General features: G+C 68.1%; 38 protein-coding genes (1 of these 38 only partly in view). 22 read left to right on the plus strand and 16 right to left on the minus strand.

Annotated features, from left to right (window positions below; genetic code table 11):
- Positions 1 to 94 precede the first annotated feature (94 nt).
- The 17 genes from BO221_RS54015 to BO221_RS26205 all read left to right on the plus strand — a co-directional run bounded on the left by BO221_RS54015 (position 95) and on the right by BO221_RS26205 (position 26246).
- Positions 95 to 8188 carry a choice-of-anchor D domain-containing protein gene (locus BO221_RS54015; RefSeq protein ID WP_143195681.1) on the plus strand — a complete coding sequence of 2698 codons (8094 nt, stop codon included), beginning with the start codon at positions 95 to 97 and terminating at the stop codon, positions 8186 to 8188.
- 4 nt (positions 8189 to 8192) lie between these two features.
- Positions 8193 to 9872, plus strand: coding sequence for an AMP-binding protein (locus BO221_RS26130; RefSeq protein ID WP_073563200.1), 1680 nt, complete (start codon positions 8193 to 8195; stop codon positions 9870 to 9872).
- Positions 9873 to 9911: 39 nt separating this feature from the next.
- The gene (locus tag BO221_RS26135) at positions 9912 to 10298 is read left to right on the plus strand and encodes a DUF4280 domain-containing protein (RefSeq protein ID WP_073563201.1); all 387 of its coding nucleotides are present in this window, start codon (positions 9912 to 9914) and stop codon (positions 10296 to 10298) included.
- Complete coding sequence (locus BO221_RS26140) at positions 10291 to 11307, plus strand: type VI secretion system protein IglI family protein (RefSeq protein WP_073563202.1); 1017 nt, start codon at positions 10291 to 10293, stop codon at positions 11305 to 11307. Before BO221_RS26135 ends, BO221_RS26140 begins: the two co-directional genes overlap by 8 nt.
- Before the next feature lie 4 nt (positions 11308 to 11311).
- Positions 11312 to 12181 (plus strand): hypothetical protein, encoded by an 870-nt coding sequence (locus BO221_RS26145; protein ID WP_073563203.1) that lies wholly within the window; start codon positions 11312 to 11314, stop codon positions 12179 to 12181.
- Positions 12182 to 12321: 140 nt separating this feature from the next.
- Positions 12322 to 12897, plus strand: coding sequence for a type VI secretion system contractile sheath small subunit (gene tssB / locus BO221_RS26150; protein WP_073563204.1), 576 nt, complete (start codon positions 12322 to 12324; stop codon positions 12895 to 12897).
- Positions 12898 to 12939: 42 nt separating this feature from the next.
- Entirely contained in the window at positions 12940 to 14433 is a 1494-nt protein-coding gene (gene tssC / locus BO221_RS26155) for a type VI secretion system contractile sheath large subunit (protein WP_073563205.1), read from the plus strand.
- A 41-nt stretch (positions 14434 to 14474) separates the two neighbouring features.
- Positions 14475 to 15056, plus strand: a complete 582-nt coding sequence (locus BO221_RS26160; protein WP_073563206.1) for a hypothetical protein — start codon at positions 14475 to 14477, stop codon at positions 15054 to 15056.
- Positions 15057 to 15310: 254 nt separating this feature from the next.
- On the plus strand, positions 15311 to 16564 hold the full coding sequence (tssK, locus tag BO221_RS26165; RefSeq protein WP_073563207.1) for a type VI secretion system baseplate subunit TssK: 1254 nt from the start codon (positions 15311 to 15313) through the stop codon (positions 16562 to 16564).
- A gap of 1 nt (position 16565) precedes the next feature.
- Positions 16566 to 16961, plus strand: coding sequence for a GPW/gp25 family protein (locus BO221_RS26170; protein ID WP_073563208.1), 396 nt, complete (start codon positions 16566 to 16568; stop codon positions 16959 to 16961).
- Entirely contained in the window at positions 16958 to 18613 is a 1656-nt protein-coding gene (locus BO221_RS26175; protein ID WP_233166262.1) for a hypothetical protein, read from the plus strand. The genes BO221_RS26170 and BO221_RS26175 overlap by 4 nt, the downstream gene beginning before the upstream one ends.
- A 42-nt stretch (positions 18614 to 18655) precedes the next feature.
- Complete coding sequence (locus tag BO221_RS26180; protein ID WP_073563209.1) at positions 18656 to 19258, plus strand: hypothetical protein; 603 nt, start codon at positions 18656 to 18658, stop codon at positions 19256 to 19258.
- Between the two features lie 10 nt (positions 19259 to 19268).
- Positions 19269 to 20918, plus strand: coding sequence for a type VI secretion system baseplate subunit TssF (locus BO221_RS26185; RefSeq protein WP_073563210.1), 1650 nt, complete (start codon positions 19269 to 19271; stop codon positions 20916 to 20918).
- The gene (locus BO221_RS26190) at positions 20915 to 21553 is read left to right on the plus strand and encodes a DotU family type IV/VI secretion system protein (RefSeq protein WP_073563211.1); all 639 of its coding nucleotides are present in this window, start codon (positions 20915 to 20917) and stop codon (positions 21551 to 21553) included. The genes BO221_RS26185 and BO221_RS26190 overlap by 4 nt, the downstream gene beginning before the upstream one ends.
- Entirely contained in the window at positions 21550 to 21861 is a 312-nt protein-coding gene (locus BO221_RS26195; RefSeq protein WP_073563212.1) for a hypothetical protein, read from the plus strand. The genes BO221_RS26190 and BO221_RS26195 overlap by 4 nt, the downstream gene beginning before the upstream one ends.
- A 3-nt stretch (positions 21862 to 21864) precedes the next feature.
- Positions 21865 to 25722 (plus strand): type VI secretion protein IcmF/TssM N-terminal domain-containing protein, encoded by a 3858-nt coding sequence (locus BO221_RS26200; protein ID WP_073563213.1) that lies wholly within the window; start codon positions 21865 to 21867, stop codon positions 25720 to 25722.
- Positions 25719 to 26246 carry a hypothetical protein gene (locus BO221_RS26205; protein WP_233166263.1) on the plus strand — a complete coding sequence of 176 codons (528 nt, stop codon included), beginning with the start codon at positions 25719 to 25721 and terminating at the stop codon, positions 26244 to 26246. Before BO221_RS26200 ends, BO221_RS26205 begins: the two co-directional genes overlap by 4 nt.
- A gap of 1 nt (position 26247) precedes the next feature.
- Here the strand turns inward: BO221_RS26205 and BO221_RS26210 are convergent, their stop codons facing one another.
- Genes BO221_RS26210 through BO221_RS26220 form a run of 3 tightly spaced genes read right to left on the minus strand, consistent with a single transcriptional unit; the run spans position 26248 to position 30865 of the window.
- A complete protein-coding gene (locus BO221_RS26210; protein WP_073563214.1) occupies positions 26248 to 28683 on the minus strand; it encodes a hypothetical protein in 2436 nt (811 codons plus the stop codon).
- A complete protein-coding gene (locus BO221_RS26215; RefSeq protein WP_073563215.1) occupies positions 28684 to 28908 on the minus strand; it encodes a hypothetical protein in 225 nt (74 codons plus the stop codon).
- A gap of 28 nt (positions 28909 to 28936) precedes the next feature.
- Positions 28937 to 30865: a hypothetical protein gene (locus tag BO221_RS26220; RefSeq protein WP_073563216.1), complete on the minus strand. Its 1929-nt coding sequence runs from the start codon at positions 30863 to 30865 to the stop codon at positions 28937 to 28939.
- A gap of 142 nt (positions 30866 to 31007) precedes the next feature.
- Here BO221_RS26220 and BO221_RS26225 point away from each other — a divergent pair, with 142 nt between their 5' ends.
- Positions 31008 to 31718, plus strand: a complete 711-nt coding sequence (locus BO221_RS26225; RefSeq protein ID WP_073563217.1) for a hypothetical protein — start codon at positions 31008 to 31010, stop codon at positions 31716 to 31718.
- Between the two features lie 16 nt (positions 31719 to 31734).
- On the opposite strand, the gene BO221_RS26230 is transcribed toward BO221_RS26225, so the two are convergent.
- Genes BO221_RS26230 through BO221_RS26240 form a run of 3 tightly spaced genes read right to left on the minus strand, consistent with a single transcriptional unit; the run spans position 31735 to position 38235 of the window.
- Positions 31735 to 33138, minus strand: coding sequence for a type VI secretion system contractile sheath domain-containing protein (locus BO221_RS26230; protein WP_073563218.1), 1404 nt, complete (start codon positions 33136 to 33138; stop codon positions 31735 to 31737).
- Positions 33139 to 33148: 10 nt separating this feature from the next.
- Complete coding sequence (locus BO221_RS26235) at positions 33149 to 35419, minus strand: PAS domain-containing sensor histidine kinase (RefSeq protein ID WP_083681375.1); 2271 nt, start codon at positions 35417 to 35419, stop codon at positions 33149 to 33151.
- Between the two features lie 17 nt (positions 35420 to 35436).
- Positions 35437 to 38235, minus strand: coding sequence for a hypothetical protein (locus BO221_RS26240; RefSeq protein WP_073563220.1), 2799 nt, complete (start codon positions 38233 to 38235; stop codon positions 35437 to 35439).
- Between the two features lie 190 nt (positions 38236 to 38425).
- On the opposite strand from BO221_RS26240, the gene BO221_RS26245 reads away from it, so the two are divergent.
- Entirely contained in the window at positions 38426 to 38800 is a 375-nt protein-coding gene (locus BO221_RS26245; protein ID WP_233166264.1) for a glyoxalase/bleomycin resistance/extradiol dioxygenase family protein, read from the plus strand.
- A gap of 1 nt (position 38801) precedes the next feature.
- On the opposite strand, the gene BO221_RS26250 is transcribed toward BO221_RS26245, so the two are convergent.
- Together BO221_RS26250 and BO221_RS54020 are read right to left on the minus strand one after the other, a co-directional pair.
- The gene (locus BO221_RS26250) at positions 38802 to 41255 is read right to left on the minus strand and encodes an RND family transporter (RefSeq protein WP_233166265.1); all 2454 of its coding nucleotides are present in this window, start codon (positions 41253 to 41255) and stop codon (positions 38802 to 38804) included.
- Positions 41256 to 41375: 120 nt separating this feature from the next.
- Entirely contained in the window at positions 41376 to 42521 is a 1146-nt protein-coding gene (locus BO221_RS54020; protein ID WP_143195682.1) for a TonB family protein, read from the minus strand.
- A 295-nt stretch (positions 42522 to 42816) separates the two neighbouring features.
- Here BO221_RS54020 and dusA point away from each other — a divergent pair, with 295 nt between their 5' ends.
- On the plus strand, positions 42817 to 43860 hold the full coding sequence (gene dusA, locus BO221_RS26260; RefSeq protein ID WP_073563223.1) for a tRNA dihydrouridine(20/20a) synthase DusA: 1044 nt from the start codon (positions 42817 to 42819) through the stop codon (positions 43858 to 43860).
- Positions 43861 to 43867: 7 nt separating this feature from the next.
- Here the strand turns inward: dusA and mltG are convergent, their stop codons facing one another.
- Positions 43868 to 44884 (minus strand): endolytic transglycosylase MltG, encoded by a 1017-nt coding sequence (gene mltG, locus BO221_RS26265; RefSeq protein ID WP_073563224.1) that lies wholly within the window; start codon positions 44882 to 44884, stop codon positions 43868 to 43870.
- A gap of 142 nt (positions 44885 to 45026) precedes the next feature.
- Between mltG and BO221_RS26270 the strand changes: the two genes are divergently transcribed.
- Positions 45027 to 46361, plus strand: a complete 1335-nt coding sequence (locus BO221_RS26270; RefSeq protein WP_073563225.1) for a Xaa-Pro peptidase family protein — start codon at positions 45027 to 45029, stop codon at positions 46359 to 46361.
- 7 nt (positions 46362 to 46368) lie between these two features.
- On the opposite strand, the gene BO221_RS26275 is transcribed toward BO221_RS26270, so the two are convergent.
- The 3 genes from BO221_RS26275 to BO221_RS26285 are packed head-to-tail and all read right to left on the minus strand — an operon-like array spanning position 46369 to position 49469.
- Complete coding sequence (locus BO221_RS26275) at positions 46369 to 47460, minus strand: DUF2891 domain-containing protein (protein ID WP_073563226.1); 1092 nt, start codon at positions 47458 to 47460, stop codon at positions 46369 to 46371.
- 6 nt (positions 47461 to 47466) lie between these two features.
- Positions 47467 to 49113 (minus strand): PAS domain-containing sensor histidine kinase, encoded by a 1647-nt coding sequence (locus BO221_RS26280; protein ID WP_073563227.1) that lies wholly within the window; start codon positions 49111 to 49113, stop codon positions 47467 to 47469.
- A gap of 41 nt (positions 49114 to 49154) precedes the next feature.
- On the minus strand, positions 49155 to 49469 hold the full coding sequence (locus tag BO221_RS26285; protein WP_073563228.1) for a PadR family transcriptional regulator: 315 nt from the start codon (positions 49467 to 49469) through the stop codon (positions 49155 to 49157).
- A gap of 226 nt (positions 49470 to 49695) precedes the next feature.
- On the opposite strand from BO221_RS26285, the gene BO221_RS26290 reads away from it, so the two are divergent.
- The gene (locus tag BO221_RS26290; protein ID WP_073563229.1) at positions 49696 to 51483 is read left to right on the plus strand and encodes a thiamine pyrophosphate-requiring protein; all 1788 of its coding nucleotides are present in this window, start codon (positions 49696 to 49698) and stop codon (positions 51481 to 51483) included.
- A gap of 57 nt (positions 51484 to 51540) precedes the next feature.
- Here BO221_RS26290 and BO221_RS26295 read toward each other — a convergent pair whose 3' ends face one another.
- The 4 genes from BO221_RS26295 to BO221_RS26310 all read right to left on the minus strand — a co-directional run.
- Positions 51541 to 51990, minus strand: coding sequence for a hypothetical protein (locus tag BO221_RS26295; RefSeq protein WP_073563230.1), 450 nt, complete (start codon positions 51988 to 51990; stop codon positions 51541 to 51543).
- A gap of 220 nt (positions 51991 to 52210) precedes the next feature.
- The gene (locus BO221_RS26300) at positions 52211 to 54244 is read right to left on the minus strand and encodes a hypothetical protein (RefSeq protein ID WP_073563231.1); all 2034 of its coding nucleotides are present in this window, start codon (positions 54242 to 54244) and stop codon (positions 52211 to 52213) included.
- Positions 54241 to 55365 carry a VWA domain-containing protein gene (locus BO221_RS26305; RefSeq protein WP_073563232.1) on the minus strand — a complete coding sequence of 375 codons (1125 nt, stop codon included), beginning with the start codon at positions 55363 to 55365 and terminating at the stop codon, positions 54241 to 54243. Before BO221_RS26305 ends, BO221_RS26300 begins: the two co-directional genes overlap by 4 nt.
- Positions 55362 to 57671 carry the 3' portion of a DUF5682 family protein gene (locus BO221_RS26310; RefSeq protein ID WP_073563290.1) on the minus strand. 3 nt of this gene lie beyond the right edge of the window, so 2310 of the gene's 2313 nt are visible here — the last part of the coding sequence; its start codon lies beyond the right edge, outside the window; it ends in the stop codon at positions 55362 to 55364. Before BO221_RS26310 ends, BO221_RS26305 begins: the two co-directional genes overlap by 4 nt.

Raw genomic sequence — 57671 nt, forward strand, 5'->3', positions numbered from 1 at the left:
GCGCGAGAAGTGACCTGTGGGAACGCAGGAAGGGCTCTCCCTGGCGGCATTGACTGGGCTACAGTCCAGGGGTTGTCCAAGTGGGGAGGGACAAGTGCTTCGAATCAATTTCCTGGCCGTCATGATGGTGTGTCTTGGCCTGCTGACTGCCTGTGGGTCCAACGAGCCGGGGGCGGGGGGGCTGGGATCCGAGGATTCGGTGGGGCAGGTTCGCGCGAGCCTCATATCGGCCACGACCACTTCGCTGGACTTCGAACCTCAGAGACGGGGAACCACCAGCACCGGCAGCCAGCGCCGGGTGTTGTCGTTGACCAACAGCACTAATAGCGATGACTCCGTCGCTGTTAGTCTCACTGGTGGCACCAATAGCCCCTTCCGCATGCTCAGAGGTTCCCCTGAGACTACTGAGGACGATAGTTTTACTGCCTCTGTACCCAGGAATTCGACCAGGAACATCCCGGTGGTGTTCAAACCCACCGTTGTCGGAGCAGTCAGTGACACCCTCACCGTGAAGAGTGGGACGACGACGCTCGCTACATTCACGGTGACCGGCACCGGGTTGTCGCTCTTTGACTCGAGCCCTGCCTCGCTGACCTTTGAGGCCCAGAAGACGGGCACCACCAGTCAGCCCAAGCCGGTGACGATGACAAACACCGGCACTGTAGAGCGCGACATCACCGCCATCACCGTGGAGGGGCCCTTCGATATCCGCACCAAGCCACCGCTTCCGCACACGGTGGCTGGGGGCAACGGAACCAGCGATCCCATCTCCGTGGTGTTCAAGCCCACCGCCGGGGTACCGCCCACGGGCACCCTTATCATCGCGACCACCGAACCCTCCATCTCGGGCTCGTCAGCCACCGTCCGCGTCCCGCTCTCCGGCGCCCAGGTGGAGTTCGCCACCGAGGTCAGCCCGACTTCGCTCACTTCCTTCGGCGACCAGCGCATGGGGACTACCAGCAGCACAGCCAAGACGGTGACGGTGTTCAATAGAGGTGAATCCTCCCTCTCGGTCCGTGCCTCGACCTCTGATGAGACGCAGTTCGTGCTCGACAACCCCCCGACGATGCCGTTCACAGTGGCGGCGGGTGCCAGTCAAGTCCTCTCGGTGAAGTTCCACCCCACCGGAGAGGGAAATGTGACGGGCAATCTCGTGCTCACTTCCAATGAGGTGGTGAACCCGGCGAGCGATCCGCCCCAGACCTTCTCTACTTCCATCAGCCTCTCCGGAAGGGGAGTGAAGCCTCACGTCGTGCTGAGTTCCTCCTTGCTCGATTTCCAGGATCAGCGTGTGGGCACCACCGTCACGCAGACGGTGCAGGTGAGCAACACCGGCGATGAACCCATCATCATCACGAACATCGCCGAGAGTGTCGATTCGAGTGCGGCCTTCACGATCGTCGACCCCCCGAGTGTTCCGGTCACGTTGTCGAAGGGCGGCCTTCCTGTGGAACTGGAGGTGGAGTTCACCCCCGACACCGAGACCTCGACAGCGGTCACGGGCTCCATCGTCCTCACCACCGAAGACTCGGACCCGGCGTTGCAATCCTTTTCCGTTGGCCTCTCCGGCAGAGGGGTACGGCCCCACGTCGTGCTGAACCCCACCGCGCTCGACTTCAAAGACCAGCGTGTGCGCACCACCGCCACCAAGACGGTGCTGGTGAGCAACACCGGCGATGAACCCATCACCATCACGAACATCGCCACGAGTGTCGATTCGAGTGCGTCCTTCACGCTCGTCGACCACCCGGGTGTTCCGGTCACGTTGTCGAAGGGCGGACTTCCTGTGGAACTGGAGGTGGAGTTCACCCCCGACGCCGAGACCTCGACAGCGGTCACGGGCTCCATCGTCCTCACCACCGAAGACTCGGACCCGGCGTTGCAATCCTTCTCCGTCGGTCTCTCCGGCAGGGGGGTACGGCCCCACGTCGTGCTGAACCCCACCGCGCTCGACTTCAAAGACCAGCGTGTGCGCACCACCATCGAGAAGACGGTGCTGGTGAGCAACACCGGCGAAGAACCCATCACCATCACGGGTATCGCCAAGGGTGCCGGTTCGAGTCTGGACTTCACGCTCGTCTCCCCTACGAGCGGTTCATTCAGGCTGGTGAAGGGCGAGCCTGCGCTGGAACTGAAGGTGGCGTTCACCCCCGACATCGAGACGACGACAGCGGTCACCGGCTCCATCGTCCTCACCACCGGGGACTCGGACCCGGCGTTGCGAACCTTCTCCGTCGGCCTCTCCGGCAAGGGGGTGAAGCCCAATCTCGTGCTGAGCCCCGCCTCGTGGGACTTCGAGGAGCAGCGTGTGGGCACCACCGTCACCAAGAAGGTGCAGGTGAGCAACACCGGCTCAGGCCCGATTGTCATCGCGAGCATCGCCAGGAGCCTCGGTTCAAGTCCGTACTTCAAGCTCGTCTCCCCCCCGAGCGGTGAGATCACGCTGGCGAAGGGGGACCCTGCTCTGGAACTGACGGTGGAGTTCACCCCTCTCATGGAGACGACGACAGCGGTCACTGGCTCCATCGTGCTCACCACCAAGGACTGGGAGTTTGGAACCTTCTCCGTCAACCTCTCCGGCAAGGGGGTGGAGCCCCACATCGTGGTGGAGCCTACACCGCTCGATTTTCAGGACCAGCGTGTGCGCACCACCGTCACCAAGACGCTAACGGTGCGCAACACCGGCTCTGGCCCCATCACCATCACCGGTCTTGGCAGGAGCGGTAGCTCGGCCTTCGCGCTCGTTTCCCCCCCGAGTGTTCCGATAAAGCTGGCTGGGGGTGGCACTGCTGCTCTGGAACTGAAGGTGAGTTTCAGCCCCACCACCGAGCCATCGACACCGGAGACGGGCGCCATCACCTTCACCACCGAGGACCCGGACCCGGCGTTGAAGAACTTCTCCGTCAACCTCTCGGGTAAGGGCGTGAAGCCCACCATCGTGGTGGAGCCCAAACCGCTCGACTTCCAGGATCAGCGTGTGGGCACGGAGCGCACGTTGCCGGTGACGGTGCGCAACACTGGTTCCGGCTCCATCGTCATCTCCGGTATCTCTATGAGTGGCAGCTCGGCCTTCACGCTTGTCACCCCTCCGAGCACGCCGTTCACGCTGCCGGCTGGTGGGAGCCAGGGCCTCTCGGTGAAGTTCAGCCCCAGCAGCCTGACATCTGAGACGGGCGTCATCACCTTCACCGCCGAGGACCTGGAGTTGAAGACGTTCTCTGTCAGCGTCTTTGGCAGGGGCGTGAAGCCCTCCATCGTGCTGGGACCCAACCCACTCGCGTTTGGTAAACAGCGTGTGGGCACGGATCGCACGCTGCCGGTGACGGTGCGCAACACCGGTTCCGGCCCCATTCGCATCTCCAGCATCTCCACCGGGACAGGCGCCATCTTCACGCTTGTCTCCCCTCCGAGCACACCGCTCACGCTGGAGCCGGGTCCCACTGCCGCCGCTCTGGAATTGTCGGTGAAGTTCAGCCCCGCGGCCGAGGCAACGTACTCGGGCGCCATCGCCTTCACCACCGAGGACCCGGATCCGGCGTTGAAGAACTTCTCCGTCGACCTCTCCGGCCAAGGGGTGATGCCCTCCATCGCGCTGGACCCCCTCGCGATTGCGTTTGGCGCTCAACGTGTGGGCTCTGAGAACACGAAAATGGTGACGGTGAGCAACACTGGTTCTGGTCCCATTGTCATCTCCGACATTTCCAAAAGTGGCAGTTCTGATTTCACGATCGTCTCCGCTCCGAGCACGCCGTTCACGCTGGCGGCGGAAGGGGCCCCCATCGTGCTGTCAGTGAAGTTCAGCCCCACTGCCGATGCATCGGTCACCGGAGCCCTCACCTTCACTACCGCAGACCCGGAGTTGAAAAGCTTCTCCGTCGACCTCTCCGGCAGAGGGCAGAAGCCCAGCATCGTACTGGACCCCATCGCGCTCGACTTCGGTGAACAGCGAGTGGGCACAGAGAGCACGAAGTCGGTGGCCGTGCGCAACACTGGTTCCCTCCCCCTGGTGGTCAGCTCCCTGTCCATCGGTAGCGGCCAGCCCTTCGTGGTTTCCCCCAGCACGGGGTTCACAATCCAGTCAGGTGAGAGCCAGGTGCTCTCGGTGACGTTCAAACCCACTTCCGAGGCGGCGGTAACGGGCGCGGCCCTCACTCTTTCCACCGATGACCCGAACAGGCTCAGTGCCACCGTTCCGCTGTTGGGCAGCGGAGTGAAACCCACCCTCACGTTGTCCCCCATCTCACTGGACTTCGAGCAGCAGCGCGTGAACACCACCAGCGCGCCTCAGACGGTGAGGGTGAGCAACACAGGCACTGGCACCCTTCGAGTTACCAGCCTGTCCGTTACCGGGCCCTTCTTGCTCTCCAGCCCGGCATTCGACGTGCCGTCAGGGCGCTACGTGGAACTGTCGGTGAGGTTCTCCCCCTCTGAGCTGGGGGCTGCCACGGGCACCCTGACTCTCACCACCAACGATCCAGGCGCCAATTCCTCCGTCACTCTCTCGGGTACCGGGGTGCGCCCCAAGCTCGAACTTCGCCCCGATTCGCTGGCCTTTGGTCCGCAGCGTGTGGGCTTCCCCAGTACGTCTCAGCGAGTGCTGGTGCACAACAGCGGCACCGGACCTGTGCACGTCGGTGGCATCTCCATCACCGCGGGCAAACCCTTCACGGTCTCTCCAAGTGGATCATTCAACCTGTTGGCGGGCGAGAGCAAGCCGCTCGATGTGACGTTCAGCCCCACTACGAAGACGCCTGAGACGGCTACCTTGTCTCTGACCACCGACGAGGCGACCCCCTCCGCCAATTCTGTCGCCCTCTCTGGCACTGGAGTGACCAATTGGGAGATGGACCCAGCAGATGTTTCCTTTGGCCCGGTGGCGAGGAATACGTTCGTCACGCGCACCATCAAGCTCACCAACACCAGTGGGGCGCCCATCAGGATTACGGAAGTGTCGTCGCTGGCTGCTCCGTTCTCCATCGAAGGACTCAGCAGCCCGCTGCCCGAGATCGGTGCCTACTCTGCCATCGATTTCAAGGTGAAATTCAGTCCCACCAGTGCGGGGACGTTCAATCAGTTCCTCCGTCTGACGAGTGATGCCCACAACAGCAGCCTCTCGTTGCCACTCTCGGGAACGGGCACTGTACCGGAGGTGCAGCTCTCACTTCCGGGCGGTGCTGTCGCCGCTTCGCTCGACTTCAGGGGGGTGCAGTTGAACACCGAGAAGACTCTGCTGGTGACAATCACCAACACGGGCGGGGCTGAGTACATCTCCGAGAAGCCCACGCTGACATCCAGCTCTTCCGCCTTCACCTACAAGGGGCCGGACTCCATCAGGCTGCTTCCCGGTGCGTACATGGAGCTCCCGATCTCCTTCAGGCCAACGAGCGACATCCCCTACAACGATACCCTCACCATTAACTCGAATATCGTGGGCGGGCAGACGACACTGGGCCTGACGGGGTTTGGAGCCAACCCGAAGGTGGAGCACTCTCCCTCTAGCATCTTCTTTGGAGATGTGCGGGTGGGCTCAGCGAGCGACAAGAATGCCATCACCGTCAAGAATACGGGTAATGCCAGCGTGATGCTGGGGCCTCTGCCCGTGGTGGGACCCTTCGAGGTCGTCCTTCCCTCGAGCGTCACGAGTTTGCCCGTGGAAGTTCCCGCCAAAACCAACTTCACCTTCGAGGTTCGGTTCAAACCGACGGCGGAGGGTGGTGCGACGGGCTCCGTTACCATCCGCAGCGACATCAGCGGTGATTCGACGAGGGTCGTGGAGCTCAGCGGCACGGGCATCGTTTCGACGCTGAAGACGTTCGTGCCCGAGATCGACTTTGGCAACCGGCGCGTGGGTTCGACCAGTGATATCCGGTCATTGTCGGTCAAGAATGAGGGGACTGCCGAGTTGGAGATCACGAAGTTCACCAACCCCTCCGTGTTCTCGGTCTCGCCCCCCTCGGGGAGCCTGCCGCTGAGGATCCGCGCTGGTGAGACGGTACCCCTGTATGTGACCTTCACTCCGGACGCACTGGGACCGGTGGAAGGACTCCTCGAAATCACCAGCAATGCCGCCACCCAGTCGCCTCCGGTGAATCTCAAGGGCAGGGGGATTGATGGACGGCTCACCGTGACACCTGCAGGCCCCGTTAATCTCGGGGCAACTGACGTAGGGGGGCCTGGGACGCACCAGACTGTGACCCTCACCAATGCAGGCGAGGCCAGGCTGACGATCGTGAGCGTGACTCCGCCTGCGGATAGTCCATTCGTTGTCTCTGGGCTGCTCCCTGGGACTCCGGTGGACCCCGGCGAGGGAGTGTCGTTCACGGTCTCCTTCAAGCCTGGGGTGCGCGGCAATTTCTCCGCGAGTGCGTCCATCGAGACTGATTCTGTCTTGAACCACGTCTTCACCCTCCTGATGCAGGGAACGGGGAAGGCTGCGGCCGTTCAGTTGGAGCCAGGGGAGGAAGTCAATTTCGGCAAGGCCAATGTTCGAGAGAGCATCGCCCAGACCCTCTCCATCAAGAACGTGGGAGAGAATCCATTGCATGTCTCGAATATCTCCTTCGCGGAGGATGCGTCGGGCAGTCCTGGCTCGGCGCTGGACTTCAGCGTCGACAGCAGCGTGAAATTCCCTCTGGAGGTAGCTGCCGGTGGTAGCGTGCCTGTCCGACTCCAATTCACCCCAAGCGCTGTGGACCTGCGTCAGGCCCGGGCCATTGTCTACACGAATGACAGGGCCGCGGAGGTGAAGGTCCTGGGGTTTGGCACCTCGCCGAACCTGGATCTATCGCCTGGTATCCTGAACTTCGGAAACGTAGTGGTTGGTAATTCTTCCGAACCCAGCACGATTACTTTCAAGAACAAAGGAAATGGTCCGCTCACCCTGAGTGAGCTGACATTGGGCGGAACAGACAAGGCTGCCTTCACCCTGACGACGCCCACGCTACCCATCACACTGATGCCAAGTGCCTCCACTGAAGTGTCGGTGACATTCACGCCTGATGGTGAGCGACCGTCGTTCTCTGCCCAACTGCTGGTGAAGTCGAGCGATCCGGTGGCGCCGAGCAGGACGGTATCCATGTCTGGCTCTGGTGTCCTCCAGCAGATTCAACTCTCAGAGTCGTTGTTGGAGTTCGGGAATCAACTCATCAAGCACACCTCACTCCCGCGAGAGTTGCGCGTCACCAACGACAGCAACACCAACGTTACGCTCACCGCGCTGACCATAGAAGGAGAAGGGGCCTCGCAGTTCACTCGGACGACGTTGTCGCTCCCCTTCATCCTGGGTCCCGGTCGGGATCAGCAACTGAAGTTGGGGGTGAGCTTTGCTCCGCTGAGCGAAACCGATGTGAACTGCACGTTGAAACTTACCTTCAGCGAACTGCCGCAGCCGCTCGAAGTGAAGTTGCATGGCAAGGGCATACCTGCGGTGTTCTCCATCAGTCCGTCGCCGTTGGATTTCGGCGGGGTCCGTGCGGGGAGCAGCAAGCGCGAGCAACGGATCACCCTTTCCAACCTGAGTAGTGACCGGATCGTCCTCACCGCGCCAGAGGTCGAGTACACCACTGGCGAGCCTTTCATGTTTGACGGGGCCAGCCTGCACGAGCGCCCACTTGATCCTGGTATGTCCGTCATCGTGACAGTGGGCTACCAGCCCATGGTGGAGACACTGTCTGAGACCACCCTCTCCTTTGGCACCACCACTCCGTCGCAACCTCTGGCGGTGGGCCTTCTGCTCAAGGGAAAGGCGGTGAATCGTCTCCTCAGCGTCGATCAGGAGAGCCTGGATTTCGGTTGGGCGAAGGTGAACTCGTCGGTGGAGCCCAAGGTGGTCACCATCACCAATAGGTCCGCACAGCAGCAGCGGGTGGTAGTGATGTTGAGAGACCTTGAGGATTCGCCCTTCGCGCTAGAGGCGAAGGCCCTGGCCAACCCCATTCCGGCGGGCGGGACCGCCACCTTCACTGTGGCGTTTGATCCAGACAAGGCGGGTGAGGCCTCCAACGAGGTGCAGGTCTGGCTCCAGGGCGACACTTCACCCGAGGTGTTGATCTCCACGAAGGGAATTGGCCGCGCGCTCACCGGGTCGGGCGGTGGCTGCTCTTGCGGCACCACCGAGGCGGGCAGCGCGGGCATGCTGATGCTGCTGGCGCTGGTGGGCCTGGGTTCCCGGCGGCGGAAGCGCGAGTAGCCGGATGAACTTCGACGTCCGGAAGATCCTCGAGCAGCTCGAGATGGGTACCCCCGCGGACGCGGGGGTGCCCCTCTGGCAGCAGGAGAGCTGGCAGGATCCAGAGGGGTTCGCCACCGCGCTGGCCGTGGCCCATGTGGGCCGCGGCGCCCCACTCAAGAGCCGTGCGGGCCAGCACTACGACTTCTTCCACGACCTCGTCGTCCGTCACGGCAACACGGATCGTGTGGCCCTGCGCAGCTATGATCGGAGGAGTGGCTGGCAGGTGCTGAGCTACCGCCAGTTGCATGAGCAGGCCTCGCGGCGTGCCACCGAGTGGGTGCGGCAGGGCGTCAAGGCTGGCGCCAAGGTGTGCCTGTTCTATTCCGTCGGCAGCGAGTTGCTCATCTCACTCGCGGCAGCCCTGGGCCTGGGCGCCTGTATCAGCTACCTGCCACCCCAGGGCCGGCGCTTCATCGCGCGCCGCCTGGCCACGCTCGCGCCGGACCACGTCGCCACCGAGCCACATCAGGTCCTCTTGCTGGAGGGCTTCGAGAAGAAGCTGCTCAACAACCAGGGGCAGGCCGCTCCCGCCTTCACCTCGCACACCTATAAGCCGGCCGAGCCGGTGGGCCTGCTCTTCTCTCCCCTGGTGGAGCCGCCCGGCACGCCGGCCCCACTTCTCGCGGAGGATGCCTGGCGTGGAGCACTGGTGGACGGGCTGCTCACCTTTGGTGTCGGTCCCGGGGAGCATCTGGCCGCGCCCGGCTACCACCCGCTGCAGCACCTTCCGGCCTTTCTCTTCACCACGTTGCTGCGCGGGGCCACGTACCTCCACCTCGAACTGCCGGACATCGAAGCCAACCCCGCGCTGCTCACCGAGCATCCCGTGCGCGCGCTCGGCGTCACTCCCGCGTTGCGGGACGTGCTGTTGCGGACCCGTACGCAGCTCAAGAACGTGGCGCACTGGTTCCGCAACCCCGAGGAGCCCATCGACTGGCACTCCTGGCGCGCCTGGGTCAAGCAGGGCGGGGTGTCCACCGTCCCATCCTCCAACGTGCTCGTGGATTCCTCCGCGGGTGGCGCGGTGCTCGTCTCCCCGCGGCGGGTGAGGGATGTGCACACGGAGACGCCTCCCGCTCCGGGACGCCGCTGGGCACTGCACGACGTCAACATGAGTGGCCAGGAAGCCCCAGGAGACCTGGGCGTCTTCACCCTGCTGCCAGACAAGGAGCGGCCGCCCGCCTACCTGGTCCTCACGCGCTCCTATGGTCTGTACCATTACGGGGGACCGCGTACGGCCAGGAGGGAAGGGCGCGTCTATCCCACCGCCGAGGTGGCCGAGGCCGTGCAGGAACTGGCCTTCGTGAGGGGTGCCGCCGTGGTGCCTGCTCCCACGGGCGGCGTGGCCGGCCACTACCGTTACGTGCTGCTCGTCTTCACGGGAGCCCAGGCCCAGCAGACGAACGTCTGGCTGCAGGAAGTCCGCCGTTGCCTCGAGCTCCAGCTCGGAGCGGAGTACCTGCCTGACCGGACCGAGTTCGTCCCCCTCTATCCTCGCAAGGTGGACGGGCAGGTGGACGAGGCCTGGTGCAATACGCAGTACCTGACGGGTGCGCTGCACCGGAAGAGCACGGATCCGCTCTTCCAGTCCCTCACCGTGTTGCGCGGCCACCTGCTGGAAAAAGGAGGGCAGGGTGTGTGACGATGGTGCGCCGCGCGAACCTTCGCCACGGAGTGCGCCATGGGAGTCCAGGTTGTCATGGGGGCGATGTTGCAGTGCAGTTTCGGAGCGGCCCCTTCGTCGATGGTGGTGCTGCCCACCAACAAGATCCTGGCCACGACACCCGCGGCCAACATCATGGACAACAAGCCCATGCTGAACATCCTGCCCTTCGGCATGTGCATGTCCATGGCCAACCCCACCGTGGCCGCGGCGACCGCGGCGGCCATGGGAGTGCTCACGCCCATGCCGTGCGTGCCCGCAACGGCGGCTCCCTGGGTTCCCGGTTGCCCCAAGCTGCTGATCGGCAACATGCCGGCCTTGGACAGCAACTGCAAACTCATGTGCAACTGGGGCGGCGTCATCCAGGTCGTCTCCCCTGGTCAATTCACGGTGCAAGATGGCTGAGTCCGCGAAGGCCCTTCCTCCTCCTCCCCTCCAACCCGACCTGCTGGACAAACTCCTGGATGCCGAGGCACCAGACCTCGAGAGCTCGGATGACCGGCTGGAGAAGGTCAACGGGCTGATGTCCAAGGGTGCCTACCTCGATGCGGCGCGGGCCGCCGAGGCGTGCTTGCGCCAGGATCTCTACGACGTGCGGCTGGTGGGTCCCTATCTCCTCGGCCTGTTCATCGAGGGCGGGCTGGAGGCGATGCCCGCGGTCTTCCAGGGGCTCTCCCGCACGTTGATGATCAACTGGCAGTTCTTCGGACCTCGCGAGCGCAAGGACGTCTTCGCCGACGGGGGCCTGCGCTCGATGCTCAAGGTGCTCAACAAGCATCTCGAGCACCACGAGCGCCTCAAGGACGAGACGTGGCAGCGCTGGATCGCTCCCACCAACCGGGAGCCCCTGGAGCAGGCGCTCACGCTCAGCGAGGAGATCTTCTCCGCGATCGGCAGGGCGATGCCGCGCAACGGCTGTGAGGCCCCGTTCCGCCGCCTCGCCCAGTGGCTGGAGAACCACCTGCGGTCCCTGCCCGCTCCGGCCTCGTTGGAAGAGTCCGAGCCGGAGCCCGAAGCCGAGCCCGAGGAGGAGTCCGAGGCGCCGTCGCGGTCCACCGCGTCCGTGCGCTCCGCTCCCGCGTCCGACGGTCCCACCGTGCCGGTGTCGCCCGCCCTGGCCCAGCTGATGAACAAGCTCGCCGCGTTCGATACCCTCGTCGCGCGCCAGGACTTCCTGCGTGCCAGCGTGGTGGCGGCCGACGTGCTGAACGTGTTGGAGCATTTCGATCCGCGCGTGTACCTGCCCGCGCTCTTCTCCCGCTTCTTCGCCGGGCTGAGCGTGAACGCGGAGCAGGTGGAGCCCCTGCTGCAGAGCACCGAGACGCTGTCCTTCCGCGCGCTGGAGCAGCTCTACAGGGTGGACCTGGAGACCTTCCTCTCGCAGGGCGCGGAAACGGACGGGGAAGGGGAGTAGGGCCATGGACGTCGCGCTCGAGCGGCGCATCCGCGAGCGCATCCGCGGCTTCGATGTCCCGGCGCTGCTGGACGTGTTGAACGCGTCCGGCTATGGCGACGCGGACATCGAATACCGCAGCCATCGCACCACCGTGTACCAGTCACACCTGGTGCACGACATCCAGTTCATCCACCAGCCGCGCAAGCGCATCATCATCACGGTGAACGTGGGACTGCTCAGCGCGCAATCCCCGCTGCCGTCCTTCATGATGCAGACGATGGATCAGCTCGATCATGATCGGCTCGAGCGCTTCATCGGCTTCTTCGATCATCAACTGCTGCGCGAGTGCTTCGCCGGCCTGTACCCGGAGCGCGAAGGGGCCCTGCTGCCCGGGTGGCCGGAGGCGGCGAAGGACCGGCTGCGCCTGCTGCGCCCCACCTGCCAGAGCACCCTGCAATGGCTCTTCCGCAAGGTCTTTCCCGAGACGGAACTGTCGGTGCGCCGCGACGTCCGCAAGCAGAAGGTCGCCGCGCCCGAGATGCGGCTGGGTGCCAGCGCGCTCGGTGAGGGAGGGGCCATGGGCGGCTTCGCTACCATCCCCACGGGGGGCATGGAGGTGAAGATCTTCTGCGACGAGCCCATTTGCAGCAGCGGCGTTCCCTGGGCCATCGAGGCCCGCCGCCGCCTCGACAGGGATTTGCTGCCGCTGCTCTCCGAGACGGTGTTGATGCTCACCGTCATCCTCGTGCTGCGAGATCAAGAGGGTTTCCTGCGCATCGAGAATCAGAGCCATCTCGGCTACGATCCCCTACACGGAGCGCCAGTCGAGACCCGACACGTCCTCTTGTTCTCGGGAGACACGTCGCGTTCTTCATCGCCTGACGGCTCTTGAGGAGGGGGGAACCTCCCTTGACCCGTGTAATCGCTTCTTTCTAAACTGTCGGACTAGAACGCAGTCGGCTGTGTCCTGCGGTGCTGGGGGAGGCGCAGGGGCTTCCAGAGGACGCAGATCGCTCGGTGCAAGGAGAAGCCGTGCCCATTCAGGACAAGCTGCCCAAGTCTCGCATCACGCTCGTCTATCGTACCAAGATCAACGGCCAGCAGGAGGACGTGAAGCTTCCCTTCCGCGTCGTGGTGCTGGGTGATTTCTCGCAGGGGAGCTCCAAGGACCGGCAGTTGGACCTGGAAGAGCGCACCATGCGCTCGGTCACCGGTTCCAACATCAACGATCTGATGAAGGACATGGGTATGTCCATCTCGTTCGAGGTGGACGACAAGATCAGCGCGGATGGTGAGGGGAAGATGCAGGTCGAGCTGCCCATCAACCGCATGAAGTCCTTCCACCCGGACGAGATCGTCCACCAGGTGCCCAAGCTGAAGGCGCTGCTGCTGCTGCGCAAGCTCCTGATGGAGATGCAGTCGGACATCGACAACCGCAAGGAGCTGCGGCGCACGCTCTACGAGCTGTTCTCCAACAAGGAGCAGCTGCAGAAGGTCCTCGAGAGCGATCAGCTCAAGAGCTACGCATCCATGCGCCTGCCCGCGCAGGCCAAGCCGCAGTCCGACCAGCCCGCGCTCGCCGCCGGCACCGCGGCCGCCAAGGCCTGAGTTCTCCACGCACCCTTCTCCACGCCGAGGAACCTTCTTCCCATGGCCGTCGAAAAAAACTATCTGAATGAGCTGTTCAAGGTCCGCGGGCTCGACATGCCCACCAGCGCCCAGCCGATGGTTGGCACGGGTCTGGTACCCGTCTCCGCCAACGAGGTGCAGGTCCCGGGTGACGAGCGCTTCATGTCCTCCCTGGCGGCGCTGCTCTACAACGTCGAGCCCGTCCAGGACGAGGCGGGGCAGATCCGCTTCGACAAGGGCGAGGTGCTCAAGGCCGTCGCGCGCATCGATGATCTCATCGAGGTGCAGCTCAACGAGATCCTCCACAACGAGAAGTTCCAGCAGCTGGAGTCGGTCTGGCGCGGTCTCGAGGACCTCGTCAGCCACACCAACTTCCAGGCCGACATCACCATCGACATCCTGGATGTGGCCAAGGATGAGCTGGCCGAGGACTTCGAGAAGAACTCGAGCAGCCTCTTCTCCAGCGCCCTGTTCGACAAGATCTACATCAAGGAGTACGACCAGTTCGGCGGCCGTCCCTACGGCGTCATGCTGGGTCTGTACGACTTCACCGCCTCTCGCGCGGACCTGACCTGGCTGGAGCGCATGGGCATCGTGGCCAACGCCGCGCACTGCCCGTTCATCGCCTCCGCCAGCCCCAAGTTCTTCGACTGCGACAGTGTCGAGCAGCTCGAGTCGCTCAAGAACCTGGACGGCGTGCTGAGCCACCCGCGCTACGGCAAGTGGCACGAGCTGCGTGACAAGGAAGAGGCCGCCTACATCGGTCTGACGCTGCCGCGTTACGTGGTGCGCCTGCCGTGGGATCCCGAGCGCAACCCCTGCGACGTGCTCAACTTCAAGGAGGATGCCCAGGGTGACTCGAAGAAGTACCTGTGGGGCAACACGGCCTTCCTGATGGGCCGCAACCTGGTGAAGGCCTTCGAGCTGTCTGGCTGGTGCCAGTCCATCCGTGGCCCCAAGAGTGGCGGTCTCGTCACGGGCCTGCCGGTGGACAGCTTCACCCTGCGCGGCCAGAACATGATCCAGGCGCCGGTGGAGATCGCCATCCCCGACTACCGGGAGTTCGAGTTCGCCCGCAACGGCTTCATCCCCCTGGTGTACCGCAAGTCCACGGGCGAGGCGGCCTTCTTCAGCACCCAATCCATCAAGCAGGCCAAGAAGTTCAAGGACCCCAAGGACTCGGAGAACGCACAGCTCGTCACCAACCTGGCCTACACCTTCTCCATCACCCGGCTCGCCCACTACGTGAAGAGCATCCAGCGCGACAACATCGGCAGCACCGCCGATGCGGGCTACGTGCAGCGGCAGCTGGAGTCCTGGCTGACGGGGTACGTCACCACGGTGACGAACCCGGACGATGTGACGCTGCGGCGCTTCCCCTTCAAGGCGATCAACGTGCAAGTCGAGGCACGCGCCGGGGAGATTGGATGGTATGATTGCAAGGTGGCGGTGCTTCCGCACATCCAGTTCGAGGGTCTCAACGTGGAGTTGATGTTGGAGTCGCGCCTGGGATGACCGGGCTTCCATCGTAGTCCCCATCCAAGAAAGAGGGAAAAATGTCTGGAACTACCTTTTCGCGTTCCCTGGACGTGTCTCAGGGCTTCAACTTCACCAAGACCGAGCAGGCTTCGGTGGGCTTCGTCACCAAGCTGAAGCTGGGCGATGTCGAGCTGAATGCCGATCAGGCGAGCATCAAGGATCCGGAGCAGCCGGGCCAGAACATCGGCAGCAAGGTGGTTGGCGTGCTCAGCCACTACATGTGGGAGACGCGCACCACGGACTCCATGTACCTGTCGATGCAGGTCTCCGAGGCGAACAAGAACGAGCTCTCCGCGAAGCTGCTCTCCGACTGGACCAACATGGAGGTCGTGTTCAGCTACGTGATCTACGAGTACGACCCGAAGGCCAAGAAGTACTTCAAGTCCAACTGGAGCGAGCCCGAGCTCAAGGGCATCCTCGAGAAGAACGGACGTTCGCTGAACCTGACGGTGGGCAACGAGCCGTCCACCGAGGTGCAGTCCCCGGAGAACTTCACCCTCCAGGTCGGCATCAAGCCGCAGCCCGAGGAGCAGACGGTGCACCTGGCCACCGCCGCCGCCAAGAACGTCTCCAAGCTGTGGGGCATCACCAACGAGTAGTGCCGGGCGTCGTACCCCAGCAACCCATCGAGCCTCTGGCAGCGGAAATCCCGGCTGCCGGGGCGGGGCCGGTGTGGGGCACCCGTTGACCTTCCGCTTCGGGAGGCGCAGGTGCCCCACGTCGTCTCCGAGCAGTCGAGCGAGTGCTGGAGCAGGTGTTTCATCCGTTCAGGGGCCAGGCCCGGAACGTCGCCAGGCCGTGGGGGGCATTACCGGGACGCCCTCCTGGCTACTTCACACCAGGAATCGATGCCATGCAGCGCCACAAGCTCGCCAGGGTCCGGTGGCAGGTCGGCCAGACGATCCTTCCCGAGCACTTTCGCGCCCAGGACGAAGCCCTCTCGGCTGAGGCGAGGCTGCATGCCGAACTCTCCGGGCTGCCGCAGACCGGTATTGCCTCATTGACCTGGAGCGAGCCCCTTCTGGCGGAAGGGAGTCTCTCCATCTCGTCGTTGACCGCCGTCATGCCGGGGGGCTTCCTGGTGGACGTGCCGGGCAATGCGTCCCTGTCCTCCCTGTCGCTGGAGGCCACCGGCCGCGCGGAGGCCACCGTCTACCTCCACTTGCTGGAGGACGTGCGTGGCACCGAGGGCGTGCCGCTCTACGCGGATGAGCCGCCCAACGTGCAGCGCGTGCTGCGCCGGTTGCAGCTCTCCAGCGAGCAGTCCGTGGACCGGGCCCTCTCCTCGTTGGAGCTGGTGGCCTTCTCCAAGGATCTCCGGGGCGCATGGCGTCCCTCCTCGCGGAAGGTTCCGCCGTTGTTGCTGGTGGGTCCCAACCCCTTCCTCAACGAGCTGCTCTTCGAGCTGGACTCGTTGCTGGAGAAGGCCCACGGCCAGTTGCGCACCCTCCTGCTGGACAGCTACCAGCGCAGCGAGCGGCTCGCCAATGCCCGCCGGACGCTGCTCGAGGTGCGCCGCCTGCAGGCCATGCGCGACGACATGCGCGTGGGCATCTGCCCCCACCCGTACCACTTCTTCGACGCCCTGCGCCGGTTCTACTTCGAGGTCTGCTGCTACCTGGAGCTGGAGCCCGCGGACTCCATGCCCACCTACAGCCACGACAACCTGGGCGAGGGGCTGTGGGGATGGATGAAGCTGCTCAACCGCGCGTTCCGTCCCGAGGACACGCGGCTCACCTACAAGCCCTTCGATTGCCGGGAAGGGCAGTTCGTGCTCGCCCCCCTGCCCACCCTGGAAGAGGGGATGCAGAGCGAGCTGTACCTGCTGGTGCGCAGCGAGGACCCCAGCCAGCCGCCCAGCATGGAGGGGGTGAAGGTGGCGAGCCCCTCCCGCCTGCCCGCGGTGCGCCGGCTGGCGCTGCGCGGCATCCCCTTCCAGCACGTGCCGCACCCCGCCTTCCCCCACGCCTTCGGGCCGGAGATCTCCTGGTACAAGCTCACGCTCGGCGAGGAGTGGCAGTACGCCCTGCGCGACAACGGCATCGCCTTCTACGTCACCCCGGCGCTCCAGGGCACGCAGGTCTTCCTCTTCTGGCGCAGGGCTTGAGATGGCTCCCTCCTCCTTCCTCGACAAGTTCACCCCCGCGTGGCAGCGCTCGGGCTCCCAGAGCGAGCTGGCCCAGGTGCGGCAGAACCTGGAGTCCGTCCTCAACACCAAGGAGGGGTTCGGCTACTTCGTCCAGGGCTTCGGGGTGGGCAACTACCTGGAGAAGCTCGGCACCCGGCAGTTGATGACCACCCTCAACGACGAGTTGCTGCACGCGGTGGTGCGGTTCGAGCCGCGCCTGCGGGAGCCGGAGTTGAAGCTGCGCGGCCGGGACTCGGGGCTGTGGCTGCACTTCGTGCTCACCGGTGAGCTGAATGGCGAGCCCTGTTCGCTGCGCATCCTCTTCCATACCGTGAGCGGCCGCGTGCGGGTGGAAGAGGAGGAGGAGGAGGGATGATGGAGCGCACCTTCGACGAGCGGCTGACCGTGTTGCTCACCCTCACCATCGGGGGCAAGTCCCACAAGATCGTCGCCGGCAGCATCAAGCGCTTCGCACTGGACCTGTGGAGCTGGGGCCTGGAAGGCGAGGTGGAGTTCCTGCTGACGGACAACCAGGCCCGTGGTGGCAAGGAAAAGGACGCCCTGCTGGCGGACTTCCTCAAGCCGGACCTGGTCGAGGTGTCGCTCGAGGTGAAGGCCGTCCTCGCGGAGGCCTCGAGCCGGCCCTCCTATACCTCGCTGAAGGTCAAGGGCTTCGTCTCCGGCAAGACGCTCGTCGAGGAGGTCATCCCCACCCAGGGCGCGAGCGATGTCATCCTCCACCGCCGCTATGGCATCCGTTTCCAGGACGCCGCGCGGCTGCTGTGGCGGCAGCACTACCCCTGTGCCCTCTACACCTCGAAGACGGTTCAGGACGTGCTGGACGCGCACAAGGGCGACAAGATCAGCCTCACCTATGACTGGTCCGCGGGCCTGGGCACCACGCACCCCATTCTCTTCGTGGGGTTGGATCCCGAGGCCCAGGCCAGCTTCTACGACTGGGTGCTGTGGTACGTGCACGGCCACGCGGGCGTGTTCACCTACGACTACGCCACGCAGGGCTACAAGTTCGCGGCCGCCAAGGACGCCTCGGGCACGCCGCTGGAGCTGGAGAAGGACAACCTGTCGGGCCTGGAGATGGTGTTTCCCGAGATCATCCGCCACGACATGACGGTGCTCAACGCCACGGCCGAGAGCCCCCAGACGCAGCCCGTGACGCAGAAGCAGGCCGTCGCCGGCATCCGCCAGGACGTGCTGCTGTGCACCTCCATCTCGGACGAGGTGCAGGCGAGGGTGGACCTGGAGACGGCCCGGCTGAAGTGGCGCGGCCCGGAGATGGAGCTCGTCTGGCGCTCCTTTCCCGAGAAGGCCTTCGCCCCGGGCGCCCTGGTGAAGCTGCCGTCCAACGAGGCCTGGGGCGCCGCGGGCGTGGCGAAGGACCAGGTCCTCCGCGTCCGCGAGCTGCACCTGTCCGGCGAGGTGCTGGACGAGCAGGGCTCGGAAGAGGTGTACAACGATCCGGATGCGCTCTTCTCCTTCAGCATGAGCACCCGGCTGGAGCCCAAGGACGAGCCCCACGTGGATCTGCCCGCCTGGCAGCCTCCGGCCTACCCCCGCTACGTGGAGGGCTTCATCGTCAGCGAGCAGGGCGCCGACAAGGACGAGACCTGGCAGGCCTATACCGACTCGAAGACGTCCCTGGACGGGTACAAGGTGAAGATCCCTCTCTTCGCCGATCAGATCATCCCCGCTCCCTTCAATCCCAATCTGCTGCCCGGCCACTTCTACTTTCCCGCCTACAAGGGTGAGCGGGTCCTGGTGGGGCTCGACTTCCAGCGCGCGTGGATCAAGCGCTTCCTGGACTGGCGCACCGGCGCACGCATGCCGCAGGATGGGCAGGGCGTGCAGTTGCTGGTGGGCAAGACGCCCGAGAATGGCACCGCGATCAAGCATTTCTACACGGACGACAAGCCCGTGTTGCTCATGCAGCGCACCAGTGCCAAGGACACGCAGAAGATCCAACTAGACGAGGGCACGCTTCTCATCCAGGTGAAGGAAGAGAAGTCGTGAAGCGGCGGGGGCCTCGGCTCCCCACCAGGAAGGCGAGGAACCATGGGCAAGCTCGTCTGCACCGTTGAGCTGGACAAGGAGAAAGGCGTCACCGTAAAGGTGGAGAACGCCGATGATCAGATCACCCAGACGGTGGTGATGGACGGCACCAGCATCACCATCACCGTGAAGGGCTCCGAGGAGACGAGCACCTACGTCCAGAAGCAGGACAGCGTCACCATCACGTGCAAGGATTTCACCGTGGACGCCACCGGGACGCTCACCCTCAAGTCAGCGAAGGCCTCGAGCTGGGCGAGCCAGGACATCCTCAAGGTCGAGAGCACCAAGGACATGACCTTCACCTCCAGCGCGAAGCTCACCCAGAGCGCCACGCAGGACGCCGCCCTGTCCTCCAACGCCAAGGTGGCCATCGAGGCCGCCACCAACCTCGATCTCAAGGGCATGCAGACCAGCTTCACGGCCTCCGGCGGCGACAACAAGATCGAGGGCGTCAACCTGAAGATGGCCGGCAAGGCCCAGGCGGAGCTGGCCGCGCCCATGATCAAGGTGGCCGCCCAGGCCAAGCTCGGCCTCGAGTCCTCGGGCATGGCCGATCTCAAGGGCTCGATGACCTCCGTCGGCGGCTCGCTCGTGAAACTGGGATGATGAGGGCGCGGTGAGCGATTCGTCGGAGCGGATCTACCTGGACTACCTCAACGAGCTGGATGCGCTCGAGCGCTTCCGGCAGCGTTTCCTGGGCTCGTACCCCACCGTGCCCATGGATCGGGAGGATCCGCACGTCCGGCGCCTCATCGAGTCCATGGCCTTCTTCTCGGTGCAGACGCGTCTGGCCACGCAGCACAACCTGCGCTCCACCTGGCTGCGGCTGTTCTCCTCCTTCTTCGACTTCCTGCTGCAGCCGCTGCCCGCGGTGGCCCTGGTGCAGGCGCTGCCGGCGGAGAAGATGACCGAGACGCTGTCGCTCCCGCGCGGCACCGAGCTGCGGCTGTCTCCCAGCCAGGGCGTCTCCGGCACCTTCCGCACCCGGCACCACCTGCGCATCCTCCCCATCTCCCAGGCGGGCACCGAGGTGGTGCGCCTGCCGGACGGACGCTGGCGCCTCATCCTCCGCTACGAGTCCAGCTTTCCGCGACGGGATCCGGTGGGCCTCTTCAGCCTGCTCGTGCGCCACCTGGACGAGTTCCGTCCCTCGCTGGCCGTCTTCCACGCGCTGCGTCAGCACCTCACGCAGGTGGGCGTGGTGTACGACGCGCAGGCCAACGACTCCTCCCAGCCCATCCCGTGTGAGTTCTCCCTGGGCAACGCCCCCGCCGAGCTGGATGACGCGGGCGCCTACGCGCACCCGCTGCAGCGCGTGCGCGCCTTCTTCCAGATGCCGGATCAGGGCCTCTTCCTCCATGTCTCGGTGCCCTCGCACCGCAAGGAGTGGAGCCGCTTCAGCCTGTGCCTGGACCTGGACAGGTCCTGGACCGTGGGCCGCTCGACGTACCCGGACTTCCTCCACCCCTTCGTCGTGCCGGTGGAGAACCTCAAGGCCGAGCCCGCCCAGCCCATCTCCGCCGACGGCACCCGCTCCGAGTACCCCATTCGCGGCATGACCGCCGGGCGCGATCTGCAGCTGCACTCCGTCACCGGCGTGTACGTGCTGGACAAGTCGGGGCGCACGCCCATGCGCCCGGCCTTCCTCCCCGGCGAGGGGGCCAGCTACGAGCTGGACGAGTCGCTCGACGAGGAGATGCGCACACGCCACAGCCTGTTGGTGCGCATGCCCGAGGCTTTCCTCGAGCCGCGCAAGCTGCTGGTCGAGGCGCTCTGGTACCAGCCCCAGTTCGTCTCCGAGGCCATCGGCCGCGTGAGCATCTCCACCCCGGGCCGGCACGTCGAGGGGCTGGGCTGGCAGCTGGTGGGCCGGCTCGAGGCGCACCGCGACAGCACGCTGCGCAGTGACGTGGCGGGGTTGACCCGGTTGCTGGCCTGGAAGGTCAAGTCCACGCTCGAGCGCAACGAGCTGGCCGCGTTGTTGAACTACCTCGGCACCCCCGCCGAGGAGCCCTTCCGCCGCGTCATCCCCTGGCTGCGCGAACTCAAGGTCACCGTGGCCCCCGACGGCGCGCTGCGTGGATCAGGCCTGTTGCACGTCTACGAGCTGCTGCTGGAGCCCTTCGAGCCCAGCGCCGAGCCCCTGGTCGCCTGCTTCCTCGAACAGGTGCAGCAGCTGCTGGAAGCATGGAATGGTGAGGCCTCCGTGGTGCTGCGTCCCACCGTGGCCGGGGCGGGTCCCTTCCAGTTCAAGGTATCCTCATGAAACTCGAGCATTGGCAGAACATCCTCCGGACGCACCGGCAGGTCCGTTCGCTGTTGGATCAGTTCCTGCCCGCCGAGCCGATCGCGGGAGGAGAGCGCACACAGGTGCGCGTGGGCGCCATGGGTCTGGCCCAGCTCCAGCAGCTCCTCCTGTCCGATGTGGCGGGTCTCCAGAAGAGCCTGGGCGGTACCTACCGCGACGAGGAGATCGACGAGGCGATGCGCCCCTTCGTCTACCTCGTGGATGAGCTGGTGCTGCGCCGGCTCGCGGAGGTGGAGCAGTCGGAGTGGCCTCTGTTGCAGTACAAACTGTACGGCATGGACTCGGGCGGTGATCGCTTCTACGAGCAGGCCGACGAGAAGCTGGTCCAGCGCGGGGCCTCGCCGCTCGTCTTCGAGCTGCTGCACTTCTGCCTCACCGCGGGCTTCGAGGGACGCTACGCGGGCAACACGGCCCGGCTGCGCGAGTACAAGGAGCGCCTGGCCGCTCGCATCCCCACGCCCGAGGCCATGCCCGCTCCGCCGCCCGCGGTGTCCCAACAGCCCCTCGTTCACGCCTTCCCGTGGCGTTACTACGCGGTGTCCGGATTCGTGGTGGTGACCGTCCCGGTGCTACTGTGGTGGCTATCGCGATGAGGGCCGAAGCGCAGATCACCAAGGACCTCCAGGGGGCCCGGACACAGCTGGGCCGCCTGGAGAAGCTCATCCAGTCCGAGCTGGGGGGACTGAGCGCGGGCGTGGAGCCCCTGCTGGGGGAGGTGCGCGCGGGCGTGGCGGCGCTGTTCCCGGAGCCCGGGGGCACGCGGCTGGCACCCAAGGAGCACGAGGCCCGGCACGAGAAGCTCCTGCAGTCGCTGGATGAGCTGGAAGACGTGGTGGAGGCACTCCAACTGGCCGCGCGCTCTGGCCGCTCCAAGGCGGGCGCCGCCCGCGGGGGGAGATGAGCCGTGGGGCCGCAGCTGCTGAAGGTTGTGACGGCGCAGGTGCCGGATCCGACGAAGGCATTGAGCGCGGGAGTCAAGACGCTCGATGGGGGCGCCAAGTCCGTCAAGGCGAGCGCGACGACGCTCGGCAAGCTCTGGGCGATGGTGAGCCCGTACATCGTCTGGATCCTGGCGATCGTCCTCGTGGCGTTCCTCGTGTACGCCACGGTGAAATGGATCCTGCCGTGGTGGCGCCGCCGGCGCGCCGGTGCTCCGGCCTCCAGCGGCCCGCCGCCCATGGACTCCAACCGGCTGCTGCGGGTGCGCCAGGCCTTCCTCTCCGGGCTGCCCTGGGCCAACCGCGCCGCCGTGGTGGATCTGCCCACCGTGGTGGTGCTCGGACCCGCCGGTAGCGGCAAGACGGAGCTGATCGGCCTGGACGTGGACTGGCAGCGCCAGGCCCGCCAGTTCCTCCCCAGCTACACCGCGGACGCGCTGCTGCAGGTGTACCTGGGGCCCGACTGCGTGGTGCAGGAGGTGTCCGCCCCGCTGTTGGAGGATGAGACGCTCGCGGCCCGTGGCGCCCTGCGCAAGATGTGGCGCAAGTGCTTCAGCCACCGGCAGAAGGGCCTGTCGGTCATCGCCCTGGACGTGCGCTGGCTGGCGGATACCCCGCCCGACGAGCAGCGCCGCATGGCCCAGCTGCTGCGCGGCAAGCTCAACATCATGTCCGAGACGCGCGGGGCTCCGGTGGAGACCCGCCTGTGTCTGACGCACATGGACGGGCTGGAGGGCTTCGAGGACTTCGCCCGGCTATTGAAGAAGCACGGCGTGCCGCTCTCCTTCGAGATCCCCAAGGAGGGACAGGAGGGTCGGCTGGCGTCGCTGCTGGAAGGGCAGGAGCAGTACCTGGCCCTGGGCCTCACCTCGCTGCCGGTGGACGACTTCGAGCGCCTGGAGCATTTCTACTCCCAAGGCGGACGCTCGTTCTCCGCGCTCGGCCGCTTCGTCTCCGCGCTGCTGGAGGGCGACACGCTCTCCTACAAGCCCCGGCTCACCCGGGTGTACTTCTCCTCCCGCACGCCCGAGGCGCGCGCCAGCGACACCCTGTCGGTGTTCGTCGAGGAGAGCTCCACCCAGTCGCTGCGCCAGCACTACCTGCGCACCCATATGCACCGCGCCGCGCTGATCGCCGCGGTGGGCTGTCTGCCGGTGGTGGCCGCGTACGTCCATTTCTACTCGCTGCTGGGCGAGGCGCAGGAGGAGTTGCAGCGCTTCGAGAATACGGTCACCGAGCTGCGCGAGCAGGGGCTGGAGGGCAGGGGAGAGGTCGTCGAGCAACAGGTGAACGAAGCGGCGGACGCACTGCTTCATCTCAACCGGGCCACGCGCTGGTGGCCGCCGCTCAGCACCAGCTTCCCGGATGAGATGCTGGATCTGCGTCAGCGGCTGGCCCGTGGCATCCGCGAGAGCCACCTGCGGCCCTCCCTCACGCAGTGCAGCAAGCGGCCCCAGGACTGCCGCCCCGAGCAGGTGCTCTACCTGCTCGCCACCCTGCATGCGTCCAGTGGGGACAGCCTGGGCACCTTCGTGAGTTCCAGCGTCCAGCCCCATCACTCGCGCCACCTGCTCCAGCTGCGCGATGGCGAGGACGGGACGGCGGCGGCCTCCTCCAACATCGAGAAGCGCCGCACGTGGATCTCCGCGCTGGATCTGCGCGAGCCCCTGGTGGCCACCTACGTCCTCGCCAGTGACGAGCCCTGGGAGCGCTCTCCGCCCTGCCGCCGCGGGGCCGTGCAGCTCTCCAACAACGCGGACGAGGATTGGTCCTGCTGGCCCTACACGCAGCGGCTGACGTTCGAGAGCCAGCTCAAGCCCTGGGTGGATCACTTCCTGTTCCTGCGGCAGACCCTGGAGGCCGGGCCCAAGGGGCTGGTGGATCTGGAGCTGCGCCGCGAGGAGCGCGAGCGGCTGCAGGCGCAGCTGGCGGACCTGGACGTCTATGTCGCGCTGCCCACCGTGCTCAACCTCTTCGACGCCTCGGCGGTGCAGGTCAACACGCGCCAGTTCGAGGGCATCGAGACCACCGTGCAGGTGCTCGACTGGCTGAGGACGAACCGGGACACGCTCGCCGCCGTGCTGCGCATGGAGGAAGAGGCGTACGCGGGTTTCCAGGCCGTGGAGAAGATGACGCCCTCCGAGCTGCTCACCCGCGATGGTCTCTGGCTGACGGGCGAGAACAAGGGCCCGTACCGCATCGAGCTGCTCCAGCAGTCCTTCGAGTTCCGCCCGCCCCAGTTGTCGAGGGATCTCCTGCAGGCCCTGCTCGACTCCTACGAGAAGAGCGGCCGGCTTTCGGTCGCCGCCCATGCCTCCGTGCGCGATGGGCAGATGGTGCTGACCCGGACGCCCTTCGAGGCGGATCTCAAGCCGCTGGTGGATGACTTCACCCAGCGCCTGAAGAACGCCCAGCTGCCGATGGAGGAGACCGCCAAGCGCGAGGCCTACGTGCAGAAGCGGGTGAACATGTTCTCCCAGGGCTACCGCGACGGGCTCTTCCACACCATCCGCGGCTACCACTTCAACGTGCCGCGCAGGCAGTTGCTCGACTCGCTGGCCCGGCTCACCCAGCCCTCGTCGGAGCAGGTGGACATGCTGCGCGACGTGGCCACCCGGGCCAACCTCGATCCGCTCGAGGGGCCCTATTACGAGCCGCTGCGCAATGCCGTGGCGCCCTTCCGGCCCATCGTCCAGCTCATGACGGCGGACAAGAGCGGCTTCTATGCCGCGCTCGCCCCGTACCAGGCGCTGGTGGCGCAGATGAACGACGAGCTGGACGCCGTGTCCAAGAAGCCCGGCCAGGACAAGGCCGCGGGCGGTGACAAGGCGGCGGCGGGTGCCGCGGCGGCCCCCGCCAAGGACAAGAAGGCCCCGGCCGGGGAGGAAGAGGGAGAGGGCGAAGCGGCGCCGCAGGACGGCACCGCGGAGCTCGCGGACATGATCACCCCGCTGGAGAAGGTGGCCCTGTCCATGCTGCTCGAGGAGGAGGGCTCCTACCTGCGCAAGGCCCAGGAGTGGCTGGACTCGCAGGGCATCACCGGCGAGCTGCGCCAGCCCTTCCTCGAGCCCTTCCTCCAGGTGCAGAAGCTGGGCAAGCAGGAGCTGGAGGCCACCCTGGCGCGCCAGTGGGAAGAGGCCACCGGGCGCATGCTGCGGCCCATGCTGGAGCGCTACCCCTTCAACCCCGACTCCAAGGAGGACGTGGATCCGGGCGAGCTGGAGGTGCTGCGCCGCAAGGACGGTGCCTTCTGGCACTTCGTGGACCAGATGTTCTCCCGCGTCGCCATGGAGCGGGGCACCCAGTGGTCCCTGCGCGGCCCCCTGCGCGAGAAGCTCTCCATGCCGGACGAGCTGCTGCTGTCCCTCAGCCGCCTGTCCCGCCTGTCCAAGCTGCTATGGGACGACGAGGGCCGGCCCCGGCCGCTCATGTTGAAGGTGCAGCCCCAGCCCCTGCCCGCGCCGCCCATCACCGGCGTCTTCGTCACCATGTCCTCCCTCAAGTGTGGGAAGACGACCGCCTATGGCTTCAACCAGAGCCCCACCTGGCAAGAGTTCCCCTTGAGCTGGTGGGATCAGCAGGTGTCCTCCATCGTGCTGGAGATGCGCTCGCCGGCACGCGACGCGCCCCAGTACCTGTCGTTGCCGTGGAACCGCTCGGCCTGGAGCTGCTTCCGCCTCTTCGAGGAGGCCACCCTCACCAGCGATCAGCGCCGCCAGTGGAGCCTCGCCCTGCAGGGCAACAACGTGGGCAAGCGCGGTTTGGAGATCAGCTTCGGCCTCAAGGGAGACCCCTGGGTGCCCTTCCGGGAGGTGCCGCGATGAGCGCACGCATGTATCGGCTGACGGCCCTGGCGGCGCTCGCGCTGCTCAGTGGCTGTGCGGCCAGTCAGATCAGTCTCAACGTCAAGTCGCCTCCCGGCACCAACCTGGGCCGGCCCATGTACATGCTCGTCCGGCAGGTGGACCCCAAGCAGTACGCCAACGAGGCCTACTCCGAGGTGGCCTCCAAGGTGGGCGCCCCGGACAACACCGTGCTGCAGACGTCCGTCATCTATCCGGGCACCATCCAGCGCTTCCAGGTGAAGGCGCCGGCGGAGGGGGCGTTGGCCGTCTCCTTCCTCTTCACCGCCCCGGATGGCAACTGGCAGCTGCTGCTCAGCCCGCCGGTGACGAACGCGGTGGACATCGAGCTGACCGTGAGCCGCATCCTCAGCAACTCGATCCCTCCCGCGCTCCCCCAGGATCAGCAGGCCGCCGCGCCCGAGGGCAAGCCGCCCGAGGGCCCCAAGCTGCCGGAGCTGCCCAAGGAGATGCCCAAGCTGCCCGGCCTCCCCGGCGGCAAGTAGCTCAGGCGGCCAGCGCGCGCACCTGGGCGTCGAGCCCGTCCATCAGCTTCTCCACCCAGGTGCGGGCCTGATTCAACGGCTCCTCGAAGAGGGTGGTCTCCGCCAGGGACTGCTCGATCTTGTCCATCGGCGCGAGCAGCTGCTCCCGGGCCGCGTCCACCCGGCCGGCCATGGCGTCGATCTGCGCCGCCGCCTCGTCCATCAGCGTCCCGGCCTGTTGCGCGAGGGGAGAGAGCAGCTGATCCACCCGCTGGGTCAGCTCGGTCTCGATGCGCTCGCGGGCCTTGTGCACCTCGCCGAGCGCCTGCTCCACCGACGTCCGGGCCGTGTCGAGCCCTGTCTTCATCTGCTGGCGGGCCGCTTCCACCTGCTGCTCGACCGCCTCGCCCACCTTCTTCATCTGCCCGGCGGCCTGCGTCACTCCCGCCTCGAGGTTGTCCTGGAGGAGCGTGAGCTTCTCCTTCACCTGCGTCTTCAGCTCCTCCACGCGCGCGGAGACCTTCTCCACCATCGCCTCCACCTGCTTCACCACCTGATCCCGGGCGGTGGCGATCTGCGCCGTCACCTGCACCACGAGCTGCTCCACCTGCGTGACGGCCTGATCGATGGTGCTCTGCACCGACTCCAGCAGGGTGCTGATCTGCTGCACGAGCTGATCCTGCAGGGCCTTCACCTGCGTGATGGCCTGCGTCTGGAGCTGCTCCACCTGGGTGATGAGCTGATCCTGCAGTGCCGTGATCTGCTGCCCCACCTGGTTGGAGATGGCCGTGAGCTGGGTGGAGATCTGTGACACCACCTTGCCGATGGCCTGCATGGCCGGGTCCACCAGAGGCTTGGGCAGATCCGAGGCGGGGATGGCCTCCAGCATCTGCACGGCCTTGGCCAGCACGGACTCCAGCGTGCCCACCAGCGTCTTGTAGAGCGTCTGCAACTGCTCGAGCTTCTCGGGCAGCAGGGCGAAGAGCGCCGACAGCTGCTTCTCCAGCTGGGCGATGGTCTCCATCAGCTGATCCAACACCGAGAAGGCGGTGTCGATCGTCTGCTGCACGGGTTTCTGGATGGACTCGAAGGTGGCGAGCGCCGTCTGCATCAGGGCGTCGATGGCCTGGCTGCCCTGGGTGATGAGCGTGTCGAGCTGCTGCTGGATCTGCTCGATGAACTGCTCCACGGCCTTGATGCCGTTGGCCAGCTGTTGCACCTGATCGGCCAGGGCCTTCTCGAGGGTGTCGAGCACCTGGTTGAGCTGATCCCGCCCCGTCGCGAGGGTGCCGCCGACAGTGGTTTCCAGCACCTGGAGGAGCTGATCGGCCGTCTCGGTGGCGCTCTTCAGCGTGGTGCGGACCGGCTCCAGTCCCGCGCGCACCTGCCCGATGAGCCGCCGGGCCTCTTCCTTCGAGGACTCGCTCGTCGCGTGCACGGTGTCGTGGAGCCGTTGCAGGGCCGTGGAGGGCGTGGCGATCACCGCGTCGATTGCCTTGTCGAGCCGCTCGGCCTCCTGGCCCACCAACTGGCGGACCTGCACGGCCGGGGCGAGCACCAGCGCCGTCACGCTCTCCAGCTTCGTGGCCGCGCCCTTCAGCTCCTCGCTCACACGGGTGCGGACCTTGTCGAGCTCCTCCTGGAGCTGTTTCTCGCGGGCCTCGAGCTCCTTGATCGGCTTCTCCAGCTCCTGCTCCGCCTGGGCGCGCAGCTTCTGGTAGTCCTCCTGGAGCTGCTTCTCGCGCTCCTCGAGCTTCTTCGTCTGCTGCTGCACCTGATCGCGCAGCTTCTGGATCTGCTCCTGGAGCTGCTTCTCGCGGGCATCCAGCTGCTCGGTGGCCTTCTTCACCTGCTCATCCACCTGCGCGCGCAGTTTCTGGAGCTCCTCCTGGAGCTTCTTCTCCTGGGCCTCGAGCTGCGCGGCCGCGCCCGGATCCGCCTGCTGCACCTGGGCGCGCAGCTTCTGGAGCTCCTCCTGGAGCTTCTTCTCCTGGGCCTCGAGCCCCGCGGTGAGTTTCTTCACCTCCTGCTCGGCCAGGGCCCGCAGCTTCTGGAGCTCCTCCTGGAGTCTCTTCTCCTGGGCCTCGATCTCGGAGGTGATCTTCTTCACCTCCGCTTCCACCTGGTCGCGCAGCTTCTGGTACTCGCCCTCGAGCTGCTTCAAGCGCTCGTCGAGCTTCGCCTTGAGGGCGTCCTTGCGCTTCTTCAGCGCGGCGAGCAGCTCGGTGGAGAGGGACTGGCAGCGCGTCACCACGTCCTGCCCCAGCGTGTCGAGCTGCTGCACGAAGGACTGCTCCTTGTCCTTCACCGTGTTTTCCAGCGCCTGGAAACGCGAGGAGACCGCGGGCTCGATGGCCTTCACGGAGCCACGCACCCGGCCTCCGGAGGACTCGAGCTTCTCGCGCAGGGCGAGCACGTCGTCCGCCGCCTTGTCGAACCTGGACCACAGGGCCTTCACTCAGGGCTCCATCTGTGCCAGCTCGGCATCCAGTGCATCGATCTGAGTCGAGAGCTCGCCACCGAACGCCTCCACCTCGGGACGCAGCGAGCCGATGGCCGCTTCCACCTTGCCCGTGAGGGCCTCGACCTCCGTGCGGATCGGCTCCAGGCGGGCCACCACGCCCGTGCTGAAGGACTCCAGCTCTCCGCGAAGCTCCGCTACCTTGCTGATCAGTTGCTTCATGGGTCCGCTCCGTCCCCCGGTTCCTTGCTCACCGCAGCTTCTCGAGGGCCGCCTTGGCCTGCTCCGCCGCGCTCCCCAACTCGCTCACACCCTGGGACAGCCGGGAGGTGGCTCCCTGCAGCCCGCTCTTCGCCTCGGCCACCTTGGCGCCCACTTCCGTGCGCGCCCCGGTGAGCGCCGCCTTGGCCTCGGCCTGGGCGCTCTTCATCTTCGCACGCACCGAGGCCATCGCGCCCTGGTAGGCGGCGGACGTCTCGCCGATGGCCCCTCCCACCGCTGTCGTGAGGTCCCCCTTGGCTGCCTCCACCTGTGGGGAGACATCGTAGGTGGGAGTGGGGGCCGCGCCGCTCTGCGACTCCTTCACCTGGATGAAGAGGTTGCCCTCCTTCATGCGGATGACCTGGGTGTCGCCCCCATTGGTGCGGAGCATGCGCCACACCGGCTTGTCTTCCTGGAAGTCGTGGGTGAAGGCCGTCTGGCTCGACTTGTTCCAGCCCAGGAGGATCTGATCGCCCTGTCCGTCCTGGGGCGTACGCACGCCTTCCTTCCAGTCGAGGAAGCGATCGAACTCGGCATGCGCGAAGTGCAGTGCCACCAGCACCCGCGTGTTCTTGTACGGCGGGAAGAAGAACTGGCCCGGGAAGTGGATGGGCTCGGCGGGCACGCTCACCGTCTGGTTCCACAGCGGCACCGTCATCCTGAACCAGGCCAGTGACGTCTTCTCGTCCTCGACGATGAGGTAGCGCCTGTCCTGGGGCTCGCCGCCGGGGCTGTGCACCAGGGCCTCCACGTGGATGGGGTAGTGCGGCGCGCGGAAGGCGGGCAGGGTAACCAACGGCTCCGAGGCGGACTCCAGCCGCGCCGACATCGTCATCTGGTACTGGGCCTGGAGCGTCTGCTGGTTGTCGTGCTGGCCCTCGCTCGTGGCATGGGCCTCCAGCTCCAGCTCCAGCACCCGGTGGTCCTCGCCGAGCCCCGTCATCGGCGCGGGCCACAGCGAGCCCTCCATGCGCACCAGCGCGCCGGGATGGACGGGCACCGAGGGGAAGTCCTTGAAGGACACGTGAAGCTGGCGCTGGCGCACCTGCAGGCGGGTCTTCTCCAGCTTCTGCCGCTGCTCGACCTGGGAGGTGATGGGGTTGCGCAGCAGCACGTCATGGGACACGCCCGTGGCGGCCTGGGGCTGCGCGATGGGCGTGGTGGTGGGCCCGTTGGCCAGCGCGTTGAGCACGCGGGTGCCGTGGCGGATGGGCGGCGGCAGCTTCGTCTCCACGTGCGCCACCTGGTGCCGATCGATTGGCGCCGCCGTGCCCGAGGGCTTGCTGTCGGCCAGCAGGTACTCGCTCTTCTGGGTGTCGTAGGCGAAGACGCCGTTGTGCGCGTGCACGTACCAGAGGACGAAGTCGTAGAAGCTCACCCCGGGGGCATCCGCGCCCACCGCGAGGCACAGCATCTCCTGCTTCTGCCTCAGCGCGGCCCAGTCGTAGGAGAGCTGGAGGCTGGCCTTGTGGGCCTCGAGCACCTCCTGCATGGACATGTCCGTGTGCAGCTCCACGGGGCGGTGCTGGCGCCAGAGCACCTGGGCGGCGTCGGCGAACTCGAAGGTGTAGCGGCGGAAGACGCGCTCGGACTTCTTGTCCTTGCCGTGGGGCTCGGCGATGAGCCGGCGGCTGCGGGCGAGGCCCTGCACCACGAGCGGCGCGGGCGGCGTGTCGATCGCGTGATCCACCGCGGCCACGGCCAGCCGCACCTGGACGAGGTCCGGCTTCTGGAAGGCGGTGAAGAGCGGCGCGTCCTTCTTCTCCATCGAGGTCCAGAAGGTGACCGAGGCGGTGAAGCCATGGCTGGCCAGGCGCACGGCGAGGTGCGTGATCTGACCTCCGGGAATGGAGAACGACTTGCCGCCAATGGTGAGCGTCAGCTCGGGCTTGAGCTCCTCCTGGAATGCCGTCCTCACCGGGTGGTGTCCTCCCCTCGGGCAGGGTGCCTGGGCCCATCATCGCACATCCCCGCCACATCCGTCCCCCGTCAGGCCCACCGGCTGTCGTATCCCCTCGTACTTCTCAGTGCCTACCCGCTTGGGGTACGAGGCACGGACCATGAAGACACGCTCTGGAATCGTGTGGCTCCTGCTGGCCCTCGGAGGCATCGCGTCCGCCGAGCCCGTGAAGTCCACCTCGGCCGACCTGGATGGTGATGGCAGACCGGAAGCCATCTCCGTGCAGTGGGCCGATGGCGATGCGCAGTTCACCCTCAAGGTGGGCGGTGCCACCCTCCGGGGAAAGACGAACGAGGCCGAGGTGCGCGGCGTGTCCATCGTCGACCTCGATGGCGCCGACAAGTGGAAGGAAGTCGCCGTCGACATGGGGCTCACCGATGACGATCACCGCAGCATCGTCTACGGCTTCGACGGCAAGGCGTTGAAGGAGCTGGGCAGCACCCACGCGCTCACCGAGGTGCGCGGCAACGGCATCGTCCTCTCCGACTCGTGGATGGGCTTCTGGACCCGCCGCGAGAAGTACGTCCTGGATCGCAAGGCGTGGAAGCTCAACCCCGTCCCCCAGGAGGTCTACTTCGTCGGCGCCGAGGCCACCGTGAAGAAGACCTTCCCGATCGTGCGCAGCAGCAAGGACAAGGCCGTGGTGGCCAATCTGGCCGAGGGCTCGAAGATCCAGGTGCTCGCCGCCATGCCCGTGAGCCCCAAGGGTCCGGACTACTGGTACCTCGTGAAGTCCTCCACCGGGCTGCTCGGCTGGACCCGCCAACAGAACCTCCAGGACCTCACCGAGGGCCTGCCCTGGGCGGGCTGAGCACCGGGGCCGTTCTTCAAGCGCGCAGCGGCAGGGTGAACTCGAGCTGCACGTGCGTGCCCGCGAGCTCGGGCCGTAGCGAGGCGAACACCTGGACGGCGCGCCCGCTGTTCCCCGCGGGCACCACCTTCCCCTGGAGCTGACAGGCCCGCCCGGCACCTCCCGTGGGGAGGAACGCCTCGGCGGCCCGGGTGAAGACGGCGGACACCGCGTCCTGGCTGGCGCCCGCGGGGAGGCGCTCGGCGATCTCCTCGGCGAGGCGGACGATGCGGCCGGTGAGCAGTTGCGCGGGCAGCGGCGTGGCATCCCGGCCGCCGTACACGGTGGGCGCCGCCGCCAGCAGCACGGCGTTCGAGTCCCACCAGCCTCCCACCCCCCCCACGCCCCGCGCGGCCAGTTGCTGCTGTTCCCGCAGGGAGAGGCCCACCTCGGTCGCCACCGGCGAGCGTCCGCCGGGCCGCCACACGGCGGGGGCACGCGTCCCGCTGCCCGCTCCCACCAGCCGGCCGAAGGTGCGCGTGTCGCGGAAGCTCGCCGCCAGCAGGGCCGCCATGGCGAGCGCGGGGCTGGTGAAGCACTCGCGGTGCACCTCCCCGTGCTGCTCGGCCATCATCACCACGGGATTCTGGGCGGCGCACAGCCAGCGGGAGGCCTCGTCCGCGCGCAGCCGGTTCCACGCCTCCGACGCCGGCGCCTCGCGGACCGCCACCACCAGGGGCAGACAGGCCTGCTCTCCCAGCGCCGCGAGACGATGCAGGGTCTCCACGTCGTCGAGGGTGTCCAGGAGGAAGCACGCATCGGGGCGCTGAAGGGCGGGCACGTCGATGCACCGCGTGAGCGCGTCCACCACCTGGTGGGGCTCCACGTCGAGCACCTCGATGTCCATGCCCGAGGAGGCGGGGCAGTGCGTCCACAGCCAGTGCAGCCCACGCCAGGCGGACTCCAGCCGCGCCACCCGGGGGTGCTGGAGGATGTCCCGCGCGGTGCCGAAGAGGGCCTCCTCGATGATGGCGAGCGCGGCGTCACGGGCCTCCTGGGGCGAGTCCGTGTTCCGGAGGGCCTCGGCCAGCGCGGAGGACAGCAGGCCCGGGCCCAGGCCCTGCTCGAGGCGGGCGGCCTCCTGGGGACCCAGGCCCCTGGCGTTGGAGAGCGCCTCGCGGACGGCGCGCAGGGTGCGCAGATCCGGCAGGGCGTCGATGACGGCGGAGAGCTGGAAGGCCTCCAGCCCGTCGAAGGTGAGGGTATGGGAGCACGCGTCGCCGGAGCCGAGGCGATCCCGGATCGTGACGCTCAACCCGCTCCCGGCGTGTCCGAGCTGCTCGGCGAAGGAGGCATCGGTGAGGAGGAACCGGCGGCCCGAAGGGGAGGGGAGGAAGGCCCCGGCGACGAGCCAGCGCACACGTACAGGGGTTGCGTCCATGAGACCTCCGCTACGCGCTCGCCCGCTCACTCCGCTGCTCGGGGACGAGGGGCAGCTCCAGCGTGAACGTAGCCCCCTTTCCCGGTCCAGGGCTGTTCGCCCTCAGCGAGCCTCCCAGCTCCTGGGCCGCCAGGGCACTGGAGTGCAGGCCGAAGCCGTGCCCCTCGCTTCGGGTGGTGAAGCCATATTGGAAGATGCGCGTGAGCATCTCCGGCGCGATGCCCACGCCATTGTCCTGCACCTCGATGTGGATCCGCCCGGCCGTGGAGCTTCCCAGGCTCACCGTCAGGAGCCGCTGCCCCGGGGGCACCGGATCCATGGCGTACTTGGCGTTGCTGATCAGGTTCACGAGGATCATCAACACCTTGTGCTTCTCGGTCTCCACGGGAGGCACATCCGCCAGGTGGCGCTCCACCTGGACGGAGTGGCGGCCGAGCGCGGCCTGGTTGATGCGCAGTGCGTCCTCCACCAGCTCCCCCAGCTGCACCGGCTCGAACATCTGCTGGGGCGTCCGGGCGTAGCGCTGCTGCAGCTTGACGATGGCGCCAATGTGCTCGGTGTGCCGGCTGATGTCGCCGAGCAGCGTCTGGAGCTCCTGGCGCTCCTCCTCCATGTGCTTGCCCAGCCGGATGAGGTAGGGAAGCGCGTTCTTCCCGCGCTCGTCCTGGGTGAGGAAGGTGGAGAGATCGGAGCGGTGCGACTCGAGCAGCTCCGCCAGCTTCTGCAAGCTCTCGAGCTTCAGCGCGGCCAGCCGCTCCCGGGCCAGCAGCGTCGAGGTGAGGACGCTGTTGAGCACGTTGCCCACGTTGTGCAGCACGTTGGTGGCGATCTCCGCCCGGCCCACCTGCCGCGCGGTCTCCACCAGCTGCCGGTGCACGTCCTGGAGCTCCCGGGTGCGCTCCTCCACCCGCTGCTCCAATCCCTCGTTGGCCAGGCGCAGTGCCTCCTCGCGCCGGTGGATCTCCCCGGCCATCCGCTGGAAGGCGGTCGCCAGCTGCCCCAGCTCGTCGCCGCGCGAGGTCTCCAGCTGGACATCGAAGTCACCGGCCTCCAGCCGGCCGGTGGCCCGGGTGAAGCCGAGCAGCGGGCGGGTGATCTGCTGCTTCAGCACCCAGTACATGATGGCCAGCTCCAGCAGCAGCGACGCCACGCCGAATCCCAGGACGTAGCGTGCCGCCTGGAACGCGCCCGCGGACACCACCTGCTCGGACAGCACCGTGACGATGAACCACCCCGGGCCCTTCAACCGGTCCACGGCGAGCAGCTCCTCGTACTCCGGGAACTCCAGCACGGACTGGTCCGGAGGATGTTTCTTCACCCCCTCGAAGATGGCGTGCAGGTGGGCCCGCTGTTCCGGGGTGCCCACGTACGCCGCGGCATCCTCCGGAGTCCCGGTGTTCTTCAGGATGTCGTAGACGCCCTCTCCGCTCCTCATCCTCATCTCGGGGTGGGCGATGAGCTGGCCATCGTCGCGGAAGAGGATGTTGTAGGCCCCGGGCATGTGGTTGTTGATGGTGCGGGCCATCAGATCGTTGAGGAGCAGATCATGGGTGATGGTCGCCACGTGGCGGCCGTCCACGTCCAACGGGGTGGCGAGCGTGACCATCCAGGTCTGGGTGGGGGGATCCTCGTAGATGCTCGTCCAGGCGGACACCCGCCGCGGGTTGTTCGCGGGCAGCCCGAGCGCGTAGTACTCGAAGTCCTTGAGCGAGAAGGTGGCGTCGAGGTCCTGGAAGTAGTTGGCCCCCTCCGGCCAGTACCCCGCCACGGCTCCCTCCGGGAGGATGACGCCGGAGGTGGAGAAGCGGACGTGGAAGGCGGGGGCGTACTCGGCGGTCACTTCGTAGGCGGCCACGAGCCGGCGGCGGAAGTCGGCATCCGCCGTCACGCCCGGGGGCACGAAGACGCCCGGCATCCGCGTGCCATCGAAACGCTCGGGGCGGTTGCGGATCGTCCCATCGGGGCGGAGGGCGAACAGGCTGTCGAACCGGGTGTCCACGTCCTCCTGGCTCAGGGTCTGGATCCGCTCCGCCAGGGCCTTCTTCATGGCGGCGTGGTTGTCCTCCGCCAGCACGAAGAGGGCCTGCTCCCGCTGGCCGCGCTCCGTGACGTTGCGCTTCAACTGCACGAGGGCTTCCTCGCGCAGGGTGTAGAAGATGTGGAGGTAGCTGAAGAAGGTGGTCAGCGCGATGATTACCGCGATGCGCACCCCCATGCTGATGAGCGTCGAGCGGGCCAGGGAGGACCGGGCGGGGATGAGGGACTCGTGCTGTCTGGCCATGGGGGTGCTCGGCCTGCTCAGGGGGTACTGAGAGGATCCGCCGGGTTGCTTCCCGCCGCCCGCTCGTCTCCGTCGAGGAAGCCGTCCAGATCGCGATCGATACCGAGCCGCAGGCCCGAGCCCGGAGGCGTACAGGTGAAGGTCAGCGCCGAGTCCGCGGTGGACACCTGCTGGCGAAGGACCGTGTCCGTCATCTGTAGCTTGAGCTGCCGGTCGGGCTTGAAGTGGCCCCCCTGGTAGAAGAAGCCCACCTCGATCAGGGCGATCCGGCCCTTGGCCACCAGGTCGCACTCGCCCGCGTTCGCGCGCGCCACCAGCAGGCTGATCCGCGGGGCCACCACGGACGCGTTGCCGAGCGTGAGGGTCACCTGCTGGCCGACGATCGGCGCCAGGTTGGTGTCGAAGGCCAGCAGGAACTGCTCCATGTCCAGCTTGGCCTGGTAGCCCTCGGGCCCCTCCGGGATGCCCACCGAGTTGAAGATCGGGTGGAAGTCGAAGCCGCTGTTGAAGCGGAACAGCGTGTCGATGGAGCCGTCGCTGTTGAAGCCGAAGCCGCGGATCTGATCACCCATGAAGCCATCCGCCGGGGTGAAGCCGAAGTCGTAGCCCACGCCGAACATGCCGACCTTCTGGTACATGTTCCGCAGCTGCGGCGTCTTGGGGAAGAGCGCCGTGGCGACGAAGCTCGGGCGGCCGTCCGTTCCGAAGAAGCCCTTGCCCACCGGGCCCTCGCCCGGGTTGGCGTTGGGATCCAGCGTGTGGCAGGAGTTGCACGAGCCGTGGAAGAAGCTCGTGGTGTTGAAGTAGAAGTCCCGCCCGCGCTGCTGCGCCGCGGTGAGCGAGTTGTCGAGGTTGCGCACCGGGTTGGGCGGGTACCTCACCTGGAGCATGAAGCCGGTGAACTGCTGCATCTCCGCGGCGGAGAGCTGCGCGTTCCTGCCGAGCAGATCCACGAACGCCGGGTTGAACTGCTTGAAGGCCTCGGCCTCGTTGAAGGCGCCGCTGTCCGGCTGGGCGTTCGGCGCGGTGTAGCCGCCCGTGCGGTCTCCACGCCAGTGCATGGGTCCATGGTTCGACATCCCGCGCAGGCTCTGGGTGGAGAACGGCCCCTTGATGGGATGGAAGTTGGGATCCTGGCCGAAGGTGGGATCGTTGCCGAACTCGGGCGGCACCGGGACGATCGGGTTCGGGTTGACCTTGTAGAGGGCGTCCGGGTTGCCGAGGTTCCACACCAGGCTGTCGAAGTCGCCGAAGATGTGGCAGCTCGCGCAGGACGAGTCGCCGTGGCTCGAGCTGTTCTTCGCGTCGTAGAGGAACGGGCGTCCCGCCACCACGCTGGCCGGCTCGGGGTTGTGCATCTTCAGGTGGGCGATCTCCTGGCGCGTGGTGGTGTTGATGACGGAGATGCCGTTGTCGAAGCGCGTCAGCACGTACATGCGCCCGCTGCTCTCATCCAGCACCATGCCCGTGGGCCCGCCACCGCTCACGGAGATCTGGTTCGTGGTGCTCGGCACGAAGGTGTCCGCCTCGAGCGCCGCGGTGGAATAGACGCCGATCTTCGAGGAGCCGAACGCGGCCACGTACAGCGTGGTGCCGTTGGAGCTCACCGCCATGCCGAGCGGCTGCGCGAGGCTCTTGTCGTTCTCCGCGTTGGGGAGGGCCGCACAGCAGGCGGCGTAGTTGATGTGCTTGTTGAGGTGCCGCGGAGCGACACCCGTGGAGCTCAGCACGGAGATGCGGCTCTCGTGCAGGTGGCCGCGGAGCGTCTCGCCCGCCAAGGTGCCGGGGCCCTCGAAGCGCAGATCATTCCGGGCCTCGGTGTTGCTGACGTACACCTTCCCGTTCACCGGGTTGACGGCCATGTTGAAGAGGATGGTGCCCACGCCGGTGTAGAAGCCGGCCGTGCCCGCGAGCTGCGCCGGCGGGTTGGCGTTGGCGTCGATGACGAACACGTCCTTGTCCGGCAGGGAGAACTTCACCTTGTCCGTCCACGGGCGGCCGAGGCTGTCCACCCAGTCCGTGCCATTGAAGTGGACGAGCACGGAGGACTCGGGCGCCGGCTTGCCCTCGGCGTTGACGTTCGGCCCCGGGACTCCCCCGTCCGTCTCGCCCCCGTTGGGCACGAGGATCTCATGCACCACGGTGGAGCGGTTTCCGGAGTGGAAAGCGGCGGCGTAGACGCGCGAGCCATCCGGCGTCACCGCGAGCGCGCGCGGGGTGTCACTGAAGAGGGTGATGATCTTCAGCGGGTTGCCGCCCAGCGAGGCGCCCAGGTTGTTGGAGTCGAAGACCCAGACGTCGGCGCGGCCCACGCCCGGCGTGGTGAACTGCGGATCGAACGGGACGTTCTGCCCACGGTGGGCGGCCGTGATGAAGGCGCGGCTCTTCGTGGGGCCGGCGAAGACGATGTCGCGCGGCTCGTCACCAACGAGCAGCGTCCGCACCACGGTGCCGGCGCGCCCGTACGTGTTGTGCCGCACGATGCTCACGCTGTCGGACAGGTGGTTGACGACCCAGACCTCGCCATCGGCGCGCGCCGCCACCGCGACGGGCTCGAGCCCCACGGGCACCGAGGAGACATGGGAGAGGGCTCCGGCCGTCACCTTGAAGATCTCCAGGCGGTTGTCCGGGGTGTTGACGGCGTAGAGGAACCCCCCATTGGGAGACAGCGCGAGCGGCCGCACCTGCCCACTCTCGAAGAGAGTGAACGATGAGGCGGACGCCTCGTGACCCGCAACCGCTCCCCCCAGGAGCACCATCGCGAAGAGAGCTGCTCTCAGACGATTCCAGCGTGATGTCAGACGGTTGGCTTCCATGACGACTCCATACAGAAGGACTGAAAGAATCCTTTCCAACAAGAACCCGCTCGACGTCAAGTCAGGTTACCAGAGCACACTTGACAGCGCCTGTGTCCCTTGGGACCCGGGAGTGGGATGACCCGGGGGAGTCCGCCATGGGCGCGGTGGCGGGCGCGCGCTAGCCTCCGCGCGCATGAGCACCCGGCGCATGTTTCCCATGCTGTCCACCGAGAACCTGGAGCACGCCCTCGGCTTCTACCGGGGGCTGCTCGGCGGCACCGAGACGTACCGCTTCCCCGAAGACGGGCCACCGGCGTTCGTCGTGCTGAGACTGGGCGAGTCGGACATCGGACTGGGAGCGCTCTCCCCGGACAGCCGGCCCCTGCATGGCCAGGCCCAGCGCCCGGCCCTGGGTCACCGCATCGAGTTGTGCGTCTACGTGGACGACGTGGATGCCACCATCGAGCGCATGAGGGCGGGGGGCGTGCCCATCCTGCTCGAGCCCACTGAGCAGCCGTGGGGCGAGCGGGTGGCCTACGTGAGCGACCCGGACGGCAACCTGGTGATGCTCACCCGCGAATAGCTCACGCCGAGCGCCGGGGCTCCTCGTCCGAGGGAAGGGGCAGGGGCTCTTCCTGTTCCGGGAGGCCCGGCGAGCGGCGCTCGAGCAACGCGAGCACGGCCGGGAACAGCACCGTCGTGCCCAGCGAGGCGCACACCACCCCCAGCAGGGCGATCTCCCCGATGGAGCGCAGCCCCGGGTGACGCGCCGTGAGCAGCGCCCCGTAGCCCGCGGCATTGGACAGCGTGGCCACCACCGCCGCGACGCCCGTGGTGCGCACCACGTGGGACAGCGAGCCCGGCCCCTCCTCGCGGTAGCGATGGTAGAGATGCACCGCGTTATCCACGGCGATGGCCAGCAGGTTGGGCAGCACCACCGCGTTGATGAAGTTGAGCTTGAGCCCGTACAGGTGCATGGCCGCCGGCAGACACGCGAGCCCGAGGTACAGCGGCCCGGCCACCAGCGCCGCCCGGCGCACGCTGCGCAGGCTCAGCGACATCATCGCGAACACCGCGAGCGCGGCGGCCAGCAGCAGCCAGGGGCCATCCACCCTCACCAGCTCGAAGATGCGGTAGGCGATGAGGTTCGGGTCGAGCACCTGCACCTCCAGGCCCCGGGCCTTCGCCACCTCGCGCAGCTCGTCCATCTGCACGCCGAAGCGGTGCAGCGCGTCCGTGTCGGAGAGGGATTCCCGCTTGAAGGCGAGTACGAAGGTGCCCTGGCCATCCAGCGCGGTGAAGCGGCGGCGCACCTCGGCGGGCAGCTCCTCCACGCCGTAGGGGCGGGCATTCAGCAGGGACTCCAGGCGGCGCAGCCCGGGGCCCACCCGCTCCGAGTCCCAGGCACTCACGGGAATGCGCTCGAGGAACGCGCGCAGCGCGGCACGCTCCGCCTCCACGTCCTCGCCCGTGCGCGGCAGGAAGTCGCTGAGCGACACCACCTCCGCGAAGGTGCGATCCGCGCCATGGCGGGCCTCGAGCTCACGCAGGGCGGCGGCGAGCTGGCCGGCGCGCGAGACGTCCTCGGCGAGGAAGATGGTGGGCGAGTGGCGCCGCCCCAACTGGGCGATGATGTGATCGTCCAGGCGGGTGGCGGCGAACTCCCCGCGCAGCTTGCGCATGTCGGGCTCGAAGCCGATGGAGCCCACCACCGAGGCGGACCAGGCGGCCAGCGCGCAGACGCCCACGACGATGCTCACCAGCACGGCGCGGGACAGGTGCGGGGCCTCGCGGCGGGGCCGGGCCGGCAGGGGCAGCTCCGCGCGTCCGGGCCGCAGCCGCTCCGTGAGGGCGATGAGCGCGGGGCCGCTCAGGTACGTGGCCAGCACGGTGAACATCACGCCCGCGGCGGCGATCCACCCGAACTGGGCGAAGGCCTGGAACTGCGCGAGCGTGAGCGCGGCGAAGGCCGCGGCGTTGGTGCAGGCCGACGTCAGCGCGCCCTTCCACGTGCCCAGCACGGCCTCGACGAGCGCCTGCGCGGCGGGGTGCTGGCGGCGCTCCTCGCCATAGCGCATGGCCAGATGCAGGCCGTACTCGATGCCCAGCCCGATGAGGATGGCCACGAGGAAGCCGGTGATGATGTTGAGGTAGCCGATGGTCTGCTGCGCCATCGCGAAGGTGACGAGCAACCCCACGCCCACGGGCGCTCCCACCACCACGAGCGAGGAGAGCCGCCGGCAGGACAGGACGACGATGAGCGCCGCGATGGCGCACGAGAGCATCGAGGCACGCGTGAGATCCGCGCGCATCCTCCGGTCCTCCTCGAGCCGCAGCACGTGCGCGCCCGTGGCGTCCGTCTGCACCCCGGGGAAGTCCCGCGTCACCTCGGCGCTCGTTTCCCGCACCCGCGTCACCAGGCGCTGGGCGAAGGGGAGATCCGCCGCGACACCCGAGGGCTTCACGAAGAGGTACAGCTCGCTGCCGTCCGCGGGGCTCAGGTACTCGCGCACGGCGGCGGCGCGGGGCGCGTAGCGGCGGGCGAGCTGTTCGATCGAGGGCGGTGGCGCCGCGTCCTCGGGCTCCGTGAGCACGGACATGGCGGCGCGCCGCTCCGCCCGGAGCATGGACTCGAGATCTCCTCGCAGGGCCCGCAGCTGCTCGGCGGGGAGCAGGAGCAGGGCGCGCTCCTCGAAGAAGTGCGTGTCGTAGTGGAACTCGACGTAGCGGACCTCCTCCAGGGCCTCCAGCCGCGGCGCCAGCGCGTGGGCGAAGCGGCGCAGCGTCTCCGGGCTCCCACCGCGGGCCCGCAGCACCAGGTAGCCGTCACCGCCGGCCTTCTGGGACACGGCCTCCAGCTCGCGCACTTCCTGGGTGTGGGCCGGGAGCAGCTCCACGAAGGAGCCCCGGAACACGAGCCGCGAGGCGAGCACGCCCGAGAGCAGCGCCGCCGCCACCACCCACGCGAGCACGAGCCCGGGCCGCCGGTACGACAGCCGGGTGAAGCGCTCCATTCCACTGTTGAAATCGAGACGCACGTGCAAGGACCCTCACAACCCCCCGGCATTCGCCCGCGTGTGTCTCACGAATGCGGGGCGAGCCCAAGCGTCGCGAGCGCCCTGAACCGATTTGGAGGGGGACGCGGTGCAGCAGCGTTCTCAGTAATACGCCAGCAGTGTGACACTCACCTTGGTCCTGGCGGCGAAGGTGGGCAGGGCGTCCTCGACACCGGTGACGGGATCGAACGTGCCGGAGACGCCCATCCCCGGGCCTCCCACGGTCCGGAGCAGCTCGAACTTCCACTCACTCACCACCGAGTCGCGGCCCATGAGGACCTCCGGCGGAAGGGAGGGCAGCTCCTCGCCGAGCTCCTCCACGGCGGTGACGGCGGCTTGATCCAGCCCCCCGTTGCCCGAGGGCGCGAGGAGCTCCGTGGAGAGGACGTTCCCGCCGGGGTCCTGGGTGAGACGCACCACCGCCGCGCCCTCGCTGTGCGTCCATCGGGTCGGCAGCATATAGGCCAGCCGCTCCTGGGCCTCCTCCAGCATGGGGTGGGAGGCCGGTCCGGCCGCGAGCGGATCGACGCGGCGGGGGTGTTTCATCGGATCCTCCATCTCGCCGGAGCGGGAGAGCACGCTGCCCACGTCGTTCGCCTTCCGGGCCACCTTCTCCTTCGTCGTCTGTTCGTCTTCCACGTCCGCATGGCTCTGTTGGAAGCTCCGTGTGAGCACCTTGCCCATGTCACCGAAGTACGAGTGGCTCAGACCGCTCTCGGCGCGCCGCCGGGCGATGGTGTCGCGAGCCGTCTCGGTGGCGAGCTCCTGGGGGGAGGCGGGGGGCTCGGGGGCACGAAGACGGGTACCCGGAGGCCCCGGCTCGGGTGGCGGCACGGGAAAGTCGCCATCGGACTGGAGCGCCAGGGTGTCGGCGCCCGGCAGGAGCGAGGGTTTCTCCGGGCGCGGCTCGGCGCGGGGCACATCACTGGCCAGGGGGGCGGGTGCCGGCGGTGGTGGGGCCTCGGAGGGCGGGGCCGTGCGGGTCCTGTCTCCCTTGCTCCCCGCCTGGGGCTGGCGCGTCTCCGGACCCTGGCTCGGTGGGTTCAGGGTGGGCGGCGGATCGGGGGCGGGACGGGCAGGGGGAATGTCGACGACGATCACCTCCACCGGGTCCTGGGGGGAGTGCGAGGAGACGGAGGGTTGCCCTGCTGGAGGAAGGGGGATGCGCTGCCACCACCACAGCAGCACCAGGTGCAGCACGAGGCTGAAGGCCAGGGCGAGCTTCAAGACACGGGATGGGTGCCTCATGTGCCCAGGCCCTCACGGTCCGCCGCCGCGTGGGGCTTCCCCACGAACGGACTGCGAAAAAACGGTAGGCATGGGCCATGCCGGTGGGATCTCCGGAGGGGATGCGAGGAGCCAGGCCTCCGATTGCATGCCCCGGTTGCATGCCCCGGTTGCATGCCCCAGGTGGTGCACGGGGCGCGTGGGCCGCCAGGAGAGGGGGCCAGCGGGGGAGCGAAACCCGCCGTGCACCGTCTGACGGGCTCGTTCTTCACCGTGTGTTCAATGGACTGGCTTGCATGGAGGCCCGAACCCCGGCATGGATGCCCCGATGACCGCCGACCGCTCGATCCACCGTCTCTCCGTCGCGCCCATGATGGACTGGACGGATCGCCACGACCGCTACTTCCTGCGCCTGATCTCCAAGCGCACGCGGCTGTACACCGAGATGGTCACCATTGGCGCCATCCTCCACGGCGACAAGGTGCGGCACCTCGACTTCTCCCTGGAGGAGCACCCCGTCGCGCTCCAGCTCGGCGGCAGTGATCCGGAGCAGCTCGCCGAGTGCGCCCGTATCGCCGAGCAGTGGGGTTATGACGAGGTGAACCTCAACGTGGGCTGCCCCTCGGACCGCGTGCAGAACGGCATGTTCGGCGCGTGCCTCATGGCCAAGCCCGATCTCGTGGCCCGCTGTGTCGAGGCCATGCGCGGCGCCACCCGCCTGCCCGTCACCGTCAAGCACCGGCTCGGCATCGATGACCTCGACTCGTACGAGCTCCTGACGCACTTCGTGCGGACCATCCACGGCGCGGGCTGTGACACCTTCATCGTGCACGCGCGCAAGGCCTGGCTCCAGGGGCTCAGCCCCAAGGAGAACCGCGAGATTCCTCCGCTGCGCTACGAGGCCGTCCGCCAGCTCAAGACGGACTTCCCCCACCTGACCATCGTGCTCAACGGCGGCGTGAAGTCCCTGGAGGCCGCTCGCGAGCACCTGGCGTGGGCCGATGGCGTGATGATCGGCCGCGAGGCCTACCAGAACCCGTACATGCTCGCGCTCGCGGATGGTCTGCTGTTCGGCGACGAGCGCCCCGCGCCCACCCGGCGTCAGGTGGTCGAGGCGTTGATGCCGTACGTGGAGGAATTGCTGGCTCGTGACGGGCACCTGTCGCGAATCACCCGCCACATCCTGGGGCTCTTCGCGGGGCAGCCGGGAGCGCGTGGCTGGCGGCGCGTGCTGAGCGAGCGCGCCTGCCGGCCCGGGGCGGGGATGGAGGTGCTCCGGGATGCGCTCGCCCAGGTGCCGGATCGCGTCCTGGACGAGCCGCCCGGCGCCGAGCCGGCCCCGCTGGCCGCCTCGGCGTGAGCCACCGTCAGTAGACGTTGTACTTGCGGCGCAGCGCCTCGTGCTCGTCGGCGTTGCGCGAGGGGTGCAGGCGCCGCTCGGCGTCGTGGAGGTAGTACCAGAACTCGCTCGGCTTGGGCTTGAGCGAGGCCTGGAGCGACTCCACCGTGGGCGCGCCGATGGGCCCCGGCGGCAGGCCCTTGCGGTGCCGCGTGTTCCACGGGTCCTCCTGGTTGCGCAGGCGCTTGAGGAAGGCCACCCGATCATTCCACTCGGCCAGCTCGTAGCGGGACGTCGCGTCCACGCCCAGCGGGAAGCCCTTGTCCACGCGCTTCCAGAGGATGCCCGCCACCAGCGGACGCTGCGCGGGCACCGGCTCCTCGCGCTCCAGCATCGAGGCCATCACCACCACCTCGTGCAGGCTGCGGCCACTGCTCTCGAGGGCCGCGCGGTTCGGCGTGTAGAAGCGCTCGGCGAAGGTGTCCAGCTGGCGCTGGATGAGCTCCTGGACGTTGAAGGCGCCGGGCACCACCCGGTACGTCTCCGGGTAGAGGTAGCCCTCGAGCGTGGCGCGCGGGAGCGGGAAGGCCGCGGTGTAGCGGCTCGGCTCGCTGGCGGCGGAGATGTAGGCGCCGGGCTTGATGAGGCCCGCGGCGGCGAGCGCCTCGTCCGTGTCGCGCAGGCGCCAGCCCTCGATGACGACGAAGGGGACGTCCTCGGGGATGGGGCTGCCCTCGAGCGCGGTGGACAGCTCCGCCATGGTCATGGACGGGCTCACCATGTGGCGGCCCGCCTTGGGGGCGAACTGACCGCGGCGGTAGAGGTGCCAGCGCCAGATGCGGACGTCGCGGATCAGCCCCTGGGCGGCGAGCTGGGTGCCCAGACCGCGGCCCGTGGTGCCCTTGGGCACGGTGAATTCCACCATGGCGGCGCCCGGCGGGGCCACGGAGCGTTGGACCTCGCGCTCCGCCCAGAAGAACGTGCCGGCGACCGCGCCCACCGCGAGGACGAAAATCCCAACCAGGACGAGAAGGATACGCTTCATTCGGCCGCGCACCTTAGCACCGGCCAGCCCGGCCCCCAGGAGATGTTGAGGGGCCGGATGTCCTCCGGGCGCCCTTCTGCTCGCCCGCTGACCTTCCGGGAGTATGGCAGCATGGGCCGACCCCCCTGGAGGCCCCACCTCAATGCGTCGTGCCCTGATCTCCGCCCTGCTGCTTCTCACGGCCCTGCCCGCCAGCGCCGCCGGCTCTCCCTCCCAGAGTTCCTGGCCCCGCATCCGCAAGGCCCGCATCCAGCAACTGCTCCCGAGCGCCATGGAGCTGGCGAAGGTGGATGCCTGGGTCGTCATCTGCCGCGAGAACGACAACGATCCCCTGGCCATGCACGTGGGTTGTGAGAACACGGGTGCCCAGGCGGCCTTCCTCTTCCTGAAGCAGAAGGGCGGGGTGCGCTCGCTCGCGCTCTCTCCGGCCGGTGAGGCCAGGGCCCTCCAGGACGTGGGCCCGTTCGACGAAGTGGTCTCCCTGGAGCGCGGCACGGACGTGTTCGCCCGGGTGGCCACGGCGCTCGCCGAGGCGAAACCCCAGCGCATCGCGGTGAACTCCTCGAGCAAACTCACGGTGGCGGATGGGTTGTCGGCCACCCAGCGTCAGCGGCTCGAGGCGGCACTGTCTCCCACGCTGCGCCGCCGCATCGTCTCCTCCGAGGAGCTCGTCTTCGAGTGGCTGTCCGTGAAGCTTCCCGAGGAGGTGGAGATCATGCGGCGCGCCGCGGCGCTGACGGCCTCGCTCCAGGAGGAGGCCTACCGCAACGTCATCCCGGGCAAGACGCGCGACTCGGACGTGGCGCGCTTCCTCAAGAAGCGCATGGCCGAGCTGGGCGTGGAAGACGGCTGGCAGCCAGACCAGAACCCCAATGTGAACTCCGGTCCGGACCGGGGCCACTCGCACGCGACGGATCGGGTCATCCAGCCGGGTGACTTCATCCAGATGGATTTCGGCATCAAGGTGGAGGGCGTGTGGTGCACCGACATCCAGCGCTTCGCCTATGTGCTCGCCCCGGGCGAGACGCAGCCTCCGGCCGACGCGCTGGAGAAGTGGGAGAAGTCGAAGAAGGGCAGCCGCGTGGCACTCGCGACGATGAAGCCCGGGGTGCGCGGTTACGACGTGGACAAGGCCCAGCGGGACTGGATGCGTGAGGCGGGCTCGGAGCCGGTGATGTGGGGCACGGGCCATCCCGTGGGCTACTGGGCGCACGACGTGGGCCCGGCGCTCTCGGGCGCGCAGAAAGGCAAGCCCCCCGAGGGCTGGGCGCTCCGGCCGCTCCGTCCCGGTCAGGTCTTCGGCTTCGATGGTTTCTTCGCCTGGAAGCTCCCGACTCCCGGCGAGACGAAGACGCTCTCCGTCGAGGAGATGGCCGTGGTGACGGAGAAGGGCGCGGAGTACCTCATCCCGCCGCAGGAATCGCTCATCCTCATCCCTTCGCCGGCCGAGCCTGGCAAGCCCGGCAGCGGGAGGTGAGCCGGCGTCATGGCTTGCGCAGGCCCCTGCCCGTGACGAGGTACACGGCGAAGCTGCCCAGCCAGTGTCCGCCCTCGTAGTGGGCTCCCGTCACCGCCCGGAGCCCCGCCTCACGGTGGAGCTTCGCCGTGGCCCGCAGCGCGCGCAGCCGTTTGTCCGTGGGCGGCAGTCCGGACACGATTCCCTCCAGCATCCACGCCCGGCTCAGGTTCAGTCCGTCCAGGTGCGCCAGCTTCGGATCGCTCGGGTCCGTCACCACCGCCGGGGCGAGCCAGGCCGTGGAGCCATCCGTGGGAATCTCCGGCAGGAAGCCGCGCAGCCACGTGGCGAAGCGCGCCGGAGGGAGGAGCCGCCGCATCAGGTCCGCCTCTCCCAGGCACGGCGAGAGGAAGTCCTGCCCCGAGGGCTCGTACGCGAGCGGGCCCCGGACGTCCTTCCCATAGAAGGTCTCCACCCGCGACGTCAGCAGTTGCTCCATCGCGCGATCCTCCGCCCGCCGCGCCCAGTCGAGGATGAGCCCGAAGGAGAAGGCCGTCTGATCATGCTCGCCCTCGCGGATGGGCCGCGAGAGCTTGGGCAGCCACTCCCGGATCCGATCGGCCGAGCGCGTCTCCAGCGGCTTCAGCGTGGCCGACCACTCGCGCGCCTGGGGATCGTCCCACTCCCGCAGCTCCGCCGCGAGCTGGAGCAGCCACGCCAGCCCATAGGGGCGCTCGAAGGACACCCGGCCCGGGGCGCTCAGGTAGCGCACCTCCACCTCGATGTTCGCGGGCGTCAGGCTTTTCGCCAGCGCCTCCCGGGCGCGCGCGGCGAAGGGCGCCTCCGGGAAGGTCCGCGCCAGCCGCACCAGCAGCCAGTGCCCGTGGACGGCCGAGTGCCAGTCGTAGCACCCGTAGAAGGCCGGGGTGAGCTCGCGAGGCGGGCGCACGTCCGCGTCGCCCGCCATCACGTGAGCGATCTTGTTCGGGTACTCCTTGTGGACGCAGGCGAGCGCCAGCTCCGCGAAGCGCGTGGCGGCCTCGGCGCCGAACTCCGGGGACGGGGGCGTGTTGGAGGTGAGCGTGGTCACGAGGATCGTCAGCAGGAGAGGGGAGGTCATGGCGTTTCAGCGCGGCTTCGCTCGAGGCACGATGGGCACGGTGAAGGAGAAGGTGCTGCCACGGCCCGGCTCGCTCTCCACCTGGAGCCGTCCGCCGTGTGCCTCGACGATGCCCCTGGCGATGGACAGCCCGAGGCCCGCCCCGCGGCGATCCGTCCGGTTCGCCTGCCAGAATCGATCGAAGATGTGCGCGAGCGACTCGGGAGGAATCCCCGGACCGGTATCGCGCACATGGAAGCGGACCTGTTCTCCCTCCACGCGCGCGCCCACCCGGATCTCCCCTCCCGCTGGCGTGAACTTCAACGCGTTGCCCAGCAGGTTGGAGAAGACCTGGAGCAGCCTGTCTCGATCGGCCAGGACGTGAGGCGCCTCCTCGGAAGCGTCCAGGTTCAGCTGGTGTCCCGTGGCCTCGGGACCGGCCGAATCGATGGCTTCCCGCAGCAGGCTGGCGGGGGTCTGGGGGCTCACGTTCAACGACAGCCGGCCCGCCTCCAGCCGCGCCACGTCCAGGAGATCCTGGATGAGCCGGCCCATGCGCCGGCACGAGGAGGCAATGGAGCTCACCGGCTCCTGGCTCCGGGTCTGGAGGTCCGCCGAGCCCAGCTTCTGGATCTGCCGTTCGACCACCTGGAGCCACAGGGAGATGGAATTGAGCGGGCTGCGCAGATCATGGGCCACGATGCCCAGCACCTCGTCGCGTACCTTCGTCGCGCGCTGGGCGGCCTGATAGAGCCGGGCATTCTCCATCGCCAGGCTGGCGAGCCGTGCCAGCCCCTGGGCGAACTCCACGTCCGCCGCGCCATAGCCGCGCCCCGGGCGGGTCGAGATGAAGACCAGCGCTCCCAGCAGCCGCTCGTCGCTCAGAAGGGGAACGCCCATGATCGAGCGCGGCTCGAGCCGCCGCAGCAGCGACAGGTGCTCGCCGCCCTGGGCCATGGACTCCAGCGCCTCGGGAGGCACAACGGGCATGAGCAGGGGCTCGCGCCGCACCAGCACCTCGCGCGCGAGGAAGGGCTGGCTCATGTCGATGCGGAACTCGCGCAGGGCCGTGGCCAGCTCCCGCTGTCCGGGCTCGTGGTGGGCCACCTCCAGCCGGCGCACCTGCTCGCCCTCGGTGACGTACACCATGCACCAGTCCGCCAGTGACTCCACCGTGAGCCGGGCCACCGCGGCCAGGGTGCGCTCGGCGTCCAACGAGCTGGAGAGCGTCTCCCCGGCCCGCGCCAGGAAGCGGTGCTCCGCCTCCACCTGCTTCTGCAGCGAGACGTCCCGCAGGATGGCCGTCAGCACCCGCTCGCCCTCCACCTCCATCCGGGAGATGGCGGCCTCGGCGGGGAACTCCTCTCCGTTCTTCCTCCGGCCGAAGATGGGCTGGCGCTCGGCCATCCTCCGGGAGGCCACGGGCCCTCTTCCGAAGGCGTCGAGGTGTCCGGGGTGGCCGCCCCGGAAGCGCTCGGGGAGGAGCAACTCCAGCGGCTGGCCGAGGATCTCCTGGGCGCTGTAGCCGAAGATCTGCTCCGCCCCGGAGTTGAAGAGGGTGATGCGTCCCTGGCCGTTCACGGAGATGATGGCATCCGCGGCCAGGGAGATGATGCCCGCGAGCCGGGCCTCCGAGGTGCGCAGGGCGTGCTCCGTGTTCCGCTCCGCCGTCATGCCACCATTTCATACCGCATAAACGAGCACGCGGTGGCGACTCAGAAGGCTCCCACGGGCCTGAGCAGTCCTCCGGACACCGCCGGCTTCTGCTCGAGCGCGGCGCGCCGCCCCTCGCCTGTCAGCTCGTAATAGCGCCTGGGCCGGCCACCCCGCTCCGCGAGGGGCTCTCCCTCGAAGCTGCGCACCAGACCTTCGCGCTCCAGCGCCTTGAGGGCGGGGTACACCGAGCCCTCGTCCAGGACGATCTTCCCCTCGGTCCGCGCACGAACCTTCTCGATGATCTCCAGTCCGAAACTCCTGTCCTGCACCAGCACGGTCAGGATCGCGGTCCGGGTCGAGAGGAGAGTGTCCATGGGGCGCGGAGACTACCTCGGACTTCGCGGATTACAACCCCACGTCACGGGTATGCCCGCCAGTGACCATTTGAACCGGTCCCGGGCTGGACGCTCGCCCGGCCGTCCTCGGACGGAGCGGAGGAGGGCCTTCCGGGAGGTCTCTCCTCGAATGGGTTCCGAACGATGCCGGCAGGACCCCAACTTGCCCGGTGCGGCTTCACCGCATGGAGGATGGGGAACCCAGATGAGCGCCACCGTCAGCGACTACCTGCTCTATCGCCTCTCACAGTGGGGCGTCCGCCGCATCTACGGGTACCCGGGGGATGGCATCAACGGCATCCTCGGAGCGCTGGGCCGCAACTCCGAGCTCCAGTTCATCCAGACGCGCCACGAGGAGATGGCCGCCTTCATGGCGTGCGCCCATGCCAAGTTCACAGGCGAGCCCGGCGTGTGTCTGGCCACCTCGGGCCCAGGGGCCATCCACCTGCTCAACGGCCTCTATGACGCGAAGCTGGATCACCAGCCCGTGGTGGCCATCGTGGGCCAGCAGAAGAGCATGGGACTGGGTGGCCACTACCAGCAGGAGGTGGACCTGCCGGTGCTCTTCAAGGACGTGGCGTCCGAGTACATCACCATGGTGACGCACCCCTCGGCGGTGCGCCATGCGGTGGACCGGGCCCTGCGCATCGCCCGCGCCGAGCGCACCGTCACGTGCGTCATCATCCCCAACGACATCCAGGAGGAGCCCTACCAGCCGCCTCCTCGCGTGCACGGTTCCATCCACTCCAGCGTGGGCTACAGCGAGCCGCGCGTGATTCCCCAGGAGAAGGACCTCAAGCGCGCCGCCGAGGTGCTCAACGCCGGCAAGAAGGTGGCGATGCTGGTGGGCGCGGGCGCCCTGCGCGCGGCGGATGAGCTCATCGAGGTGGCGGACCTGCTGGGCGCCGGCGTGGCCAAGGCGCTGCTGGGCAAGGCGGTGCTGCCGGACTCGCTGCCCTTCGTCACTGGCGCCATCGGCCTGCTGGGCACCCGGCCCAGCTGGGACATGATGATGGAGTGCGACACCCTGCTCATGGTGGGCACCAGCTTCCCCTACTCGGAGTTCCTCCCACCCGAGGGCCAGGCGCGTGGGGTGCAGATCGATCTCGACGGCCGGATGCTCGCCATCCGCTACCCCATGGAGGTGCCCCTCACGGGCGATTCCAAGGAGACGCTGCGCGCGCTCATTCCGCTGCTCAAGCGCAAGGAGGACCGGAACTGGCGCGACGGCCTCGAGAAGAGCATCCGCCAGTGGTGGAAGGCGTCGGAGGGAATGGCGATGAAGGACGCCAACCCCATCAACCCCCAGCGCGTCTTCTGGGAGCTGTCGCCGAGGCTGCCGGAGGGTGTCATCCTCTCGTCGGACTCGGGCTCGGCGGCCAACTGGTTCGCGCGCGACCTGAAGATTCGCCAGGGGATGATGGCGTCCCTGTCGGGCAACCTGGCCACCATGGGCTGCGGCGTGCCGTATGCCATTGGCGCCAAGTTCGCCTACCCGGACCGGCCCGTCATCGCCCTGGTGGGCGACGGCGCCATGCAGATGAACGGCAACGCCGAGCTCATCACCGTGGCCAAATACTGGAAGGAGTGGAAGGACCCGCGCTTCATCGTGCTGGTGCTCAACAACCGCGATCTCAACCAGGTGACGTGGGAGCAGCGCGTGCTGGCGGGTGACCCGAAGCTGCCGGCCACGCAGGATCTGCCCGACTTCCCCTATGCCCGGTACGCCGAGTCCATCGGCCTGCGCGGCATCCGCGTGGACAAGCCGGAGCAGATCGCCCGCGCGTGGGACCAGGCGCTGAGCTCGGACCGGCCGGTGGTGCTCGAGGCGTACACGGATCCGGACGTGCCGCCGCTGCCGCCGCACATCACCCTCGAGCAGGCGAAGCACTTCGCCCAGTCCATGCTGAAGGGGGACGTGAACACGGGCGGCATCCTCAAGCAGTCCATCAAGGGCCTGGTCGAGCAGCTCAAGCCCCACAAGAAGGACTGAGCCCGGGAGGGTTCCGAAGACGGGCAGGGCCCTACGGCCCCGCCCGGGGCCCGGGTGCTACTCGTGGCCCTGCCCGTTGTTGCCGGTGCTCGCCGTCTCCGTCCCGATGAGCGAGTGGACGCCGTCCTGCGCCGTGTGGGCGCTGACCCAGAAGAGGGTGGAGAGGATCCTCATCTGGATCCTCCACTTCGGCTGTCCCGCCCTCACCATCTGCTGGAGCACCTCCAACGCATCACCCAACTCCTCGGCGTTGATGCGCTGGGGCAGGTGCACGCCCATGGCATCGAAGAGCCGCCGGGCCTCCAGCAACAGCTCCGGCTGCCCTGGGTGCCGCGCCAGGGCCGCGGGCCGTGCCGCTTCCTTCCTGGCGGGGGCAACGGATGGCACGGAGGCGCGGAGGGGGACGTAGGTGGCCCCCAGCACGTTCCGGCGCGAACCCGTGAGCCCGTCCTCGAGCGCGAACCACTCATCCCCGTATGTGGACTCCGGCTTGTGCTCGTCGTTCATCGGAACACCTCCGTGGGATGCAACAGGTTGAGCCATGTAACGACACGAAGAGAGATCTGCCCGTGGTTACCCTCCCGAATGCCAACGGCTCCCACGTGCACGGCCCGTGTGGGTTTGCCGGTGCTTTCGTGGGATGCAAGGTACCTTGAAATTTGAGATTTTCAATTGAAACTTTCCACACTCATCAGACTGTTTGATTCCTGACAAGTGGGGAGATGGCCTACGCCCCGAGCTGCTCGAGCCCCACGGTGACGCGGAGGGAGGCATCGGCCCAGGCGGCCGCGAGCGCCGCCTCGTCCCCGGGCAGGCCGGAGGCACGGGCCGCGTCCAGCTTCTTGGAGAGCGCTCCCAGGTCCTCCGCCAGGCGCTTCATCCCGAGCTCCTGGACTCGCGAGGCCACCGCGGAGAGCCGGGTGCCCCAGGCCGGGACGACGTGGCGCAGGCCCTGGTGCACCGCGTCCGCGAGGCAGCCTTCCAGCTCGGCCAGGGCCGCCGGGAGGGGCTCCAGGGGCGGCCTGTCCCCGGCGGTGCGCAGCGGCCCCGTCGCGGTGGCGGGTTGCATGTCGAGCACCACCACCCCCGTGCCCTCGCAGGACAGCGCGAGCGGCTCGACGACGAGCCCCCGGGCCGTCCTCCGCACCTCACCCGAGAGGTAGCGAAGCGCCCCGCGTTTTCCCCCCAGCCCCTCGGCGAGCGCGTCCAGCGCCCCGGGGGCCACGCGGCGGTGGGACAGCTCCACGAGGAAGCCGTGTCCGCCCGCGTCCTCCAGTTCCGCGCGCACCAACTGGGCGCCCGGTGAATAGGCCACGTCCACCACGCGGGAGACCTCGAAGGCGTGCACGTTCTCGGCGAGCTGCCGTGGCCGCAGGAAACGCGGAGGCCGGGCCCGCAGGGCGGCTTCCAGCGCGGAGACGTCCTTCACGAGCAGTGGCGCCGGCAGCAGGCTCCAGTCCCCGGACTGGGGCGTCACCGAGGTGCGCTGCAGCCCGCGCGTGGAGAACACCACGAGGCGATCCGGCAGACGCGTGGCGCCCGAGGTCACCACCTGTCCCCGCGAGAGGGTCTCGAGGGTCGCACCGGGAGCGCCCTGGCGGCGTCCGAGCTCGGCGCCGTCCTCGGGGGTTTGATCCTCCGCGTAGGTGAAGGCCCGGCGCACCACGAGGAGGCTCGCGCTGGCCGGATCCGCGAGCACCAGCTCCGCGCGGCGTTCCCGGCCATCGGCGAACAGCCGCGCCCCGAGTGACACCAGCCGGACGTAGTCGAGCTTCGTCTCGGGGGCTTCGTCCATGCCCAGCACGGCGCGGGGCGGGACGGCGCCCGAGGTCCGTGCGGCCCGCAGCCGGGCGAACAGCTCCGCCAGGGTGGCGGAGAGTTTCGCCGGGGTGTAGCGGGCCCCTCGGGCCACATAGGCCCCGAGCAGATCCTCCAGCTCATCGAGCGCCGCGAGCGGCCAGGCCATCTTCACGTCCGCGAGGCTCGAGCGCGCCACCGCGAAGCGCCCCGCGAGCCCGGTGCTGGCGTGCTGGGCTCCCTCCAACAGGAGGAAGCTGGCCAGATCGCTCGCCGCGTCCATCGCCGGCCCGCCCTCGTGCGAGGCGGCGTGCTCGCTCGCCACCTCGACGGAGAGCTCACGGCTCGCGGGGTCCTTGGCGTCGGCGGCGCGGAAGGCCCAGATGGCGAGCGGCAGGTGCTCGCAGCCCGTGCCCACCGCGCAGTCGCAGCGCGCGTAACCCAGGTTCCGGGGCACGAGGAAGCGCACCGTGCACGTGGCGAGCGACACGGTGGGGATGTCCTCGCCCACGAACGTCCCCCGGCGCACCTGGGCGAGGTAACCGCGCCGGCGGAGGGACTCGGCGCGCTCCAGGGATCGGCGGGGGATCAGCTCCTCCAGGGCCTTGTCCTCCACCGAGCCCGGGGACCAGGGCGGCTCCGGTGCGGCCTCCGCGGCCTTCTCCGGGGCGGGCGCCGCGCTTGAGGCATTGGCGAACGCCGGGTAGGCGAGTGCCACGGCCACGCGGTGCCGGCACACGGTGGTGGAATTGCACGAGCAGGGGCTGTCCTTCAGGCTCTTGCCCGGGAGCAGCCGGGCCGTGTTGCCATCCTCGAAGGTGCCCACCACCGTGCCATCGGCCAGCTCCTCCAGCCGGGGAGCCTTGCCCTGCTCGATCTCCTTCTGGGCGCGCTTCACCAGGCCCAGGTTGGACACACTCGCGATGGCCTGCGGGGTGAGGGCGAGGAGATCCGGGCGGCTCATGCGCGCACCTTCTCGGCGATCCACGCCGCGAGCTGGCCGGGCGTCATGGCTCCCACGTGGGCGCCCACGTCCACCAGCCGCCGGGCCAGGTCCCGGTCGTAGTTGGGGGTCGCGTCCGGTTCGAGCGCCGCGAGCCCCAGCACCTTCGTCCCCTGGGCGCAGAGATCCTTCACGCGGCGCACGAGCAGCTCGGGGCCGCCGCCCTCGTAGAAGTCCGTGATGAGGACGACGATGCTCCGCCGGGGGGACTCGATGAGCCCCGCACCGTAGGCCACGGCCTTCTGGATGTCCGTGCCGCCTCCGAGCTGCACCTTCATCAGCAGCTCCACGGGATCCGTCACCTCGCGGGTGAGCTCCACCACGGCGGTGTCGAAGGCCACCAGGTGCGTCTGGATGCCGGGCAGTCCCCACAGACAGGCCGCGGTGACGGCCGAGTGGATGACGGACGACGTCATGCTGCCGGATTGATCCACCAGGAGGATGACCTGCCAGCGCTCGGTGTGCTTCCGGGTGCGCGAGAAGAACGAGGCGTGCTCGATGGCGATCTTGCGCTCGGTGGGGGAGTAGCGGTCCAGGTTCTCGCGCAGCGTGCGCCGGAAGTCGAAGTTGCGCGCCACCTTCAGCGGCGAGCGGCGGCGCCGGTCGAGCACGCCCGAGAAGGTCTGGCGCACCTCCTTGCTCAGCTTCTCCATGAGGTCGCGCACCACCTTCTCGACGATGCGGCGGGCCACCGCGAGCACCTCGGGATTCATGAGGTGCTTGGTGCGCAGCACGGCGCGCAGCAGCGTCTCGTTGGGCTCCACGCGCGAGAGCACGTCGGCGCGCGTCACCACCTCGTCGATCTTGTAGCGCTCGACGGCATCGCGCTCGAGGCGCTCGATGGTCTCCTTGGGGAAGAGGCTGTGGACCTCGTTGATCCAATCCGGGACGGTGAGCGAGGACGGGCCTGTTCCTCCCTGGCGTCCTCGGACATCGCGGTCGGCGAGGTCTCCCTCGCGCCCGTACAGCCACTCGAGCGCCGCGTCCATGCCGCGGCCCTGGGCGTCCAGGCTGTTGCCGAGCGCTCCCTCTGCTGCTTCACCGAGCACGAGGCGCCAGCGCGCCAGGGGATCCATCGTCATCGCGCACCTCCCTCGTGGGGCCGCAGCAGTCCGTAGCGGGCCAGCACCTGCTCCATCTCCTCGTCCAGCGCCGTGCCCGCGGCGACGAGCGCCGGGTCCACCTCGAGGCGGAGCAGTGTCCGCGCCCCCGCGGGATCCTTGCCGTGCAGGGTGAGGATCGACCGGGCGATGTCCTCCTTCTCCCGGGGCGGGAAGAAGCCGAAGGCCAGGCGCAGGGCCGGGACGGCGACGAGGAAGTCCTCCTGGGGCAGCTCGCGGAGCACCTCGTCCAGCACCGCGGTGACGGGAGGTGCGCGCACCACCTGCTCCCGGGCGAGCCGGAACAGGCCGGCCAGGAAGTCACCCAGGATGGCGGGACGTGCCGCGGCCCGGGTCGCGCGGATGGCGGCGGCCTCGGCGCTGGCCTCGTCGGAGAAGCGGGACAGGGACCAGAGCGCTCCGAGCGCGGCGCCTCGCACGGCGGGTGGGGCGCGGAGATCGGCCAGACGGCGCTCGAACACGGCGGCGGCGTGCGTCTCGTCGAGCGAGAGCGCCCGGCCCGCGAAGCGGAGCGTGTCGCGCAGCGCGGCCACGGCACGGAGGTGTCCCTCGTCCGCGGGAAGAGCGGGCCCGTCGAGCTGTTCGAGCAACCAGAGTCCCCGATCGAAGGCCGCCGCGATGACGGTGCCCACCTCGGCCGAGCCCTGAGCGCCGAGCAGCACGTCGTATCGCCAGACGGAGAGGAGCCGCTCCAGGGCCAGGCCCAGGCGGGTGAGATCCGGTTCGTGCAGGGCCTGCGCGGCCACGGACTCGAGCACGCGTTGCGCCAGGCCCTTCGCGCCGATGAAGAGGCTCTCGGCGAGCAGCAGCGCGAGCCTGCCCAGGTCCGGCCCCGCCGTGCTGAGCGCCTCCTCGAGCCGTCCGGTGGCCGCCACCTCCAGCGAGGGGCCCCAGCCCGAGGCCTCGATGACCCAGGAGATGAAGTCCTCCGTGGGTGCCACCGTCCAGGACTCCTGGAGCACGGGCTCGGTGGGGAAGGTGGGGCCCGCGTCCCGTGTGAAGCCGGGGATGCCGAGCACCCGCAGCCGGTGCAGCGCGCGGCTGCGCTCCAGGTGCGCGGGCTCGCGCAACTCCACGCCCACCTTCCGGGCACGTCCCTGCGGCCGGAGATCATGCGCGGTCAGGACGCGCTCCACGTCGGCCAGCAGCGGGGGCCTCGGGGTGGAGTCGCTGAGCCGGCCCGTGCGGTCGCCCGAGAATGCGCGCAACACCTCGGCGAGGAGCGGATCCGTGTCCGGGGAGAGGACACCGCGCGTCGTCCACGGCAGCGCCACGTCGAGTGCGTCCTTCACCAGGGCGGCGGCCATTCCGTCGAGCAGGTCCGAGCGCGCCAGGGCCGTGTGGGCGCGCAGGCGTCCGAGCCCCTCGGCCATGACGGAGGCGGCGATGAGGTCCGCCGAGGAGATGTGCTGTCCCCGGCCGCGCAATCGCGTGACGGCGGCGCGGAGCATGTGCTCCGGGGCCTTCTCGGGGCCGAGCTCCCATACCGCCTGGTAGAAGGCGGGGGAGGGCATGCCGGACTCGTAGCCGGTGAAGGAGTCCAGGCGGCGGAAGCTGTACGGCACGAGGTAGCTGCGCGCGGACGGGTGACTCGGCGTCTCGGGGAAGGGGGTGCCCGGTTTCCTCGTGGCCCGCGCGAGCACGGGCGCGTGGAAGCCACCGCACACCACCACCACGGGGCCATCTCCCAGCGCCAGCGCGGCCTCCACGTGCTCCAGCATGAAGGCCTCGCGCCGGTGATCGCTCCCGGTGGCCTCCTCCTCGGCGCGGAACGAGTCGAAGTAGACGCGCAGCCGCTCCGCCAGGGTGTCCAGCTCGCACGGCTGCTCGAAGAGGTGATCCCAGAGGGCATCCATCCCCTCCAGGCCCAGCTTGCGGCAGAGCGTCTCGATGAGCCGGGCGGTGCGGCGCTCGCCGTCCGAGTAGCGGTTGCGCACGCCGTGGAAGGACTTGTCCCAGGCGGGCAGGTCCATGAAGCGCACCTGCGCTCCGGCCGCCTTGCCCTCCGTCAGGGCCACCCACTCGGGCGAGTAGGCGCAGAAGGGCGTCCACGAGGCATGGGTCCGCTCCTCGTCGCGGTAGCTGCTGAAGACGGCCAGCGGCAGCTCGTGCGGCAGGAGCAGCTCGTCCAGGCGGGCGTTCATGTCCGCCGGGCCCTCGATGAGCACGTGGCGGGGCTTCACCTTGCGAAGCGTATGCGCCACGACGCGGGCACACGCCGGGCTGTGGTGGCGCACGCCGACGACATGGAGGCCCGGAGTCCCCTG

It is taken from the genome of Archangium sp. Cb G35 (assembly GCF_001896145.1).
Lineage (GTDB): Bacteria > Myxococcota > Myxococcia > Myxococcales > Myxococcaceae > Archangium > Archangium violaceum.

What these genes read in the sequence shown, in the direction of transcription:
- BO221_RS26130 (WP_073563200.1), top strand. Translation starts at nt 8,193, where the DNA reads ATGAACTTCGACGTCCGGAAGATCCTCGAGCAGCTCGAGATGGGTACC.
- BO221_RS26135 (WP_073563201.1), top strand. Translation starts at nt 9,912, where the DNA reads ATGGGAGTCCAGGTTGTCATGGGGGCGATGTTGCAGTGCAGTTTCGGA.
- BO221_RS26140 (WP_073563202.1), top strand. Translation starts at nt 10,291, where the DNA reads ATGGCTGAGTCCGCGAAGGCCCTTCCTCCTCCTCCCCTCCAACCCGAC.
- BO221_RS26145 (WP_073563203.1), top strand. Translation starts at nt 11,312, where the DNA reads ATGGACGTCGCGCTCGAGCGGCGCATCCGCGAGCGCATCCGCGGCTTC.
- tssC (WP_073563205.1), top strand. Translation starts at nt 12,940, where the DNA reads ATGGCCGTCGAAAAAAACTATCTGAATGAGCTGTTCAAGGTCCGCGGG.
- BO221_RS26160 (WP_073563206.1), top strand. Translation starts at nt 14,475, where the DNA reads ATGTCTGGAACTACCTTTTCGCGTTCCCTGGACGTGTCTCAGGGCTTC.
- tssK (WP_073563207.1), top strand. Translation starts at nt 15,311, where the DNA reads ATGCAGCGCCACAAGCTCGCCAGGGTCCGGTGGCAGGTCGGCCAGACG.
- BO221_RS26170 (WP_073563208.1), top strand. Translation starts at nt 16,566, where the DNA reads ATGGCTCCCTCCTCCTTCCTCGACAAGTTCACCCCCGCGTGGCAGCGC.
- BO221_RS26175 (WP_233166262.1), top strand. Translation starts at nt 16,958, where the DNA reads ATGATGGAGCGCACCTTCGACGAGCGGCTGACCGTGTTGCTCACCCTC.
- BO221_RS26180 (WP_073563209.1), top strand. Translation starts at nt 18,656, where the DNA reads ATGGGCAAGCTCGTCTGCACCGTTGAGCTGGACAAGGAGAAAGGCGTC.
- BO221_RS26190 (WP_073563211.1), top strand. Translation starts at nt 20,915, where the DNA reads ATGAAACTCGAGCATTGGCAGAACATCCTCCGGACGCACCGGCAGGTC.
- BO221_RS26195 (WP_073563212.1), top strand. Translation starts at nt 21,550, where the DNA reads ATGAGGGCCGAAGCGCAGATCACCAAGGACCTCCAGGGGGCCCGGACA.
- BO221_RS26205 (WP_233166263.1), top strand. Translation starts at nt 25,719, where the DNA reads ATGAGCGCACGCATGTATCGGCTGACGGCCCTGGCGGCGCTCGCGCTG.
- BO221_RS26215 (WP_073563215.1), bottom strand. Translation starts at nt 28,908, where the DNA reads ATGAAGCAACTGATCAGCAAGGTAGCGGAGCTTCGCGGAGAGCTGGAG.
- BO221_RS26225 (WP_073563217.1), top strand. Translation starts at nt 31,008, where the DNA reads ATGAAGACACGCTCTGGAATCGTGTGGCTCCTGCTGGCCCTCGGAGGC.
- BO221_RS26230 (WP_073563218.1), bottom strand. Translation starts at nt 33,138, where the DNA reads ATGGACGCAACCCCTGTACGTGTGCGCTGGCTCGTCGCCGGGGCCTTC.
- BO221_RS26235 (WP_083681375.1), bottom strand. Translation starts at nt 35,419, where the DNA reads ATGGCCAGACAGCACGAGTCCCTCATCCCCGCCCGGTCCTCCCTGGCC.
- BO221_RS26240 (WP_073563220.1), bottom strand. Translation starts at nt 38,235, where the DNA reads ATGGAAGCCAACCGTCTGACATCACGCTGGAATCGTCTGAGAGCAGCT.
- BO221_RS26245 (WP_233166264.1), top strand. Translation starts at nt 38,426, where the DNA reads ATGTTTCCCATGCTGTCCACCGAGAACCTGGAGCACGCCCTCGGCTTC.
- BO221_RS54020 (WP_143195682.1), bottom strand. Translation starts at nt 42,521, where the DNA reads ATGAGGCACCCATCCCGTGTCTTGAAGCTCGCCCTGGCCTTCAGCCTC.
- dusA (WP_073563223.1), top strand. Translation starts at nt 42,817, where the DNA reads ATGGATGCCCCGATGACCGCCGACCGCTCGATCCACCGTCTCTCCGTC.
- mltG (WP_073563224.1), bottom strand. Translation starts at nt 44,884, where the DNA reads ATGAAGCGTATCCTTCTCGTCCTGGTTGGGATTTTCGTCCTCGCGGTG.
- BO221_RS26270 (WP_073563225.1), top strand. Translation starts at nt 45,027, where the DNA reads ATGCGTCGTGCCCTGATCTCCGCCCTGCTGCTTCTCACGGCCCTGCCC.
- BO221_RS26275 (WP_073563226.1), bottom strand. Translation starts at nt 47,460, where the DNA reads ATGACCTCCCCTCTCCTGCTGACGATCCTCGTGACCACGCTCACCTCC.
- BO221_RS26280 (WP_073563227.1), bottom strand. Translation starts at nt 49,113, where the DNA reads ATGACGGCGGAGCGGAACACGGAGCACGCCCTGCGCACCTCGGAGGCC.
- BO221_RS26285 (WP_073563228.1), bottom strand. Translation starts at nt 49,469, where the DNA reads ATGGACACTCTCCTCTCGACCCGGACCGCGATCCTGACCGTGCTGGTG.
- BO221_RS26290 (WP_073563229.1), top strand. Translation starts at nt 49,696, where the DNA reads ATGAGCGCCACCGTCAGCGACTACCTGCTCTATCGCCTCTCACAGTGG.
- BO221_RS26295 (WP_073563230.1), bottom strand. Translation starts at nt 51,990, where the DNA reads ATGAACGACGAGCACAAGCCGGAGTCCACATACGGGGATGAGTGGTTC.
- BO221_RS26300 (WP_073563231.1), bottom strand. Translation starts at nt 54,244, where the DNA reads ATGAGCCGCCCGGATCTCCTCGCCCTCACCCCGCAGGCCATCGCGAGT.
- BO221_RS26305 (WP_073563232.1), bottom strand. Translation starts at nt 55,365, where the DNA reads ATGACGATGGATCCCCTGGCGCGCTGGCGCCTCGTGCTCGGTGAAGCA.